The 54,839-nt window shown below is 63.0% G+C and carries 61 protein-coding genes, 1 tRNA gene and 1 pseudogene (2 of these 63 only partly in view); 50 read left to right on the plus strand and 13 right to left on the minus strand.

Annotation, left to right across the window (positions count from 1 at the left end):
• The 22 genes from WJU18_RS08575 to WJU18_RS08680 all read left to right on the plus strand — a co-directional run.
• On the plus strand, positions 1 to 312 hold the 3' portion of the coding sequence (locus WJU18_RS08575) for an FAD-dependent oxidoreductase (protein WP_423459671.1). It extends 1,311 nt beyond the left edge of the window; the window shows 312 of its 1,623 coding nt (coding positions 1,312-1,623); the start codon falls outside the window, past its left edge; its stop codon occupies positions 310 to 312.
• A 180-nt stretch (positions 313 to 492) separates the two neighbouring features.
• Positions 493 to 861, plus strand: coding sequence for a 50S ribosomal protein L14 (gene rplN, locus WJU18_RS08580; RefSeq protein WP_423459672.1), 369 nt, complete (start codon positions 493 to 495; stop codon positions 859 to 861).
• Positions 862 to 874: 13 nt separating this feature from the next.
• Positions 875 to 1,195 carry a 50S ribosomal protein L24 gene (gene rplX, locus WJU18_RS08585; protein WP_423459673.1) on the plus strand — a complete coding sequence of 107 codons (321 nt, stop codon included), beginning with the start codon at positions 875 to 877 and terminating at the stop codon, positions 1,193 to 1,195.
• Positions 1,196 to 1,207: 12 nt separating this feature from the next.
• Positions 1,208 to 1,747 carry a 50S ribosomal protein L5 gene (gene rplE / locus WJU18_RS08590; protein WP_423459674.1) on the plus strand — a complete coding sequence of 180 codons (540 nt, stop codon included), beginning with the start codon at positions 1,208 to 1,210 and terminating at the stop codon, positions 1,745 to 1,747.
• Between the two features lie 11 nt (positions 1,748 to 1,758).
• Positions 1,759 to 2,064 carry a 30S ribosomal protein S14 gene (gene rpsN, locus WJU18_RS08595; RefSeq protein WP_423459675.1) on the plus strand — a complete coding sequence of 102 codons (306 nt, stop codon included), beginning with the start codon at positions 1,759 to 1,761 and terminating at the stop codon, positions 2,062 to 2,064.
• A gap of 18 nt (positions 2,065 to 2,082) precedes the next feature.
• Positions 2,083 to 2,478 carry a 30S ribosomal protein S8 gene (gene rpsH, locus WJU18_RS08600; RefSeq protein WP_423459676.1) on the plus strand — a complete coding sequence of 132 codons (396 nt, stop codon included), beginning with the start codon at positions 2,083 to 2,085 and terminating at the stop codon, positions 2,476 to 2,478.
• A gap of 12 nt (positions 2,479 to 2,490) precedes the next feature.
• Positions 2,491 to 3,024: a 50S ribosomal protein L6 gene (gene rplF / locus WJU18_RS08605; RefSeq protein WP_423459677.1), complete on the plus strand. Its 534-nt coding sequence runs from the start codon at positions 2,491 to 2,493 to the stop codon at positions 3,022 to 3,024.
• Between the two features lie 4 nt (positions 3,025 to 3,028).
• On the plus strand, positions 3,029 to 3,400 hold the full coding sequence (gene rplR, locus WJU18_RS08610; protein ID WP_423460964.1) for a 50S ribosomal protein L18: 372 nt from the start codon (positions 3,029 to 3,031) through the stop codon (positions 3,398 to 3,400).
• Between the two features lie 17 nt (positions 3,401 to 3,417).
• The gene (gene rpsE, locus WJU18_RS08615; protein ID WP_423459678.1) at positions 3,418 to 3,939 is read left to right on the plus strand and encodes a 30S ribosomal protein S5; all 522 of its coding nucleotides are present in this window, start codon (positions 3,418 to 3,420) and stop codon (positions 3,937 to 3,939) included.
• 14 nt (positions 3,940 to 3,953) lie between these two features.
• Positions 3,954 to 4,139, plus strand: coding sequence for a 50S ribosomal protein L30 (gene rpmD, locus WJU18_RS08620; RefSeq protein ID WP_423459679.1), 186 nt, complete (start codon positions 3,954 to 3,956; stop codon positions 4,137 to 4,139).
• A gap of 13 nt (positions 4,140 to 4,152) precedes the next feature.
• Positions 4,153 to 4,596 (plus strand): 50S ribosomal protein L15, encoded by a 444-nt coding sequence (gene rplO, locus WJU18_RS08625; RefSeq protein ID WP_423459680.1) that lies wholly within the window; start codon positions 4,153 to 4,155, stop codon positions 4,594 to 4,596.
• Positions 4,597 to 4,621: 25 nt separating this feature from the next.
• Entirely contained in the window at positions 4,622 to 5,935 is a 1,314-nt protein-coding gene (gene secY, locus WJU18_RS08630) for a preprotein translocase subunit SecY (RefSeq protein WP_423459681.1), read from the plus strand.
• Positions 5,936 to 5,944: 9 nt separating this feature from the next.
• A complete protein-coding gene (gene infA / locus WJU18_RS08635; protein ID WP_423459682.1) occupies positions 5,945 to 6,163 on the plus strand; it encodes a translation initiation factor IF-1 in 219 nt (72 codons plus the stop codon).
• Positions 6,164 to 6,197: 34 nt separating this feature from the next.
• Positions 6,198 to 6,311: a 50S ribosomal protein L36 gene (gene rpmJ, locus WJU18_RS08640; RefSeq protein WP_423459683.1), complete on the plus strand. Its 114-nt coding sequence runs from the start codon at positions 6,198 to 6,200 to the stop codon at positions 6,309 to 6,311.
• Between the two features lie 32 nt (positions 6,312 to 6,343).
• On the plus strand, positions 6,344 to 6,709 hold the full coding sequence (gene rpsM / locus WJU18_RS08645) for a 30S ribosomal protein S13 (protein WP_423459684.1): 366 nt from the start codon (positions 6,344 to 6,346) through the stop codon (positions 6,707 to 6,709).
• Positions 6,710 to 6,734: 25 nt separating this feature from the next.
• A complete protein-coding gene (gene rpsK, locus WJU18_RS08650; RefSeq protein WP_416926167.1) occupies positions 6,735 to 7,139 on the plus strand; it encodes a 30S ribosomal protein S11 in 405 nt (134 codons plus the stop codon).
• 166 nt (positions 7,140 to 7,305) lie between these two features.
• Positions 7,306 to 7,929: a 30S ribosomal protein S4 gene (gene rpsD, locus WJU18_RS08655; RefSeq protein ID WP_423459685.1), complete on the plus strand. Its 624-nt coding sequence runs from the start codon at positions 7,306 to 7,308 to the stop codon at positions 7,927 to 7,929.
• A 110-nt stretch (positions 7,930 to 8,039) separates the two neighbouring features.
• Positions 8,040 to 9,032, plus strand: coding sequence for a DNA-directed RNA polymerase subunit alpha (locus WJU18_RS08660; RefSeq protein WP_423459686.1), 993 nt, complete (start codon positions 8,040 to 8,042; stop codon positions 9,030 to 9,032).
• Between the two features lie 209 nt (positions 9,033 to 9,241).
• The gene (gene rplQ / locus WJU18_RS08665; protein WP_423459687.1) at positions 9,242 to 9,631 is read left to right on the plus strand and encodes a 50S ribosomal protein L17; all 390 of its coding nucleotides are present in this window, start codon (positions 9,242 to 9,244) and stop codon (positions 9,629 to 9,631) included.
• 25 nt (positions 9,632 to 9,656) lie between these two features.
• Positions 9,657 to 9,733: transfer RNA gene (locus WJU18_RS08670), tRNA-Met, on the plus strand.
• A 199-nt stretch (positions 9,734 to 9,932) separates the two neighbouring features.
• Positions 9,933 to 10,955, plus strand: a complete 1,023-nt coding sequence (locus tag WJU18_RS08675; protein ID WP_423459688.1) for a carbon-nitrogen hydrolase family protein — start codon at positions 9,933 to 9,935, stop codon at positions 10,953 to 10,955.
• Positions 10,956 to 11,092: 137 nt separating this feature from the next.
• Entirely contained in the window at positions 11,093 to 12,136 is a 1,044-nt protein-coding gene (locus WJU18_RS08680; protein ID WP_423459689.1) for a helix-turn-helix domain-containing protein, read from the plus strand.
• Here the strand turns inward: WJU18_RS08680 and WJU18_RS08685 are convergent.
• Together WJU18_RS08685 and WJU18_RS08690 are read right to left on the minus strand one after the other, a co-directional pair.
• Complete coding sequence (locus tag WJU18_RS08685) at positions 12,096 to 12,560, minus strand: hypothetical protein (protein WP_423459690.1); 465 nt, start codon at positions 12,558 to 12,560, stop codon at positions 12,096 to 12,098. The genes WJU18_RS08680 and WJU18_RS08685 overlap by 41 nt on opposite strands.
• Positions 12,557 to 14,614 carry an ATP-dependent helicase gene (locus WJU18_RS08690; protein WP_423459691.1) on the minus strand — a complete coding sequence of 686 codons (2,058 nt, stop codon included), beginning with the start codon at positions 14,612 to 14,614 and terminating at the stop codon, positions 12,557 to 12,559. Before WJU18_RS08690 ends, WJU18_RS08685 begins: the two co-directional genes overlap by 4 nt.
• Before the next feature lie 340 nt (positions 14,615 to 14,954).
• Here WJU18_RS08690 and WJU18_RS08695 point away from each other — a divergent pair, with 340 nt between their 5' ends.
• Complete coding sequence (locus WJU18_RS08695) at positions 14,955 to 15,923, plus strand: AEC family transporter (protein WP_423460965.1); 969 nt, start codon at positions 14,955 to 14,957, stop codon at positions 15,921 to 15,923.
• A 14-nt stretch (positions 15,924 to 15,937) separates the two neighbouring features.
• Here WJU18_RS08695 and WJU18_RS08700 read toward each other — a convergent pair whose 3' ends face one another.
• The 4 genes from WJU18_RS08700 to hemE all read right to left on the minus strand — a co-directional run bounded on the left by WJU18_RS08700 (position 15,938) and on the right by hemE (position 20,066).
• Positions 15,938 to 16,351: a hypothetical protein gene (locus WJU18_RS08700; protein WP_423459692.1), complete on the minus strand. Its 414-nt coding sequence runs from the start codon at positions 16,349 to 16,351 to the stop codon at positions 15,938 to 15,940.
• A 100-nt stretch (positions 16,352 to 16,451) separates the two neighbouring features.
• Positions 16,452 to 18,584, minus strand: a complete 2,133-nt coding sequence (gene priA, locus WJU18_RS08705) for a replication restart helicase PriA (RefSeq protein ID WP_423459693.1) — start codon at positions 18,582 to 18,584, stop codon at positions 16,452 to 16,454.
• A complete protein-coding gene (locus tag WJU18_RS08710) occupies positions 18,581 to 18,760 on the minus strand; it encodes a hypothetical protein (RefSeq protein ID WP_423459694.1) in 180 nt (59 codons plus the stop codon). The genes priA and WJU18_RS08710 overlap by 4 nt, the downstream gene beginning before the upstream one ends.
• 196 nt (positions 18,761 to 18,956) lie before the next feature.
• The gene (hemE, locus tag WJU18_RS08715; RefSeq protein ID WP_423459695.1) at positions 18,957 to 20,066 is read right to left on the minus strand and encodes a uroporphyrinogen decarboxylase; all 1,110 of its coding nucleotides are present in this window, start codon (positions 20,064 to 20,066) and stop codon (positions 18,957 to 18,959) included.
• Positions 20,067 to 20,145: 79 nt separating this feature from the next.
• Between hemE and WJU18_RS08720 the strand changes: the two genes are divergently transcribed.
• Positions 20,146 to 22,836: a GNAT family N-acetyltransferase gene (locus WJU18_RS08720; RefSeq protein ID WP_423459696.1), complete on the plus strand. Its 2,691-nt coding sequence runs from the start codon at positions 20,146 to 20,148 to the stop codon at positions 22,834 to 22,836.
• A 16-nt stretch (positions 22,837 to 22,852) separates the two neighbouring features.
• Here the strand turns inward: WJU18_RS08720 and WJU18_RS08725 are convergent, their stop codons facing one another.
• From WJU18_RS08725 to WJU18_RS08740, 4 genes are all read right to left on the minus strand, one after another.
• Positions 22,853 to 24,190, minus strand: coding sequence for a UDP-glucose dehydrogenase family protein (locus WJU18_RS08725; protein WP_423459697.1), 1,338 nt, complete (start codon positions 24,188 to 24,190; stop codon positions 22,853 to 22,855).
• Positions 24,187 to 25,197: an NAD-dependent epimerase gene (locus WJU18_RS08730; protein WP_423459698.1), complete on the minus strand. Its 1,011-nt coding sequence runs from the start codon at positions 25,195 to 25,197 to the stop codon at positions 24,187 to 24,189. The genes WJU18_RS08725 and WJU18_RS08730 overlap by 4 nt, the downstream gene beginning before the upstream one ends.
• Before the next feature lie 120 nt (positions 25,198 to 25,317).
• A complete protein-coding gene (locus tag WJU18_RS08735) occupies positions 25,318 to 26,439 on the minus strand; it encodes a glycosyltransferase family 39 protein (RefSeq protein WP_423459699.1) in 1,122 nt (373 codons plus the stop codon).
• The gene (locus WJU18_RS08740) at positions 26,400 to 26,825 is read right to left on the minus strand and encodes an ArnT family glycosyltransferase (RefSeq protein WP_423459700.1); all 426 of its coding nucleotides are present in this window, start codon (positions 26,823 to 26,825) and stop codon (positions 26,400 to 26,402) included. The genes WJU18_RS08735 and WJU18_RS08740 overlap by 40 nt, the downstream gene beginning before the upstream one ends.
• Before the next feature lie 73 nt (positions 26,826 to 26,898).
• Between WJU18_RS08740 and WJU18_RS08745 the strand changes: the two genes are divergently transcribed.
• The 3 genes from WJU18_RS08745 to WJU18_RS08755 are packed head-to-tail and all read left to right on the plus strand — an operon-like array spanning position 26,899 to position 28,843.
• Positions 26,899 to 27,921, plus strand: coding sequence for a glycosyltransferase family 2 protein (locus WJU18_RS08745; RefSeq protein WP_423459701.1), 1,023 nt, complete (start codon positions 26,899 to 26,901; stop codon positions 27,919 to 27,921).
• Positions 27,918 to 28,226, plus strand: a complete 309-nt coding sequence (locus WJU18_RS08750) for a lysylphosphatidylglycerol synthase domain-containing protein (RefSeq protein ID WP_423459702.1) — start codon at positions 27,918 to 27,920, stop codon at positions 28,224 to 28,226. Before WJU18_RS08745 ends, WJU18_RS08750 begins: the two co-directional genes overlap by 4 nt.
• Positions 28,226 to 28,843 (plus strand): lysylphosphatidylglycerol synthase domain-containing protein, encoded by a 618-nt coding sequence (locus WJU18_RS08755; RefSeq protein ID WP_423459703.1) that lies wholly within the window; start codon positions 28,226 to 28,228, stop codon positions 28,841 to 28,843. The genes WJU18_RS08750 and WJU18_RS08755 overlap by 1 nt, the downstream gene beginning before the upstream one ends.
• Before the next feature lie 45 nt (positions 28,844 to 28,888).
• On the opposite strand, the gene hppD is transcribed toward WJU18_RS08755, so the two are convergent.
• Positions 28,889 to 30,013, minus strand: a complete 1,125-nt coding sequence (gene hppD / locus WJU18_RS08760; protein WP_423459704.1) for a 4-hydroxyphenylpyruvate dioxygenase — start codon at positions 30,011 to 30,013, stop codon at positions 28,889 to 28,891.
• A gap of 217 nt (positions 30,014 to 30,230) precedes the next feature.
• Here hppD and WJU18_RS08765 point away from each other — a divergent pair, with 217 nt between their 5' ends.
• From WJU18_RS08765 to WJU18_RS08810, 10 genes are all read left to right on the plus strand, one after another.
• A complete protein-coding gene (locus WJU18_RS08765; RefSeq protein ID WP_423459705.1) occupies positions 30,231 to 30,710 on the plus strand; it encodes an Lrp/AsnC family transcriptional regulator in 480 nt (159 codons plus the stop codon).
• 106 nt (positions 30,711 to 30,816) lie between these two features.
• On the plus strand, positions 30,817 to 31,479 hold the full coding sequence (locus WJU18_RS08770; RefSeq protein WP_423459706.1) for a GNAT family N-acetyltransferase: 663 nt from the start codon (positions 30,817 to 30,819) through the stop codon (positions 31,477 to 31,479).
• A 122-nt stretch (positions 31,480 to 31,601) separates the two neighbouring features.
• On the plus strand, positions 31,602 to 32,486 hold the full coding sequence (locus WJU18_RS08775) for an HlyC/CorC family transporter (protein ID WP_423459707.1): 885 nt from the start codon (positions 31,602 to 31,604) through the stop codon (positions 32,484 to 32,486).
• Between the two features lie 29 nt (positions 32,487 to 32,515).
• The gene (gene lnt / locus WJU18_RS08780) at positions 32,516 to 34,180 is read left to right on the plus strand and encodes an apolipoprotein N-acyltransferase (protein ID WP_423459708.1); all 1,665 of its coding nucleotides are present in this window, start codon (positions 32,516 to 32,518) and stop codon (positions 34,178 to 34,180) included.
• A gap of 66 nt (positions 34,181 to 34,246) precedes the next feature.
• Complete coding sequence (glyQ, locus tag WJU18_RS08785; protein WP_423459709.1) at positions 34,247 to 35,155, plus strand: glycine--tRNA ligase subunit alpha; 909 nt, start codon at positions 34,247 to 34,249, stop codon at positions 35,153 to 35,155.
• A gap of 168 nt (positions 35,156 to 35,323) precedes the next feature.
• On the plus strand, positions 35,324 to 37,459 hold the full coding sequence (gene glyS, locus WJU18_RS08790; RefSeq protein ID WP_423459710.1) for a glycine--tRNA ligase subunit beta: 2,136 nt from the start codon (positions 35,324 to 35,326) through the stop codon (positions 37,457 to 37,459).
• Positions 37,459 to 38,070, plus strand: coding sequence for a hypothetical protein (locus WJU18_RS08795; protein WP_423459711.1), 612 nt, complete (start codon positions 37,459 to 37,461; stop codon positions 38,068 to 38,070). Before glyS ends, WJU18_RS08795 begins: the two co-directional genes overlap by 1 nt.
• Before the next feature lie 64 nt (positions 38,071 to 38,134).
• Complete coding sequence (gmhB, locus tag WJU18_RS08800) at positions 38,135 to 38,713, plus strand: D-glycero-beta-D-manno-heptose 1,7-bisphosphate 7-phosphatase (RefSeq protein WP_423459712.1); 579 nt, start codon at positions 38,135 to 38,137, stop codon at positions 38,711 to 38,713.
• A gap of 9 nt (positions 38,714 to 38,722) precedes the next feature.
• Positions 38,723 to 39,547, plus strand: coding sequence for a lysophospholipid acyltransferase family protein (locus WJU18_RS08805; protein ID WP_423459713.1), 825 nt, complete (start codon positions 38,723 to 38,725; stop codon positions 39,545 to 39,547).
• Between the two features lie 65 nt (positions 39,548 to 39,612).
• Entirely contained in the window at positions 39,613 to 40,530 is a 918-nt protein-coding gene (locus WJU18_RS08810; RefSeq protein ID WP_423459714.1) for a M48 family metallopeptidase, read from the plus strand.
• Here WJU18_RS08810 and WJU18_RS08815 read toward each other — a convergent pair whose 3' ends face one another.
• Entirely contained in the window at positions 40,531 to 41,595 is a 1,065-nt protein-coding gene (locus WJU18_RS08815) for an MBL fold metallo-hydrolase (protein ID WP_423459715.1), read from the minus strand.
• A 124-nt stretch (positions 41,596 to 41,719) separates the two neighbouring features.
• Here WJU18_RS08815 and WJU18_RS08820 point away from each other — a divergent pair, with 124 nt between their 5' ends.
• From WJU18_RS08820 to WJU18_RS08850, 7 genes and pseudogenes are all read left to right on the plus strand, one after another.
• A complete protein-coding gene (locus WJU18_RS08820; RefSeq protein WP_423459716.1) occupies positions 41,720 to 42,145 on the plus strand; it encodes a MerR family transcriptional regulator in 426 nt (141 codons plus the stop codon).
• Positions 42,142 to 42,576 carry a PaaI family thioesterase gene (locus tag WJU18_RS08825; protein WP_423459717.1) on the plus strand — a complete coding sequence of 145 codons (435 nt, stop codon included), beginning with the start codon at positions 42,142 to 42,144 and terminating at the stop codon, positions 42,574 to 42,576. Before WJU18_RS08820 ends, WJU18_RS08825 begins: the two co-directional genes overlap by 4 nt.
• Positions 42,577 to 42,741: 165 nt before the next feature.
• Complete coding sequence (locus WJU18_RS08830) at positions 42,742 to 43,923, plus strand: isovaleryl-CoA dehydrogenase (RefSeq protein ID WP_423459718.1); 1,182 nt, start codon at positions 42,742 to 42,744, stop codon at positions 43,921 to 43,923.
• A 25-nt stretch (positions 43,924 to 43,948) separates the two neighbouring features.
• Complete coding sequence (can, locus tag WJU18_RS08835; protein WP_423459719.1) at positions 43,949 to 44,635, plus strand: carbonate dehydratase; 687 nt, start codon at positions 43,949 to 43,951, stop codon at positions 44,633 to 44,635.
• Between the two features lie 2 nt (positions 44,636 to 44,637).
• Entirely contained in the window at positions 44,638 to 46,521 is a 1,884-nt protein-coding gene (gene aceK, locus WJU18_RS08840) for a bifunctional isocitrate dehydrogenase kinase/phosphatase (protein WP_423459720.1), read from the plus strand.
• A gap of 636 nt (positions 46,522 to 47,157) precedes the next feature.
• A complete protein-coding gene (locus tag WJU18_RS08845) occupies positions 47,158 to 48,339 on the plus strand; it encodes an acetyl-CoA C-acyltransferase (protein WP_423459721.1) in 1,182 nt (393 codons plus the stop codon).
• Between the two features lie 29 nt (positions 48,340 to 48,368).
• Positions 48,369 to 49,051, plus strand: a pseudogene (locus WJU18_RS08850) (SDR family oxidoreductase).
• A 7-nt stretch (positions 49,052 to 49,058) separates the two neighbouring features.
• Here WJU18_RS08850 and WJU18_RS08855 read toward each other — a convergent pair.
• The gene (locus tag WJU18_RS08855; RefSeq protein ID WP_423459722.1) at positions 49,059 to 49,400 is read right to left on the minus strand and encodes a hypothetical protein; all 342 of its coding nucleotides are present in this window, start codon (positions 49,398 to 49,400) and stop codon (positions 49,059 to 49,061) included.
• 506 nt (positions 49,401 to 49,906) lie between these two features.
• On the opposite strand from WJU18_RS08855, the gene WJU18_RS08860 reads away from it, so the two are divergent.
• The 6 genes from WJU18_RS08860 to trkA all read left to right on the plus strand — a co-directional run.
• On the plus strand, positions 49,907 to 50,110 hold the full coding sequence (locus WJU18_RS08860; RefSeq protein WP_423459723.1) for a hypothetical protein: 204 nt from the start codon (positions 49,907 to 49,909) through the stop codon (positions 50,108 to 50,110).
• Complete coding sequence (locus WJU18_RS08865) at positions 50,107 to 51,186, plus strand: sensor histidine kinase (RefSeq protein WP_423459724.1); 1,080 nt, start codon at positions 50,107 to 50,109, stop codon at positions 51,184 to 51,186. Before WJU18_RS08860 ends, WJU18_RS08865 begins: the two co-directional genes overlap by 4 nt.
• Positions 51,183 to 51,968, plus strand: a complete 786-nt coding sequence (locus tag WJU18_RS08870; protein ID WP_423459725.1) for a LytR/AlgR family response regulator transcription factor — start codon at positions 51,183 to 51,185, stop codon at positions 51,966 to 51,968. Before WJU18_RS08865 ends, WJU18_RS08870 begins: the two co-directional genes overlap by 4 nt.
• A 73-nt stretch (positions 51,969 to 52,041) precedes the next feature.
• On the plus strand, positions 52,042 to 53,178 hold the full coding sequence (locus WJU18_RS08875; protein WP_423459726.1) for an acyl-CoA dehydrogenase family protein: 1,137 nt from the start codon (positions 52,042 to 52,044) through the stop codon (positions 53,176 to 53,178).
• Positions 53,175 to 53,612: a YchJ family protein gene (locus WJU18_RS08880; RefSeq protein WP_423459727.1), complete on the plus strand. Its 438-nt coding sequence runs from the start codon at positions 53,175 to 53,177 to the stop codon at positions 53,610 to 53,612. The genes WJU18_RS08875 and WJU18_RS08880 overlap by 4 nt, the downstream gene beginning before the upstream one ends.
• A 45-nt stretch (positions 53,613 to 53,657) precedes the next feature.
• On the plus strand, positions 53,658 to 54,839 hold the 5' portion of the coding sequence (gene trkA / locus WJU18_RS08885; RefSeq protein ID WP_423459728.1) for a Trk system potassium transporter TrkA. Its footprint extends 207 nt past the window's final position; 1,182 of the gene's 1,389 nt are visible here — the first part of the coding sequence; its start codon is at positions 53,658 to 53,660; the stop codon falls past the right edge of the window.

The following is a 54,839-nucleotide window of genomic DNA, read 5'->3' on the forward strand; positions in this document are numbered from 1 at the left end:
GGCAGTGAGGCAGGGGATGTATCGATGTTGCCTGGGAGCAACACTGTACTGGCCCCTGGACTCAGCGAGGCCATGGTACGCTTCGCCGCCCGCTACGAATATGCGCGCTCGGTGGAGGATGTGTTGGCAAGGCGGTCGCGCCAGCTCTTTCTCAATGCCACCGAAGCCGCGAGCGCCGCGCCTGCGGTGGCGCAGATCCTGTCCGAGGAACTCGGCCCCAAGGCCGGCACCACCTCGGCGCAACCGTCTTATTCCCCTGGGCTGGCTGAATTTCAAGCCTTGGCCGCGCAATACGGCGCGAGACAGAATTGAATAGCAAAAGAGGTGTTGACAAGTTAGCTACTTGCCGACACAATAGAGAGCTTCGCCCAAATTGGGCTTAGAGAATCTGCCCCAAAGCGCAGCATCTGGAAGTGGTTTTTTCAGGCGCGGCGACGGGCCCAAGACTGATCCGGCAGCTCCCTGCGCTGGGTACAAGTTGGGAAATTTGAAATGATCCAGACTGAATCTCGACTAGAGGTTGCCGATAACACCGGCGCCAAGTCCGTCCTTTGCATCAAGGTGCTGGGCGGTTCCAAGCGTCGCTACGCAAGCGTCGGCGACATCATCAAAGTAAGCATCAAGGAAGCTGCTCCGCGCGGCCGCGTCAAAAAAGGCGAGGTATACAGCGCTGTGGTGGTTCGTACTGCCAAGGGCATTCGCCGTGGCGACGGCTCCCTGATCAAGTTCGACGGCAATGCCGCCGTGCTGCTCAATGCCAAGCTGGAGCCTATCGGCACCCGCATCTTCGGCCCGGTGACGCGTGAACTGCGTAGCGAGCGTTTCATGAAGATCGTGTCCCTGGCTCCTGAAGTCCTGTAAGGAAAGACGCATCATGAACAAGATTCGCAAGGGCGACGAAGTGATCGTGCTGGCTGGGCGCGACAAAGGCAAGCGCGGCACCGTGACGCTGCGCGCCGATGAAGATCACCTGGTTGTCGAAGGCGTCAACCTCGTCAAGAAGCACGCCAAGCCGAACCCCATGAAGGGTGTGACTGGTGGCATCGTCGAGAAGGCCATGCCGATCCATCAATCCAATGTGGCGATCTTCAACAAGACCACTGGCAAAGCTGACCGCGTGGGCATCAAGCTGCAGGCTGACGGCAAGCGCGTGCGCGTGTTCAAGTCCAGCGGCGACGAAATCAAGGTGGCCTGAGGGTAGAAAATCATGGCACGACTGCAACAACATTATCGTGAAAACGTGGCGCCCGAACTGATGAAGAAGTTCGGCTACAAGTCGCCAATGGAGGTGCCGCGCATCACCAAGATCACACTCAACATGGGTGTGAGCGAGGCAGTGGCGGACAAGAAGGTCATGGACAACGCCGTGGCCGATCTCACCAAGATCGCCGGCCAGAAGCCGGTGGTGACCAAGGCCAAGAAAGCTATCGCCGGTTTCAAGATCCGCGAAGGCCAGGCTATCGGCACCATGGTGACGCTGCGCGGCGTGCGCATGTACGAATTCCTGGACCGCTTCGTGACCGTGGCTTTGCCGCGTGTGCGTGACTTCCGCGGTATTTCCGGGCGCTCGTTCGATGGCCGCGGCAACTACAACGTTGGCGTCAAAGAGCAGATCATTTTCCCTGAGATCGAATATGACAAGGTCGATGCCTTGCGCGGTCTCAACATCAGCATCACGACAACGGCCAAGAACGACGAAGAGTGCAAGGCGCTGCTCTCGGCTTTCCGTTTCCCGTTCAAGAACTGAAGGTAACGCAAGTGGCTAAAGTAGCTTTGATCGAACGCGAACTCAAGCGTGAAAAACTGGTGGCCAAGTACGCCAAGAAGCACGCCGAGTTGAAGGCCATTGCAGGCGATGCCAAGCGCAGCGACGATGAGCGCGCGCAGGCCCGCCTCGCGCTGCAGAAATTGCCGCGTAATGCCAACCCCACGCGCCAGCGCAACCGTTGCGAAATCACCGGTCGTCCGCGCGGTACTTTCCGTCAGTTCGGCCTTGGCCGCGCGAAGATTCGCGAAATGGCGTTCGCCGGTGACATTCCCGGCGTCATCAAGGCCAGCTGGTAAGTCGGCAGGAGAAACAAGATGAGCATGAGTGATCCCATTGCCGATCTGCTGACCCGCATCCGCAACGCGCAGATGGTGGCCAAGCAGACCGTGTCCGTGCCTTCTTCCAAGGTGAAGGTGGCTATTGCCCAAGTGCTGAAGGACGAAGGTTATATCGATGGTTTCGAGGTCAAGAGCGAAGGCGGCAAGTCCGAGCTCGAAATTGCCCTCAAGTACTACGCCGGCCGTCCGGTGATCGAGCGCATCGAGCGCGTCAGCCGCCCTGGCCTGCGTGTTTACAAAGGCCGCGGCAACCTGCCCCAGGTGATGAACGGCCTGGGCGTGGCGATCGTGACCACGCCCAAGGGTGTGATGACCGATCGCAAGGCGCGCGCTACCGGTGTCGGCGGCGAAGTGCTGTGCTACGTGGCATAAGGAGAATCTGAGATGTCACGTATCGCCAAAATGACCGTCGCCGTCCCCGCGGGCGTGGATGTGTCCATCAAGGAAGAACTGATCACCGTCAAGGGTGGCGGCGCTGAGCTCAAGCTGGTGCCGAATGCCCTGGTGAAAGTGTCCTCCCAGGATGGCAAGCTGTCCTTCGCTCCGGTGAACGAATCCCGCGAAGCCAACGCCATGAGCGGCACCATGCGCCAGCTCGTCAACAACATGGTGGTTGGTGTGAGCAAAGGCTTCGAGAAGAAGCTGACTCTGGTCGGCGTGGGTTTCCGCGCTCAGGCCAGCGGCAGCAAGCTGAACCTGTCGATTGGTTTCTCGCACCCCGTGAACTTCGATATGCCTGCTGGCATCACGGTGGCTACCCCGGCTCCGACCGAGATCATCGTCAAGGGCGCTGACCGTCAGCGCGTTGGCCAGATCGCGGCTGAGATCCGTGCGGCACGTCCTCCTGAGCCCTACAAGGGCAAAGGCATCCGTTATGCGGATGAGAAGGTCGTGATCAAGGAAACCAAGAAGAAATAAGGACCTGCATCATGTTGAGCAAAAAGAGCAGCGTCTTCGTCGTGCACGTCAGACGCGTATCCGCATCGCCAATCAAGGCGTGGCTCGCCTGACGGTGAACCGCACCAATCTGCACATCTACGCCACCGTCATCTCCGACGACGGCACCAAGGTGCTGGCTACTGCCTCCACCGCCGAAGGCGAAATGCGCAAGGCCCTGGGTGGCTCAGGCAAGGGTGGCAATGCCGCTGCTGCCGAACAAGTCGGCAAGCGTATTGCCGAACGCGCCAAGGCCGCCGGTGTAGAGAAGGTGGCATTCGATCGTGCGGGCTTCGCCTATCACGGCCGCGTCAAGGCTTTGGCCGAAGCCGCGCGTGAAGCAGGTCTGCAGTTCTAATCGGGCAGGGCAAAGAAATGGCTACTAAGTTTCAGGCAAGAGCGCAAGGTGACGGTCCGGAGGACGGCCTGCGCGAGAAGATGATCGCGGTGAACCGCGTGACCAAGGTCGTCAAGGGCGGCCGTATTCTGGGCTTCGCCGCGCTGACCGTGGTGGGCGATGGCGACGGCCGTGTGGGCATGGGCAAGGGCAAATCCAAGGAAGTGCCCGTCGCCGTGCAAAAGGCGATGGAAGAAGCTCGCCGCAACCTGGCCAAGGTGTCCCTCAAGGACGGCACCATCCATCACAAAGTCACGGGTCATCATGGCGCCGCTGTCGTGATGATGGCTCCCGCTCCTCGCGGTACCGGCATCATTGCCGGCGGCCCGATGCGCGCGGTGTTCGAAGTGGTCGGTATCACTGACATCGTGGCCAAGAGCCATGGCACCTCGAATCCCTACAACATGGTGCGTGCCACCCTGGACGCGCTGAAGAACTGCACCACCCCGGCTGAAATCGCGGCCAAGCGTGGCAAGTCGGTCGAAGAAATCTTCGCCTGATCTGGAGCACAAACATGGCAACGCCACAGAAAACCGTTAAGGTCCAATTGGTTCGCAGCCCCATCGGTTGCAAGGAATCGCACCGCGCCACCGTGCGTGGCCTGGGCCTGCGCAAGCTCAACAGCGTGCGCGAACTCGAAGACACGCCCGCTGTGCGCGGGATGATCAACAAGATCGACTACCTGGTCAAAATCGTTTGAAGAGGATCCGGTGATGGAACTCAATAGCATCAAGCCCGCAGACGGCTCCAAGCGCCCTCGCCGGCGCGTGGGTCGCGGCATCGGCTCCGGCCTGGGCAAGACCGCAGGCCGTGGTCACAAAGGTCAAAAATCGCGTTCGGGCGGCTACCACAAGGTCGGCTTCGAAGGCGGTCAAATGCCTTTGCAGCGCCGTCTGCCCAAGCGTGGTTTCAAATCCCGCACACTGAAATACAACGCGGAAGTGACGCTGTCTGATCTGGAGCGTTTGGTGGCGCAATCTGGCGCTGCTGATCTGGACATGCTCGCGCTCAAGCAAGCAGGTCTGGTCGACGAACTGACCAAGGTCGTCAAAGTGATCAAATCGGGCGAATTGACCAAAGCGGTCAAGCTGACCGGTATTGGCGCGACGGCTGGTGCCAAGGCGGCCATCGAGTCCGCCGGCGGCTCGCTGGCTTGATCCCTTTCTTGAAAGTATTCAAGTAGTGGCCTCCAGCGCACCGCAAATAGCAAAAACCGGCAAGTACGGCGACTTGCGTCGCCGGCTGGTGTTTTTGCTACTCGCGTTGGTCGTTTACCGGCTTGGCGCGCACATTCCTGTGCCCGGCATCAACCCTGATCAGCTGCGTCAGCTGTTCGAGGGCCAGCAGGGCGGAATCCTGAACCTGTTCAACATGTTCTCGGGCGGCGCGCTCTCGCGCTTCACCGTGTTTGCCCTTGGCATCATGCCTTACATCTCGGCTTCGATCGTGATGCAGCTGATGACCTACGTGATGCCTGCTTTTGAGCAGCTCAAGAAGGAAGGGCAATCCGGCCAGCGCAAGATCACGCAGTACACGCGTTACGGCACGCTGGGCTTGGCGATTTTCCAATCGCTGGGTATCGCGGTGGCGCTGGAAGCATCCCAAGGCCTGGTTATCAACCCCGGGTTTGGTTTCCGCATGACGGCTGTGGTCAGCCTGACGGCTGGCACCATGTTCCTGATGTGGTTGGGCGAGCAGATTACCGAGCGCGGACTTGGCAACGGCATCTCGATCCTCATCTTCGCCGGTATCGCCGCTGGCCTGCCGAACGCCATTGGCGGTCTGTTGGAGCTGGTGCGTACAGGTGCAATGAGCATCATCGTAGCCCTGTTCATCGTGATTCTGGTGGCGCTGGTAACCTACTTCGTGGTGTTTGTCGAGCGCGGTCAGCGCAAGATCCTGGTCAACTATGCGCGGCGGCAGGTGGGGAACAAGGTGTACGGTGGTCAATCGTCGCATCTTCCGCTCAAGCTGAACATGGCTGGCGTGATCCCTCCGATCTTCGCTTCGTCGATCATCTTGCTGCCGGCCACCGTGGTGGGTTGGTTCAGCGCTGGTGACTCGATGCGTTGGTTGAAGGATATCGCCGCAACGTTGACACCCGGTCAACCGATCTACGTGATGCTGTACGCATCCGCGATCATCTTCTTCTGCTTTTTCTATACTGCGTTGGTTTTCAACAGCAGGGAAACGGCGGACAACCTGAAGAAGAGCGGGGCGTTCATTCCGGGTATCCGCCCGGGTGACCAGACAGCCAGGTACATCGACAAGATCCTGGTCCGGCTGACGCTGGCAGGTGCGATCTACATCACGTTGGTCTGCTTGCTGCCCGAGTTCCTGATCTTGCGCTACAACGTGCCGTTCTATTTTGGCGGTACCTCGTTGCTGATCATCGTGGTGGTCACCATGGACTTCATGGCCCAGGTGCAGAACTACATGATGTCGCAGCAGTATGAATCGTTATTGAAGAAAGCCAATTTCAAGACAACGCTGTAAAAACGTGTCATGGCCAAGGATGACGTGATTCAGATGCAGGGTGAGGTTCTGGAGAACCTTCCCAATGCCACATTCCGGGTCAAGCTGGAAAATGGGCATGTTGTACTGGGTTACATATCCGGAAAGATGCGGATGCACTACATCCGGATCCTCCCTGGCGACAAGGTCACTGTCGAAATGACGCCATATGACCTGACCCGTGCACGCATTGTGTTCCGCGCCAAGTAGGCACGAATGGATTGAAGAGTTTTAGGAGAATGAAATGAGAGTTTCAGCTTCGGTCAAGAAAATTTGCCGTAACTGCAAAATCATCCGCCGCAACGGCGTGGTTCGCGTGATCTGTTCTGATCCGCGCCACAAGCAGCGTCAAGGTTGATGCTGCCCAACAGAATCGTCAGAGGATAGAACATGGCACGTATTGCTGGTATCAACATTCCGCCGCACAAGCATACCGAAATCGGCTTGACGGCAATCTATGGCATCGGCCGCCAACGCGCACGCGATATTTGCGAAGCCTGCGGCATTCCTTTCTCCAAGAAGGTCAAAGATCTGACCGACGGGGATCAGGAAAAAATTCGCGACCAGATTGCCAAGTTCATCATCGAGGGCGATCTCCGCCGTGAAACCACGATGAACATCAAGCGTTTGATGGACATCGGCTGCTATCGCGGCTTCCGTCATCGCCGCGGTCTGCCTATGCGCGGCCAGCGTACGCGTACCAACGCCCGCACCCGCAAGGGTCCGCGCAAGGCAGCGCAGTCGCTGAAGAAATAAGCTCAAGGATTGAAGAAGGTTCCACATGGCCAAATCACCCGCCAGTAACGCCGCTCAGCGTGTACGCAAGAAAGTCCGTAAGAACATTTCGGACGGCATTGCACACGTGCACGCATCGTTCAACAACACCATCATCACGATCACCGACCGTCAAGGCAACGCGCTGTCCTGGGCGTCGTCGGGTGGCCAGGGCTTCAAAGGCTCTCGCAAATCCACGCCTTTCGCTGCGCAGGTGGCGTCCGAGGTGGCGGGTCGCGCTGCTATCGAGCAGGGCATCAAGAACCTGGACGTCGAGATCAAAGGCCCGGGTCCAGGCCGTGAATCGTCGGTGCGCGCTCTGGCTGCGCTCGGCATTCGCATCACCTCGATCTCCGACGTGACTCCGGTGCCGCACAACGGCTGCCGTCCGCAGAAGCGCCGCCGTATCTGACTCCGCAGCTCCTGCGGATATCGACCCATCGGCTTCTGTAGCTGCTCTTGCAGCGGTAGCAGCCGATCTTTAAACCAAGCCCACCGCCGCGCCTCGATCGAGTCGCGGCTCCCACGGATCAACGATGTCCCGTTGACTGTGGCAGATGAAGCAAAAGGAAGTTCAAGTGGCACGTTATCTCGGCCCCAAGGCCAAACTTTCCCGCCGTGAAGGCACCGACCTGTTCCTGAAGAGCGCACGCCGTTCCATCAGCGACAAGGCCAAGTTCGACTCCAAGCCTGGCCAACACGGCCGCACCTCCGGCCAGCGTACGTCGGACTACGGCCTGCAACTGCGTGAAAAGCAGAAGGTCAAGCGCATGTACGGCGTGCTCGAAAAGCAATTCCGCCGCTACTTCGAAGAAGCCGATCGCCGCCGCGGCAACACCGGTGCCAACCTGCTGTTCCTGCTGGAGTCGCGTCTGGACAACGTCGTCTACCGCATGGGCTTCGGTTCGACCCGTGCTGAAGCGCGCCAACTGGTCTCCCACAAGGCTGTGACCGTGAACGGCAAGCCGGTCAACATTCCTTCATACATGGTCAAGACTGGCGACGTCGTGGCTGTGCGCGAGAAATCGAAGAAGCAGACCCGTGTGCAGGAAGCTCTGCAACTGGCAGGCCAGGTGGGCATGCCGGGCTGGGTCGAGGTCAATGTTGACAAAGTTGAAGGCACCTTCAAGAAAGTGCCTGATCGCGACGAGTTTGGCGCAGACATCAATGAATCACTGATCGTCGAACTTTATTCGCGCTGATTCTTGCGGTTTTAGTCCACCCTTGTTCCAACCCGCCGTCCTGGCGGGTTTGGTGCTTCACCAGCCTTACCGGTGTAACGAGCCGGGGGTATTGAGAGGAAGTCTAGAGAATGCAAACCCAACTGCTGAAACCCAAAGCCATCAACGTCGAGCCCTTGGGCGCCAACAAAGCCAAGGTCACGCTCGAGCCCTTCGAGCGCGGCTACGGCCATACGCTGGGCAACGCGCTGCGGCGTGTGCTGCTGTCGTCGATGGTCGGCTATTCGCCCACCGAAGTGACGATCGCCGGCGTGCTGCACGAGTACTCCACCATCGACGGCGTCCAGGAAGACGTGGTCAACATCCTGCTCAACCTGAAGGGCGTGGTGTTCAAGCTGCACAACCGCGATGAAGTCACGCTGAGCCTGCGCAAGGAAGGCGAGGGCGTAGTCACCGCCGCCGACATCCAGACTCCGCATGATGTCGAGATCGTCAACCCCGAGCACGTCATTGCCACCCTGTCACAAGGCGGCAAGCTGGATATGCAGATCAAGGTCGAGAAGGGCCGCGGTTATGTGCCCGGCACCATGCGCCGCTATGCCGACGAGACGACCAAGTCGATCGGCCGCATTGTGCTCGACGCTTCGTTCTCGCCCGTCAAGCGCGTGAGCTACACCGTCGACAGCGCTCGTGTGGAGCAGCGTACCGACTTGGACAAGCTGGTGGTCGAGATCGAGACCAACGGTGCGATCACCGCTGAAGACGCCGTGCGCGCCTCGGCCAAGATCCTGGTGGAACAGCTTGCTGTGTTCGCGCAGCTGGAAGGCAGCGAACTGGCCGCCTTCGACCAGCCTGCCCAACGTGGCGGCAGCGAGCGCTTCGACCCGATCCTGCTGCGCCCTGTGGACGAGCTGGAACTGACGGTGCGTTCGGCCAACTGCCTGAAGGCCGAGAACATCTACTACATCGGCGATCTGATCCAGCGTACCGAGAACGAGCTGCTGAAGACCCCCAACCTGGGCCGCAAGTCGCTCAACGAGATCAAGGAAGTGCTCGCTTCGCGCGGTCTGACGCTCGGCATGAAGCTCGAAAACTGGCCACCCTCCGGCTTGGACAAGCGCTGATGCATCCGGAGGGCTCTGCAGACCTGATGCAGGCCCTCCATTTTCCTTGAACGTGCTTGATTGAGCGTTTTCGAGGTAGAATCTCAGGTTCTTCGGAAAGTGATGCCCGGGCTTTAATGGCTATGTTTAGCGGGCACACATACATAGTGCAGGGGCCGTACCTGATCCGGCGGCTCTTAAATAAGGTAATTTAGAAAAGGAAAAGCACCATGCGTCACGGCAACGGCCTTCGCAAACTCAACCGTACCAGCGCCCATCGCCAAGCGATGCTGCGCAACATGATGAACTCGCTCATCGAGCACGAGGCCATCAAGACCACGCTGCCCAAGGCCAAGGAACTGCGCCGCGTGATCGAACCCATGATCACCCTGGCCAAGGAAGCCACGGTGGCCAACAAGCGCCTGGCTTTTGCTCGTCTGCGTGACGACGCCAGCGTGGCCAAGCTGTTCTCCGATCTGGGCCCGCGCTTCAAGGCACGTCCGGGCGGCTACACGCGCATCCTGAAGATGGGCTTCCGCGTGGGCGACAACGCGCCTATGGCTTTCGTCGAATTGGTCGATCGCCCAGAAATTTCTTCGGAAGAAGAGCAAAAAGCCTGAAAATAGGTTATACTTCTTAGCTTACCGCGCGATGGAGCAGTCTGGTAGCTCGTTGGGCTCATAACCCAAAGGTCGGAGGTTCAAATCCTTCTCGCGCAACCAAATTAAAAACCCCGCTGATGAAAGTCAGCGGGGTTTTTTGTTGGGGCGCTTACAAAGGGAATAAAGGTTTTTTTGCTCCTCTGGCTTATGCGAGGAATAGTCAATTCCCGCGTGAGTCCTGGACAAGACGGGGGCTGTGGGGTGTCGCAACATCGGGACATAAAAGACAGAGTTCCTACAGCCCATCCAGGAGATCCTCATGCCCGCTCTTCAGCACCCCAAGATCCGTGTAGCCGCCGTGCAGGCAGCGCCGGCGTTTCTCGATCTTGATGCCAGCATCGACAAGACGATTTCGATCATGGAGGATGCCGCCAAGAAGGGTGTCCAATTCGTCGCTTTCCCTGAAACCTGGATACCGGGATACCCCTGGTGGATCTGGGTGTCCGCCCCAGCATTGGGCATGCAGTTCGTGCAGCGTTATTTCGACAATTCCCTGTCGCTGGATTCCGCAGAATTCCTGAAGCTGCGCGATGCTGCCAAGAGGCTGGGGATCTGGCTGGCGCTCGGCTACAGCGAGCGATCTGGCGGAAGCCTCTACATGGGGCAGGCGCTCATCGACGATCATGGCGAGGTTCAACTGACCCGCAGGAAACTGCGCCCCACGCATGTGGAGCGCTCTGTCTTTGGCGATGGCGACGGTAGCGATCTGACGGTGGTGCCGACGGCGGTAGGCCGTGTCGGCATGCTCAACTGCTGGGAGCATCTGCAGCCCTTGAGCAAATACGCGATGTACGCTCAGAACGAGCAGATTCACGTGGCGGCCTGGCCCAGCTTCTCGGTCTACCGTGGCGGCGCGCACGCGCTCGGCGCTGAAGTCAACAACGCCGCCAGCCGGATCTACGCGGTCGAAGGCGGCACCTTCGTGATTGCGCCTTGCGCCACGGTGTCTGCCGAGATGCAGAAGACGCTGTGCACCGACGACCAGCAGCGCCAGTTTCTTCTGCAAGGTGGCGGCTTTGCGCGTATCTACGCGCCCGACGGATCGGAGATGGGGGAGTGCCTCGAAGAGACGGAAGAGGGCCTGGTGGTCGCGGATATCGATCTTGCGGCCATTCCTCTGGCCAAGGCGGCGGCGGACCCCGCAGGCCACTATGCCCGGCCCGACGTGACCCGGCTCCTGCTGAACAAGGCACCCGGCGATCGCGTGGTGTCCAGAATGCCTGAGGAGTTCGGCTATCGCGAGGTCAAGGTGGAGCAGCCTGCCGAACAGGCGCCTGAATAACACGGTATTGCAGGCGCATGCTGTAGCCAGGACAGTGCGGCCCCAGCTCTTGACGGCAGCTCACTCGGCTCATTTAATGCGCTTTGCATGACCGGTTGTGCGCGTGTCTGCGTACTGGGAGTGCGAGGAGAGCCGCCGTGAAACAGCTCCTGTCAACTGCCCTGGTGAATTCGCGTGAGCGGGTCGCTTTCTGGGTGGACATGATCTGCTCGACGTATGTGCATCTGGATTGCGATCCGAAGCGGGCGGGGCCCCGTGGATTCGAGGGTTCCATAGAGCGCCATCCCCTGGATAGCCTGGAAATGTCGGTCATCCGTTCGCAACCGCAGACGGTGGTCCGCACGCCCGCGGCCATTGCGCGCGATACCGAGGATTGCTTCCTGGTGGCCACGCAGAGCATCGGGCACGGCTACGTCGAGCAGGATGGCCGCGAGACGCTGATGGAGCCGGGGGATTTTTCCATCTATCACAGCGCGCGTCCCTACACGCTCCGGTTCGGCGGAGCTTTCGAGGAAATCATTCTCAAGGTCCCCGGCGATGCGCTCCGGAGGGTCATGCCGGAGGTGGAGTCTTTCACGGCCGTGAAGGTGTCTGGTGACAGCGGCCCCGGCCGCCTCCTCGCAGGGATGCTGCATGCGCTGAGGCGCGACACCGATTGTCTTCCCGCGCCGGCCGCACGGAGCGTGAGCGAGACGCTGGTCAGCCTGGTCGCTGCCGGCTTGCAGGGAGGCGCCGAGGGGCCGCGCGTGGAGCAGACGGCGCTGCAGTCCTACCATCTGGAGCGGATTCGCCGATGCATCGAGGACAATCTGCATGATCCCGATCTGACCATGGAAATGGTGGCCCGCCGGTTGAGCATGTCCATTGGGCATCTGCACCGTCTCTTTGCCGCCGAACCCATGACACCAGCCCAGTTCCTGCTGGGCCGCCGCTTGGCGCATTGCAGCCGCGATCTGCTCGATCCCCGCTGGGTGATGCGGCCTGTGTCGGAAATCGGCTTCCGATGGGGGTTCAACGATGCCGCTCATTTCAGCCGTGCCTTTCGGCAGCATTTTGGGCTTCCCCGCGCGAATGGCGAATGCGCGCGCTCAGGCGGCGCGATTTGCAAAGTTAATCAGGTTGCAGGACACACCTGCAGAGCTACCAGCCCGCTTCACGCCGCAGCACGAACGGGCTGCTGATGTTCTTGGCCAGGTCATGCCATTCGCCGCGGATTTCCTTGCCGCAGGAGCTTTCGACAAGCTTGCCTGTCCAGGTGGCGGTGAGACTGACTTTGTCGCTGGATTCGTCGAGGTTCAGTTCGCCTTCCTCCAGGTCGCCCGATGCAATGGATTTTGTAGCGCCATAGCTGAGTTCGCCGCGCAGGCTCTCGGTGAACTCGGGATGTTGGCGGAGCATCAAGCGGCCGGTTTGGCCGGTGGCGCCGAGTTCAATCTTCCAGGCGCCATAGAGCTGTGGCGCCTGGAATGACTTCGTCGGCGGGCATGTCGGCGCGGCGCTGGGCTTGGATGCATCCTGCGCAAGGGCAGGGAAGGTCAGGACCACCGCGGCCAACGCCATGACGATGATGCTGAAAGCAGATCGGTACGGGAGAGCGTGTTTCATGTCTTGGTGGACGCCTGTGCAGCTTGGTCGGCGGCTTTGCGGGCAAACTCGGCGCGCAGGGCCTTGAGTTTTTCACGCGGGTCTTCGCGTGCGGTGGATTGATCAAGCGCCATCTCGGCGATGAAGCGGCTGGGTTGCGCGGCCACGATCTCCCGGCCCTTCTTGCGCCGGCGTGTCCAACTGACCGCCAGGGTTTGCCGGGCGCGGGTGATTCCCACGTACATCAGGCGTCGTTCTTCCTCGATGCGGGCGGCGACGGCGTCGGCCGGGGTGTCGTCGGTACGGAAAGGAAGCAAGCCTTCGTTCACGCCCGCCAGCACCACGTGCGGCCACTCCAGGCCCTTCGAGGCGTGTAGGGTGGAAAGGGTGACCATGTTCGGATCCTGCTCGCGCTCGCTCAAGGTGGAGATCAGCGAGATGGTTTGCGCTACCTCCAGCAGGCTCTTGCGCTCGGTGTTCGATGTGGCGCCCGTGGCGTCTTCGATCTGGCCGCCGCAGCGGCCGGCCATCCAGTCGCAGAATTCCAGCACGTTGCCCCAGCGTGAGGCGGCGAGCTTTTCGCTTTCCTCCGAGGCCAGCAGGTGTTTTTCGTAGTCGATCTCTTTCAGCCAGTCCATCAGGAAGGCCTTGGCGGCCTCTTCCCCCGTGGTATGGCGGGCGCGGTGCTGAAGATCGTTCACGAAACGCCCGAACTCGTGCAGGCTGCCGACGGCACGCGTAGAGAGCACACCTTCGAGCGAGTTCGAGAATAGGGCACCAAACAGGCTCAATCGGTATTTACTCGCGAGCTCGCCCAGTTGCGCCAGCGTCTGGTGGCCGATGCCGCGTTTGGGGGTGGTGATCGCGCGCAGGAACGCGGGGTCGTCGTCCTCGTTGATCCACAGGCGAAACCACGCGCAGAGATCCTTGATCTCGGCACGATCGAAAAAGCTTTGACCGCCTGAGACCTTGTAGGGAATCTGCGCTCGCCGGAGCGCTTGCTCGAATACCCTGGCCTGGTGGTTGGCGCGGTACAGAATGGCGAAGTCACGCCATTCCTTCTGCGCGGAGGTGGCGTGCAGCGTCAGGATGCGCGCCGCTGCGCGGTCGGCCTCGTGGACTTCGTGGTCGCAATCGATCACGCGCACCGGCTCGCCTTCGCCCAACTCGGAAAAAAGCCGCTTGGGGAACAGCTTGGGGTTGGGGCCGATGACGTTGTTGGCGGCCCGGAGGATGGCGCTGGTGGAGCGGTAGTTCTGCTCCAGCTTGATGACCTTCAGGCTCGGAAAATCGACCGGCAGCCGCTTGAGGTTGTCCAGGGTGGCGCCGCGCCAGCCATAGATGCTCTGGTCGTCGTCGCCCACGGCGGTGAAGTTGCCAGCGCTTCCCACCAGGAGCTTCATCAGCTCGTACTGCGTGGCGTTCGTGTCCTGGTACTCGTCCACCAGAACGTGGCCCAGGCGTGTTTGCCACTTTTCGGCGACTTCGGGGTGCTCCCGGAGCATGCGCAGGGGCAATCCGATCAAGTCGTCGAAATCAACGCCCTGGTACGCGGAGAGACGCTCGTGATAGTGCACCATCAGCCGCGCCGTTTCGCGGTCGCCTTCGTGGGTGGCCTGTGCCAGCGCCTGCTCCGGCGAGAGCCCTTCGTTTTTCCAGTGGCTGATGGTCCATTGCCACTGGCGGGCAGTGGCGGCATCGGTGGTGGTGCCGCAGTCTTTCAGAAGGCTCAGGCATTCGTCGCTGTCGAGAATGCTGAATTGCGGCTTCAAGCCCATGACCGCGCCGTCTTCACGCAAAAGCCGCACCCCCAGGGCGTGGAAGGTGCAGATCAGCACCTCGCCAGCAGCCTTGCCGATGAGCCCGCGCGCGCGCTCGCGCATTTCGGTGGCAGCCTTGTTGGTGAAGGTGATGGCCGCCACGCGGCGGGGTTCCAGGCCGGTCTGGATCAGCCTGGCGATTTTCTGCGTGATGACACGGGTTTTGCCCGAACCGGCGCCGGCCAGCACCAGGCAGGGTCCGCGCAGGTGGTTCACGGCGTCTAGCTGGGCGAGATTGAGGCGATCGGAGGACATGCGAGGAAAACAGGGCCCGTACCGGGCCTTAGAACACGCTCTTGGAGGGGCCTGTGCCATCTGTGGGCACGGCGAAAGCGAAAATGGATCCAGCGCCGATCATAACGAGTGCGATTTACGCTAGGGATGCTCTGCACAAATCGAACGGTAAGCGGGCGCTGCGGATCGGGATGGGCTGCAAGGCGCAAACCGCAGTGATACCGGGCGGTATCGCGAGGATTTGCGCGGCCGGCCTAGGCAACGCGGCAGAGCGCCCGAGTCCGCAGATGCACGCGGCGATTTATTTGTGCAGAGCATCCCTAGGGCTGGAGGCCTTATTGCCGACGACATCATGAGTACCTTGGTTCATATTTTCACTGTCACGCTTCCGTTTTTCGCCTTGGTGCTCTGCGGTTATGTCGCGGCGCGTTCACGCTTGCTGCCGCTCGACGCCGTACCGGGGTTGAACATGTTCGTGCTGTACTTCGCGCTGCCCTGCATGCTCTACCGCATCGGCAGTGCCACGCCGCTGGAGCAGATGTTTGATCCGGTGGTGGGCTTGCTCTGGTTCGTGGCGGCGCTTCTGATCGTGGCGCTGACGGCCTGGTTGGCGCGACGGCGCGGCGCCGGATGGCCAGATGCCGCCATGGGGGCTCTGGTCGCAGCGTTTCCGAACTCCGGTTTCATGGGAGTGCCGCTGATCCTGGCTTTGCTGGGGGAGCGCAGCGTGGGTTTCGTGATGTCCACCATGCTGATCGACATGGCGGTGACCACATCGCTTTGCATCGGCCTGTCTCAATGGGGGGCGGCGGGCGAGCATGGCGCATCACGCGCCATGGGAAATGCGCTCAAAGGTGTTCTGCGCAACCCCATGCCCTGGGCCATCCTGTTGGGCGCACTGGCCAGCGCCACCAGCTTCGCGCTCTGGAGCCCGGTGCTGCAGACGGTGACATTGCTGGGCAACTCAGCCTCTCCCGTGGCTTTGTTTGCCATTGGTGCGGTGTTGGCGCGCTCACAGATGCTGGACAAGCTGGGGCAAAGCCACGCCAAAGCGCCGAGCGGGGACATCGGTTGGGTGGCGGGATGCAAGCTGGTGCTGCACCCCTTACTCATATGGGGGTTCGGCAGCCTGGCGCTGAAGGCCGGAGTGCTCAGTCACGCGGCCTTGGTGCCGCTGATATTGACGGCTGCGCTGCCCAGCGCCAGCAATGTATCTTTGCTGGCTGAGCGTTTCGGGGCTGACAACGGGCGCATTGCCCGCATCATCCTATGGTCGACTTGCGCCGCATTCATTTCGTTTTCAGCCGTCGCGGGGCTGTATGCGAAATAAATGCGGTAAGGATGTCAGTGCTTGCGCTGCGGGTTCTTCACGGGTGTGGCTGGGGCCGGATCCTGAGGCTTCAGCTCCACGCGAGGCGCATTGGCCAGCTCCTCTGGCGTGACCTGAGTGGTCGTTTCCTTGATCAACCCGCCGCCGATCACGCTGCCAGACACTTCACCCTTGCCATTCACACGTGCTTCGCAGTCCACCTTGTAAAAAGCGGGCAGGTTGGCGCAGCGCATCAATTCATTGGAGCGGGCCTGCTCGGCGGTGACCGGGGCCAGTTGGCTGCGAACGGAAGCCGCCCGGCGCTCCTTGGCTGCGGCGGCTTGATCGAGGTTGGTCTGGCTGGTGGTGGCGCCTTGCGATTGCGCGAAGGCGGGCATGGCCATCGCGCCAGCCAGGGCGAGCAGAGCAAAGAGTCTTTTGTGGGGCATGGTGATTTCCTTTCCATATCCGGCAAACCGGAAAATCCCACTTTAGGCCGTCCGCCATTTGGTCTTTGTCAGACAAAGGCGCACGGTGATGTCAAGAAGACTAGACGGCGAGCGGATCCACGTCCACGGCCCAGCGGACGATGCCCCGATGCTCCGGATCTGCGCGTAACTTGTGCAACAAGGGCTGGCAAGCGGTCAGCACACGTTGGAGGGCAGGGCGCGACAGGCTTTCGATCATCATCTGCGCGCGCTCGACGTTGGCCACCCGCTGCACCGCCATGGGGACAGGCGGGTACCAGGTGGTGTGTTCAAGGGCCGCCTGCACATCACCCCCGTCGGTGAGCGCCGTTCGGGCGGCTTCCGCGGCGGCCTTCAGGAAGGCTTGCGCGGCATCCTGGGTTCTGGCATCCGCGCGCAGCAGCGCCAGGTGCGTGAAGGGCGGCAGGCCGGCCTGGGCGCGCTCGGTCAGTTGGCTCTCGGCAAAGCTGGAGTAATCATGCGCTTTCAGCGCCTCATACAGCGGATGCTGCGGGTGCTGGGTTTGCACCCACATTTCGCTGGCCGCGGCGACGGCGGCATCCCGCCCCGCTCTTCCCGCCGCCTGCAGCAGGAGCGAGAACAGGCGTTCCGGCGCCCGGAAATCGCTGGAAAACAGCGCTGAATCCGGGTTGATGGCAGCCACCAGCGTGACGCGCCGAAAATCATGCCCTTTCGCGATCATCTGCGTGCCGACCAGCACATCCACCTCGCCGGCATGCACTTGGGCCAGTTGGGTTTCCAGGGAGCCCTTGCCTCGTGTGGAATCGGCATCGATGCGGGCAACGCGGATGGGGGTGCCGTCGGGGCGCATGACAGGCGCGAGCAATTGGCCGATGTGCTCCTCCAACTGTTCGGTGCCGCGCCCGATGGTGCCGATATCCAGATTGCCGCACGAGGGGCACGCGCGGGGCACACGCTCGGTGAAGCCGCAGTGGTGGCAGCGCAGGGTGCGGTCGATCTTGTGGAACACGCGGTAGGCACTGCAGTAGGGGCATTCGCTCTTCCAGCCGCAATCGGCGCAGTGCAGCACGGGCGCATAGCCGCGGCGGTTGAGCAGCAGCAGCGCCTGCTCGCCGCGCGCCGCGCGCTCGCCGATGGCGGCCAGCAGGGGCGGCGAGATCAAGGTGCCGCGCGGCTGGCGGCTCATGTCCACGCGGCGCACGCGGGGCAGGCCGGCGCCGCCGTCTTCCGCGCCGATTCGGCGGGGCATGGCCAGCCGCACGTAGCGGCCGCTGCCTCCATCGGAGACCGGGCGGCTTTGTTGCCAGCTTTCAAGTGAAGGGGTGGCCGAGCCCAGAATGACCTTGGCACCAACCAATCGACCTCTGTAGACGGCCAGATCGCGTGCCGAATACCGGGCGCCTTCCTGCTGCTTGTAGCTTGGGTCGTGCTCTTCATCCACCACGATCAGCGCTAGGTGGGGCATGGAAGCCAGTACCGCCATGCGCGTGCCGAGGACGATGCGGGCTTGGCCGGCATGTGCCGCCAGCCAGCCTGCCAGGCGCTGCGGGGGCGTCAGGCCGCTGTGCATCGACACCACGGATGCTTCGCCAAATCGCGTGACAAAGCGCGCTTCCAGCTGCGGGGTCAGGTTGATCTCGGGTACCAGCACCATGACCTGCGCCTCGGGGTCACGGGCCAATACGCGTTCCGCCGCACGCATGTAGACCTCTGTCTTGCCGCTGCCCGTGGTGCCAAAGAGCAGGAACGGGCCGCTTTCCTGCTCGATCCGGCCCAGGGCGCTCTCTTGATCGGTGGAAAGCGCTTGCAAGGATTCGCGCGCTTCGATTTTTTGCCCAGGCTCCGCGGCGTGCAGGCGTTTCAGCCGGCGGGCCATTTGTGTGGCGCTCAGGGTACGCAGTTGTGGCGGCAGGGCCGCCAGGGCCACTTCGCCCAGGGCTCGCTGGTAGTAGCGGGCGGCAAAGCCGATCAAGGCACGCCAGTGTTCGTCCAGCGGAGGCAGCTCGCCCAGGGTGCCTGCAATATCGCGCGCCGAATCGGCCAGTTCAGGCTCAGGTTCCTCCACCAGGGCCCAGACCACCCCCAGCACTTCCCGTTTGCCGAGCGGCACGCGCACCAGGGTGCCGGGAGGCAAGGGTTCGGTACTGCGATAGGTCAGCGGCGTGCCAATACCGCTGTGGGCAGGTGTGGCGACGGCGACGGCAATCCAGTGAACTGGGGCGGGGTTTGTCATCCCTTAAAAAACTCCCATACCCCAATTGGCCCCGGCAAGGTATCCAATCCACATGCAGTTTTTACCTTAAGTGCTTGTTTTGAATGCGTTTTGAGAGTCATTCCCAATTTCTGTGGATAACTTTGTTGAAAACTACTCTCTATTCGCCGCAAGCCCTTGCCAATCAAGGCTTCCATTACCTTGCCTATCAAAAAAGCAATGTTTGATTCTTATATAAATCAATAACTTACGATTCCTCTGCGATTCACGCCTTTGGCCTTTTTCAAAAGGCGCACTAGCAGAAGTTTTGTGCATAAGTAAAGTCGCATACCTCACTTTTTTTGTTTCAAGCGGGCGAAAAACACTTGACTTGGCGCGCGTTCCTTCGTCTCTTCAGCTGCCTGCGCGCATTCGCCTGGAATGGATGTGCACTTCGTCCACCAGATGAGCCACGTGTTCCGGGGGCGTGAACTGGCTGATGCCATGGCCGAGGTTGAAGATATGGGTGGTGCCGCGCGTGGCGGGGTCGGCATGCGGGGCGCCGAAGCTGTCCAGCACCGCACGCGCTTGTGCGCGGATGGCCTCGGGCGGCGCGAACAGCACGTTGGGGTCGATGTTGCCCTGGAGCGCCTTGCCGGCATTGCCTTCGGAAACGATGGCCCGTGCCGCGCCCAGGTTCATCGTCCAATCCAGTCCCAGCACATCGCAATCGAGTTCGCGCATCTCACGCAGCCACAGGCCGCCGCCCTTGGTGAAGACGATGCGAGGAACCACGTTGCCATCCGTGCCGGTGCGCTTGAGCTGGGACAGCACGCGTGCGGTATAGGCCAGACTGAAGGCCTGGAAAGCGCCGTCGGCCAACACGCCTCCCCAACTGTCGAAAATCATCACGGCTTGGGCACCGGCATCGATCTGGGCGTTCAGGTAAAGCGCCACGGCATCGGCGTTGATGGCCAGGATCCGGTGCATCAGATCGGGCCGGGCATACATCAGCGTCTTGACGGCACGGTAGTCCTGGGAGCTGCCGCCCTCGACCATGTAGCAGGCCAGCGTCCAGGGGCTGCCCGAGAAGCCGATCAGCGGCACGCGGCCGTTCAGTGCCTTGCGGATGGATGTCACGGCATCGAACACGTACCGGAGTTTGTTCATGTCGGGTACGGCCAGTTCGGCCACGGCGGCTTCATCCCGCACCGTGCGCTCGAATTTCGGGCCTTCCCCTTGTGCGAACGAAAGGCCCAGGCCCATCGCGTCGGGCACCGTGAGGATGTCGGAAAACAGAATGGAGGCATCGAGCGGATAGCGCTCCAGCGGCTGCAGGGTGACCTCGGTGGCGTAGTCAACATTGGTGGCCAGGCCCATGAAGCTGCCGGCCTTGGCGCGCGTGGCGCAATATTCGGGCAGATAGCGCCCGGCTTGCCGCATCAGCCAGACGGGGGTGTGGGGAGTGGCCTGACCGAGGCAGGCGCGCAGGAAGGTGTTGTTTTGCAAGGGAACGGAGCTCATGGGTACATTGTCTCAGAGCGTGTTCACACCCTTCGCGCGCAAAATAAAGGTTTTCCCCTTGGGTCTTTCAAAAACGGCCATGGACAAGCATTACCTCAGCCCGCTTTTCGATCCTGAATCAATCATTCTTTTCACCGGTAACGAGAATGATCCGGCTGGGCAGACGCCGCACGCGCAGGCGTTGCTCGCAGGGTTCCGGGCGCAAACCTACAGGGGCCGGGTGACCGAGCTCAGCACGCAGACCACCGGGACGCTGGGCGATCTGGCGCAAACGCGGGCCGATTTGGCCATCATTGCCCTGCCGCCCGATGAAATCGTGGCTGCACTGGAACTGGCGGGGCGCATCAAATGCAAGGCAGCGATGGTGCTCTCGGCCGGCATCGGCGCGCCGCTGGCGGCTGAGATGGCTCGCACGGCCCAGCGGCACGGAGTGATGCTGTTGGGGCCCAACAGCCAGGGTTTTCAGCGGCCGGCGTGGCTTTTGAACGCCAGCACGCTCGGGCCGCTGGCCACCTCCGGACAGCAAGCCCTGGTGTCACAGTCGGGGGCGCTCACGGCTGCGATCCTGGATTGGGCACGCCAGAACCGCGTAGGGTTTTCCACTGTGGTTTCGGTGGGGCCACACAGCGCGCTGCGCATCGCTGATATGCTGGATTTCCTGGCAAGCGACCGGCATACCCAGGCCATCGTGGTCTATATGGAGGGGATTTCGAATGCGCGCCGCTTCATGAGCGCCTTGCGCGCAGCCGCCAGCAGCAAACCGGTGGTGGTGCTCAAGGCGGGGCGCAAGCTGGCGGGCAATGCGGCTGCGCAGACGCACTCGGGCTCCATCGTCGGCAGCGACGCGGTGTTCGATGCCGCTTTGCGCCGGGCTGGCGCCGTGCGGGTGCGCTCGTTCGTCGAGCTTTTTTCCGCGGCCAAGTGCCTGGCTTCGCGCTACAGGCCCGTGGGCAAGCGGCTGGCCATCATTACCAATGGTGGCGGCCCGGGGGTGCTGGCAGCCGACTGGGTGAGCGAGATCGGCTTGCAGTTGGGTGTGCTGTCGGAGGCGGCAGCGCGTGTGCTGTTGCCTCAGCTGCCACCGATTGCGTCGCTGGCCGACCTGATCGACCTCTCGGAAGATGCGCAGCCCGAGCACTATCGCCTGGCGCTGGAGGCGGCGGCGCGTGACAGGGCGGTGGACGGCGTGCTGGTGATCTACTCGCCGAAGGTCGGCGGCGACGCCGAGGCCATTGCGCGCGTGCTCGCGGATGCGCGTCCCCAGCTGTCAAAGCCCTTGCTCAGTTGCTGGATGGGAGACGCTTCGGTGGGCGCGGCGCGCACGCTGATGGCGGATGCGCAGATTCCCACCTTCCGTACGCCGGAGGCCGCGGTCGGGGCTTTCCGCAACATTTCCAGCTTCTATCAGAACCAGCAGTTGCTGCAGCAAACGCCGCCGCCTCTTTCTCAGTTGGCGGCACCGGATGTGGAGGGCGCGCGGCTTTTGATCGAGAGCGTGCTGGCCGAGCGGAGGCAGGCATTGACCGAGATGGAGTCGAAGGCGCTGCTGGCGGCTTTCCATATTCCGGTGACTTCCACGATTCTGGCCCGCAACCCGAGCGAGGCCATGATGATTGCCGCGCAGCAGGGCTTTCCCGTTGCGCTGAAGGTCGATTCTCCAGACATCAGCCACAAGAGCGATGTGGGCGGGGTGGCGCTGAATGTGATGAACGCGACGCAGGTGCGCGATGTCTACCACGACATGATGGCCAATGTGGCCCGCGCCCGGCCCGATGCACGGATCAATGGCATCACGGTACAGGCCATGGCCAGGATGCGGCGTGGGCGGGAGCTGTATATCGGCGTGGTGACCGACGATCCGTTTGGCCCCGTGATTGCCTTCGGTGCGGGCGGCACGATGATCGAGTTGATGGGGGGTAACGCCATGGAGCTGCCGCCGCTCAACCAGTTCCTCGCGCATCGGCTGATCGAGCGCGCGCGCGTGGCCGAAACACTGGGGGAATGGCGCGGCGCGCCGGCCGTGAACATGCAGGCGCTGGAGCGGGTGCTGCTGCGCGTGTCCGAGATGGTGTGCGAGTTGCCGCAACTGCGTGAGATGGATATCAACCCCATCATCGTGGACGAGCATGGCGCCGTGGCGGTGGATGCGCGTATTGTCGTCGGGCATGCGCCTTCCACATCGGCGGGAGGCGGGCGCGGCTATGGCCATCTGGCGATCCTGCCGTATCCGGCGCGCTATGAGCAGATCTGGCCGCTGCGTGGTGGCGGCGAATACACGGTGCGGCCCATTCACCCTGGTGATGCGCAGATGCTGCAGGATCTGACCAAGCGCCTGTCACCCGAAAGCCGATATTTCCGCTTCGTTTCCAGCATGCCGGAATTGCCGCCGGGCATGCTCTCACGCTTCACGCTGATCGACTATGACCGCGAGATGGCGCTATGCGCCGTGATCAAGGAGGAGAAGCTGGGCGAAGACGGACAGCAGGAGGTGAGCGAGCGCTTCATTGCGGTTTCGCGCTACATCACCAACCCTGACCATACGAGTTGCGAGTTTTCCCTGGTGGTAGATGATGCCTTCGCCGGCCAGGGGCTGGGGACACGCATGATGCACAGCATCATGGACGTGGCGCGCGATAGAGGCCTGCAGGAGATCGTGGGCATGGTACTGACCAGCAACGGCGCCATGCTCAAGCTGATGCAAAGCCTGGGCTTTTCAGTCAAGGCCTATCCGGATGATCCGGATTTCAGGCTGGTGACGCACGTCCTGTAGCGCTGCCAAACCGGTTTTAAACTGGTTTCGTCGCGGCGCGGCCAATCGAGGAGTAACCCAGCCCATGGCGCGTGACCAGGGCAGGGTCATACAGGTTGCGGCCGTCGAACACCATGCGGTCTTTGAGCAACTGCGCCATCTGCTCGAAATCCGGTACGCGGAAAGTCTGCCATTCGGTCACGATGGCCAGGCAATCGGCGCCTTCGAGGGCGGCATTCGGTGTGGCGGCCAGCATGAAATCCGGCCGCTCGCCGTAGATGCGGCGTGCCTCGTCCATGGCCACGGGATCATGGGCCTGCACAAGCGCGCCGGCTTCCCACAGCGCTTCCATCAGTGTACGGCTGGGAGCCTCCCGCATATCGTCCGTATTGGGCTTGAAAGCCAAGCCCCACAGGGCGACGACTTTGCCTTTCAGGTTGCCGCCGTAGTAGGCGTTGATGCGTTCGAACAGCACGCGCCGCTGGGCCTCATTGCGCCTCTCCACCGCCAGCATGAGCTCGGGTGAGAAATCCGCGCTGCGAGCGGTGTGGATCAGGGCCTTCACATCTTTCGGGAAGCAACTACCCCCGTAACCCAGGCCCGGATAGATGAAGTGGTAGCCGATGCGCGGATCGCTGCCAATGCCGCGGCGCACGGCTTCCACATCGGCTCCCAGGCGCTCGGCCAGGTTGGCGATCTCGTTCATGAAGCTGATCTTGGTGGCCAGCATCGCATTGGCCGCGTATTTCGTCAGCTCGGCGCTGCGGATGTCCATGACCACGATCTTGTCGTGGTTGCGGTTGAACGGGGCATACAGCTCGCGCAACCGTGCTTCCGCGGCCGGGCTTTCCGTGCCGATGACGATGCGGTCGGGCCGCTTGCAATCGGCCACCGCGGCACCTTCCTTCAGGAATTCCGGGTTCGAGACGACGTCGAACGCGTGCTGCACACCGCGTGCCTGGAGCACTTCGCGGACGGCGGCAGCCACGCGGTCGGCGGTGCCCACCGGCACGGTGGATTTGTTGACCAGGGTGCGCGGGCCGTCCATGTGCTGGGCGATGGTGCGCGCCACGGCCAGCACGTGCTTCAGATCGGCGCTGCCGTCTTCATCGGGTGGTGTGCCCACCGCCAGGAAAATCACTTCCCCATGCGCCACGCCCGCCGCGGCATCGGTGCTAAAGCGCAGGCGGCCGGCGGCCTGGTTATCCTTGACCAGCGGCGCCAGGCCGGGCTCGTGAATGGGAATGTCGCCTGCCTGCAGCCTGGAGACCTTGGCGGCGTCGATGTCAATGCAGGTGACATCGTGACCCACATCCGCCAGCACGGTTCCTTGAACCAGGCCGACATAGCCAGTGCCGAAAACGGTTACTTTCATGATCGATAAAAATCCCGATACCAATTGATGAAATGCGCCACGCCCTCAGGCACAGGTGTGGAGGGCGTGAAGCCAACCCAGCCGGCGAGTGCCGTGGTGTCGGCCGACGTGGTGTGCATATCCCCCGGTTGCTGCGGCAGCATGCGCTGGATGGCTTTCATCCCGAGGGCGGATTCCAGGGCCGCAATGTAATCCGTGAGCAGCGTAGGCGCCTGGTTGCCGATATTGAATACCCGGTGAGGTGCGTTGCCGGTGGAAGGATTCGGCGCCAGCGGGTCGTAATCCGGATCGGGCGTGGCGGGCTTGTCGAGCACGCGCAGAACCCCCTCGACGATATCGTCGATGTAGGTGTAGTCGCGCAGCAATTGCCCGTGGCCGTAGACGTCGATCGGCTCACCGGCCAGGATGGCGCGCGTGAATTTGAACAGCGCCATGTCGGGGCGCCCCCAGGGGCCGTACACCGTGAAAAAGCGCAGGCCGGTGGCCGGCAGCTTGAACAGATGGCTGTAAGTATGCGCCATCAGTTCATTGGCGCGCTTGGTGGCGGCGTACAGGCTGATCGGGTGGTCTACCGCATCGCGTTCGGAGAAGGGCAGCTTCATGTTGCCCCCATAGACGCTGGAGCTGCTGGCATACACCAGATGCTGGACAGGATGCGCGCGGCAGCCTTCCAGCAGATTGACGAAGCCTGTCAGATTCGAATCCGCATAGGCGTGAGGTGCTTCGAGCGAATAACGGACGCCAGCCTGGGCTGCCAGATGCAGCACCCGGTCCGGGCGCGTGCGCTCGAACAAGGCCGCCATGGCGCCTCGGTCGGCGATATCGAGGCGTTCGAAGGAAAAGCCGGGGTGTGCCTTCAGGCGGGCCAGGCGGGCCTCTTTCAAGGCGACGTCGTAGTAGGTATTCAGGTTGTCGATACCTACCACGGTGTCGCCGCGCGCCAGCAGGCGTTCACAGGCATGCATGCCGATGAATCCTGCCGCGCCAGTCACTAGGATGGTGTTCATGTCTTTTTTTGTTGCCGGGCCGCCCCAAAACAAAAAGCACCCCCTCGGGGGGCAACGGACCACGCGGAGCGGGGAGTGTGGGGGTCATATTTTTTGGGGCCGCGCCCTGGCGCTGAACTGCTATTTTGCCGCCGGTTGCCAGGCGAACTGATAGTGTGCCGGGGGCAATTTGGTCAACTGGTGCAAGGGTAGCTCAATACCGAGTACGGCGATCGGCGGCAGTTGGCTTTGCGCGCGGCTCCACCAGTGGGGCTCCAGCCGGCTGTCGGTCGACACCAGGAGAAAGCCCTGGCCGGACTGGCGCGCGTGCTGGGCCGCCTGGGCGACGCAGGCCGGCACGTCATCGCCTTCTTCGGCGGAGCAGGCTTGGGTGGGGGCCGCGGGGAAACGTGTGCGTAGCGTGCCTGCGAGCATGTGATCGGCCGCGACGATCGGGCTCTTGCCGTCGTAACCGGCTTCCTGCAGCGCAGCCGCCAGCTCAATGACTGGCTGATTGAGCTCGTCGGCATTCCCGCGGACAATGCCGAACCACAGCCGCGCGCCAGCGGCTACCAGAAGGATCACGGCGATGGCCGCTACGGCGCCGGTGTAGCGGCGCGCCCGCGGGTGCTCCTGCAGCTCGGGTCGGGCCACGAACGCCATGAGCGGTGCTGCGCATAGCAGCGGCAACAGCCAGCGCCCCCTGAAGTTGGTCACGCCACCCACCAGCACCATGCCCAGCAAGGCCAGCAAGACCAGCGCGAAATAGCGTTTGAATACGCTCATGGCCCAGGGCGCGGCGGGCTTGACCGGCCGTTGCCACCAGGCTGAGCGGAACGCCCACAGGGCCACCAGCACCCACAGCAGGACCATGCCGGCCAGGCCGGCCGTCAGGTTGAGCAGGCCCTTGCTCCAGGCCATGCCCTGCTGGATCTGCATCTTGTGCAGGGTGCCGGACGTGGCCTCCTGCAGGTGCGTGAGCAGCCAGCTGGCATGGGGGGCTACTACCAGCAGGCCGACCACAGGCGCCCACCACCAGCCGGGCGAGAGCAGGGCGCGGCGCGCCTCGGGCACGGTCAGCGCGGCCAGCGCCATGGCGCCTATCACCAAGGCGAAGCTGTATTTCGAGAGCATGCCCAGCCCGCACACGAGGCCCAGGAAGGCGAAATCCAGAGGTCGGGGCCGCTTGACCAGGCGGATCAGCAGCCACCAGGCAGCGCAGGTCATGGCCGTGACCAGGATCGTATGGGTTTGGTCGCGCACGGAATCCCAGCCCAAGGGGGCAGCAGCAGCATGCTGGCGGAGGCCCACCAGGCGCCCCGGGGGCCCAGCAGCTCGCGCCCGGCCAGCCACATCAGTACATAGGTGAGTGCCAAAGCGGCATGCTTGAGCACCGACAGCGCCAGCACATTGGGGCCCAGCACGGCATTCACCGCCCACTGCATCCAAGTGTAGAGCGGCGGTTGCGCGCCGTAGCCCAGCGCCAGTTGCTGCGACCACAGCATCTGTTCGGCCTCATCCCACTTCAGCGCCGGAGAAATCGCCACGCGAACGGCCACGTGGGTCACCGCCAGCAGCAGCAACCAGAAGAGCGGATGAGCCACCGGCGGACCGGGAGGCTGCGCTTGCTGCACCTGGGAAAAATTCATGTTCAGAGGATGAGGGTAACGGGTAATTGTGCCTTGCTCGCGTTTCTCGATGCCTACAAGGCACAATTCGCGGATGAATCATGACCGTCAACCGGCGCCCGATGTCTCCATCGTGGTGCCGATCTACAACGAAGTCGACAACCTGCGGGATCTGGTGGAGCGTATCGCCCAGGCGATGGCCGGCCAGCCTCTTTCATTCGAGCTGCTGGCGGTGGACGACGGCTCGGCCGATGGTAGCGCAGCATTGTTGCGCGAGCTGGCGGCCGAGCGGCCGTGGCTGCGTGCCGTCTGCCTGGTGCGAAATTACGGCCAGTCGAGCGCCCTCCAGGCTGGGTTTGACCGCGTGCGCGGCCGTTACGTGGTCACGCTGGATGCCGACTTGCAGAACGAGCCTGGCGACATTCCGCTGCTGCTGGAGCGGCTGGAGAACGATCCCGATGTCGACATGGTCAGCGGCTGGCGCAAGGACCGGCAGGATGCCGAGCTGTCGCGCAAGCTGCCTTCCCGTATCGCGAACCGGTTGATTTCGCGGGCCACCGGCGTGCACCTGCACGACTACGGGTGCGCGCTGAAGGCTTACCGGCGGCCGATCATCGACCGCATCCGCTTGTATGGCGAACTGCACCGCTTCATCCCGTCGCTGGCGAAAGAGGCCGGCGCCCGCATCACGGAAGTGCCGGTGCGCCACCACGCGCGCACGCGTGGAGTGTCCAAGTACGGCATTGACCGCACCTTCCGTGTGATCCTCGATCTGATCCTGATCGTGTTTTTCATGCGCTACCGCCAACGCCCGCTGCACGCCTTTGGTGGCCTGGGGCTGTGGCTGGCCGCGCCGGGCATGCTGATTTTGCTGTGGCTGCTGGCCGTCAAGCTGGCGGGTGAAGATATTGGCGGCAGGCCCTTGTTGCTGCTGGGCGTGATGCTGGTGCTCATGGGCATGCAGTTCATCGCCGCCGGCTTGATGGGCGAATTGCTCATGCGCATCTATCACGAGGCGGGAGGCGCGCCTCAGTATCACGCCGACGAATACGTGGTGAGAGAGGAGGTTGGCATGGTTGACGAGCCATCATCGGCTGCCTCCGCGCGCGTGGTGTGAAGCGGCCATACAAAGCGCTGCTGCGCGGCCTGCTCGGGCTGGCCTTGCTGGCTGTGGTGCTGGCCCTGGCCGAGCCTGGGCGCGTTGTGACCGCCTTGCGGGAAGCCAAGCCCGGATGGCTGCTGGCGGGGCTGGCGGCGGCTGTGGCTTCGAATGTGGCTTCGGCGCTGCGCTGGCGGGCATTGGCACGTTGGCTCGGCAGCGACCTGGGCGTGCGCGACGCGCAGCGGTGGTATTTCCAGGCCATGGGCCTGAATGCGCTGCTGCCGGGCGCCGTGGTGGGGGGGATGTCTACCGGGCCGTGATGCTCAAACGGGCAGGGCAGGACACGCTGGCCTCCACGTGGTCGGTGATTCTCGATCGCGTGAGCGGTTTGTGGATGCTGTGCCTCATCGGCAGCCTGGGAGCCGCGTTATCGGCAGAGACGCTGGGTAAGGCTTTCTCCATCAGACCCTCGGTGCTGGCTGCCTTGGCGCTGGCCGTGGCGGCTCTCTGGCTGGCATTGCCCTGGCTACTGCCGCCAGTGCTGCGGCGCTGGACAGGCCTGGGCAAGCGCTGGGTCGGCCCGCTACGCGCGGCGGCGGAGCGTCCTGATTTTTCCGCGCAGGTCGGGGCGCAGGCCCTGGCATCGGCGGCGGTGCAAATCCTGTCCGCGGCCGCGCTGGCGGCGGGCGCCCTGGCGCTGGGTGTTCATCTGTCGCCAGCGGCCTGGGCGTTCGCCATGGCGCCGATCTTTCTGATGGCCGCATTGCCTGTGAGCGTGGGCGGCTGGGGCACGCGTGAGGCAGCGGCGGCCGCCACTCTGGCACTGTTTGGGGTAGATCCTGCGGCGGCAGTGGGCGCGGCGATGGTGTACGGGATTTACGGCCTGCTGCAGGGAGCGTTGGGCGCTATGGCTTTCGGCATGCCATCGCCGAAGTGATTCGGCCTGGGGCCGTCGCGCTCTAGCTCGGCGGTCCCAGGGGCTTCAGGCTTCCGGCGCGGACACGACGCCCCGGCGGATCTGGTCCAGTTCCATGGTTTCGAACAGCGCCTTGAAGTTGCCTTCGCCGAAGCCTTCGTTGCCTTTGCGCTGAATGAATTCGAAGAAGATCGGGCCGAGCTGGTTCTCGCTGAAAATCTGTAGCAGCAGCTCGCCGGGCTGGCCGTCGACCAGGATGTTGCGCGACTGAAGCTCGCCGATTGGCTCTTGCAGGCCCGGAATGCGCTTGGGCAGCAGCTCGTAATATGTTTCGCTGGTGTCCAGCAGCTTGACGCCGGCCATCTGCAGTGCATCCACAGTGTCGTACAGGCTGCGGGTGGCCAGCGCGATGTGCTGCACGCCTTCGCCCTGGTAGCTGTCCAGGTACTCCTGGATCTGGCCCTTGTTGTCGTTGCCTTCTTCGTTGATCGGGATGCGGATCTTGCCGCAGGGGCTGGTCATGGCTTTGCTCTTGACGCCCGTGGCCTGTCCCTCGATGTCGAAGTAGCGGACTTCGCGGAAGTTGAACAGGCGCTCATAGAAGCCCGACCATTCGGCCATGCGGCCCTTGTGCACGTTGTGCGTCAGGTGATCGATCACGGTCATGCCGTAGCCTTCGGGGCTGATGGCCGCCGAACCGCTCACGCCAGGCAGCGGCTCGAAATCGACGTCGTAGAAGCCGATGTTGCCGATATCGCCTTCTTTCGCGCCGTTCTTGCCGCGCCAACGATCGATCAGGTAGATGATCGAATCGCCGATGCCCTTGATGGCGGGAATGTTCAGCTCGCCCGGGCCGGCTTGGCCGGCATAGCCCCAGGCACCCAGGCTCAGGGCGCGCTCATAGGCCTTCTTGGCATCCTGGACGCGGAAGGCGATGGCGCAGATGCTGGGTCCGTGCATGCGGGCGAAGCGCTGGGCAAAGCTGTCGGGCTCGGCATTGATGATGAAGTTGATTTCACCCTGGCGGTACAGCGTGACGTCCTTGTGGCGGTGCTTGGCCACGGCGGCAAAGCCCATGCGCTCGAACAAGGCGCCCATGGCTTGAGGATCAGGTGCCGCGTACTCGATGAACTCGAAGCCATCGGTGCCCATGGGGTTGTCCCATGTGGTGGCGGTTGACGGGGTATTCATGGTGGAGTCTCCTGCTTGATCGGCGTCAAAACTCAGTACTGTAGTGTGCAACCTCGTCAGCTTTCATGCATTTGCATCGTGTCTCAGGCTGATTTGCGCTGATAATCAGCTTTTAATGCCTCATGAATGCATGTTTTTTGTGTGCATGCTGAGATTGGCGCAGAATTTATTTGGGCGCCGGTGGCCAAGGCCTACGGATCCTGGAATCCAGACCATCATGCCTCTTTCTACCCTGGACAAACTGGACCGCGCCATTCTTGCCAGCCTGCAGGCCAACGGCCGCGACACCTGCGAGGCCATTGGCGAGCGGATTGGCCTGTCGGCCTCGGCGGTGCTTCGGCGCATCAAGAGGCTGGAAGACACTGGGGTGATTGATCGCTATGTAGCCTTGCTCAGGCCGGAGGCGCTGGGCCTGGGCCTGGTGGCCTATGTGAATGTCCGGCTCGAAAAACATGCCGAAGGCGCCAAGCGCAACCCGATGGACGTGTTCCGTGCCAGCGTTCAGGGCTGGCCAGAGGTCATCGAGTGTGTGGCGCTGACCGGTGAGATGGATTTTCTGTTGCGCCTGGTCATCGCCGACATGAACGCCTATTCGCGTTTCATGATGGATACGCTGCTGCGCCACCCCTCGGTGCAAGACTGCAAAACCAGCTTCGTCCTGGACCGCGTCAAGGCTACAACCGCTTATCCGGTATAACCAAATTACTTATTGGGCGTAACTATTTTGCATTTTTTTGCTGCAACGCAGCAAAAATGAGTTCTTTGGAGTTTTGACTCTAGAGATGGATCCTAATATGGGGTACATGGATACCCAGAACCGCTCCTCGGCGGGCCAAGTCCCTGCCATTGTGCCGATCCGCGAGATCGGCCCTCGCTACCGCGACCAGGTAGAACGCCACCTGCTGGCGCTGGACGAGCATGACCGCTATCTTCGATTCGGCTATGTGGCGAGCGATGAGCAGATTCGGCGGTACGTGAAGGGCATCGACTTCGCGGGCGACCGGGTCTTTGGCATTTTCAACCGCAACCTTGAGTTGATCGCGGTGGCCCATCTGGCCCGCCCCAGCGAATTTCGGCGTCACGGTTTCAGCGAATTCGGCGTTTCCGTGGCCAAGCATGCCCGGGGACGCGGCTTTGGCTCGCGCCTGTTCGAAAGAGCGTCGATCTACGCCGTGAACGAAGGCGTGAAGACGCTTTACATCCACGCCCTGTCTGAAAACGCCGCCATGATCCGGATTGCCCGCAAGGCGGGGGCGACCGTGGCGCGTGCTGGCAGTGAAAGCGAGTGCCATCTGGATTTGCCGGAGGCTACGCTGGAGACGCGCGTGAGCGGGCTGATCTCTGAACGGCTCGGCCGGATCGATTACTGGCTCAAGTCCGAGATGTCGCAGATGCGCGATCTGCTGGGCCTGGTGCAGCAGGTGCGCACAGGCGTGCGCGAAGCACGCCACAAGGCCGGCAGCTGAGCGGTTCACGGCACCGGGCGCAGGGCGCTCGGCGGGCGGCTCGGAACTGCATAACGGAACCGTCATTCAATTTCCGCTATCCTAGTACGCTTCACAACTACCGCATGTCCTGCACATAGACAGTGGCTGACCCCCACCCCGCGCACTCGGCACCTTCCTCCGAACGTGAAGACAAACGCAGCTTGTTCCAGAAGCTGGTCGAATTCATCAATCCCGGCCCTGACTCGACAGACGAGTTGATCGAAACCCTCGCCGAGGCAGAAGACAACGAGGTGATCGACGCCGAAAGCCGGATCATGCTCGAAGGCGTGCTTCGCATGGCGGACATGACGGCTGGCGATGCCATGGTGGCCGCGCCGCGCATGGATCTGCTGAACATCGACGCGCCCTACGAAGAACTGCTGCACGAGGTGATCACCACCGCTCACTCGCGTTTTCCGGTCTACCAGGACGAGCGCGAGAACATCATCGGTACGCTGATGGCCAAGGACCTGCTTAAACTGCAGCGTTCGCCTGACCTGAATATTCGCACCCTGTTGCGCCCGGCGGTTTTCGTCCCCGAGTCCAAGGGCTTGAACGACCTGCTCAGGGCCTTCCGCGTCAATCGCAACCACCTGGCCATCGTGGTCGACGAGTTTGGCCGCACGGCCGGTTTGATCACCATCGAGGATGTGCTCGAAGAGATCGTCGGTGAAATCGAGGACGAATTCGATATCGACGCCGATTCAGGCGATATTTTCGCGCTGGCTGACAACACCTGGCGAGTGGCGGGCGATACCCCGCTCGAACACGTCAATGAGTCCTTCGGGGTGCAGTTGGGCACCCGCTCCGACAGCGATCTGGAGGTTGAATTCGACACCATCGGTGGCCTGATCGCCCACGAGATGGGCCATGTGCCCAAGCGCGGCGAGCGCTTTCAGCTGGGCGGCCTCGATTTCGCGGTGCTGCACACCAAGGGCGGGGCCGTGCGTTGGTTCAAGGTGACGCCTGCCGGCGCGCCTGATTGAACTCCTATTCTTCTGAAACGCGATCTTTCATGAGACTTGTCCACCGGCTGGCCTCTTCACCGATGGCCCTGGTGGCTGGTTTCGCGCAAGCCCTTTCGGTTGCGGATCCCTGGGGCGGCCAGCCGCGCTGGTGGCTGCAATGGCTCAGCCTGGCCTTCCTGGCGTGGCAACTAGTGCATCAGGCCGGACGGCAGGTCTCCTGGAGTTCCAGTACTTGGGGCATGCCCGACCCAGGGCCCAATTGGCGCCGCGGCCTGCGGCTGGGGTGGCTGTTCGCCCTGGGCTGGCTCGCCGGCGTGTTCTGGTGGCTGTTCATCTCCATGCACACCTATGGCGGGCTGAACGCCGCCTTGGCCGTGGCGGCGGTGTTGGCGCTGGCGGGCTTTCTGGCTTTGTATTACGGCATCGCCTGCGCCGCTTTTCTCGCGTTGATGCCTGCGCGCAGGCTGTCGGGCTGTCCTTTCTTGCCCACGCTGCTGTTCGCCGCGCTCTGGACACTGGCCGAGCTGGCGCGCGGCAGCTGGTTTACCGGTTTTCCCTGGGGCGCGGGCGGATATGCCCATGTCGATGGGCCATTGGCATTCCTGGCCCGGTATGTGGGTGTCTACGGGATCGGTTTCGTGGCGGCCGCGTTGGCCATGGGGCTGGTACTGGCTCCCCGTGTCCGTTGGGGGCGCTGGCCTGTCTATGCGGCCCTTGTGGCCGCTCTGGCACTGGGCGGCGCGGGATGGGTGGCCCGCGACTGCGCGCTGAACGGGGCTGGCACATGGTGTGGCGCGCCACAGGCACAAGCCCAGCTGCCTGCCATGAGCGTGGCCCTGCTGCAGGGCAATATCCCGCAAGACGAGAAATTCGTGCCTGGCACCGGCGTGGTCGATTCGCTCAGTTGGTATGGCGAACAGTTGCGCGATGCCCAGGCCACGCTGGTGGTGGCTCCAGAAACCGCGCTCCCCTTGCTGCCGCGCCAATTGCCGACGGGCTATTGGGATGCGCTGGTGGCGCGCTACGGCAGCCAAAATCCGGGCAAGCCTCAGGCGGCACTGCTCGGGGTGCCGCTGGGCGACATGCAGGCGGGCTACACCAATTCGGTGGTGGGCTTCAAGCCCGGCCAAGATACCCCTTTCCGTTACGACAAGCACCACCTCGTGCCCTTCGGCGAGTTCATTCCGCCGTTTTTCAAGTGGTTCACGCAGATGATGAACATCCCGCTCGGCGATTTCGAGCGTGGCGCGGTCGGCCAGCCTTCCTTTGAATGGCAAGGCCAGCGGTTGGCGCCCAATATCTGCTATGAGGATTTGTTCGGCGAGGAGCTCGCGGCCCGCTTCGCGACCCTGGCCTCGGCGCCCACGGCCCTGGTCAATGTCAGCAATATCGGCTGGTTTGGCGACAGCGTGGCGATCGATCAGCATCTGGTCATCAGCCGCATGCGCGCGCTGGAATTCGAGCGCCCCATGCTGCGGGCCACCAATACCGGCGCCACGGCCATCATCGACCACCGCGGGCAGGTGACCTACGAGCTGCCTCGCCTCACCCGCGGTGTGCTGTTGGGGCAGTTCGAAGGCCGCACGAACCTGACGCCATTCGCCTGGTGGGCATCCCAATTCTGGCTCTGGCCGCTCTGGGGACTGTGCCTGGCGCTGGTGTTCTGGGGCATTGCAGCGCGGGGCCGGGGCATGCCTCGGCCCCTCTCTTAGAATTGCGTATTGACGCGGCCGGTTCGATGCCGCGATTTTTTCGTTTCTTGCACGGGCCCGCGCCGCATGCTCACCTTCCAGCAGATCATCCTCAAGCTCCAGCAATATTGGGCCGCCCAAGGCTGTGCACTCCTGCAGCCCTATGACATGGAGGTCGGGGCGGGCACTTCCCATACGGCTACTTTCCTGAGAGCCATCGGTCCCGAGCCCTGGAAAGCCGCCTATGTGCAGCCCAGCCGCCGCCCCAAGGACGGCCGCTACGGCGAAAACCCCAACCGCCTGCAGCACTACTATCAATACCAGGTGGTGCTCAAGCCGGCGCCGGCCAATATCCTGGAGCTGTATCTGGGTTCCCTTGAAGCCCTGGGCTTCGATCTGAAGAAGAACGACATCCGCTTCGTTGAGGACGATTGGGAAAACCCCACGCTTGGCGCCTGGGGGCTGGGCTGGGAAGTGTGGCTGAACGGCATGGAGGTCACTCAGTTCACCTATTTCCAGCAGGTGGGCGGCATCGATTGCAAGCCGGCCACGGGCGAGATCACCTACGGCCTGGAGCGTTTGGCCATGTACCTGCAGGGCGTCGACAACGTCTACAACCTGACCTGGACCGAAGGCCTCACCTATGGCGACGTGTACCTGCAGAACGAGCAGGAGCAGTCAACCTACAACTTCGAGCATTCGGACGCGGAGTTCCTGTTCACCGCTTTCAACGCGCACGAGAAACAGGCCAAGCACCTCATGGAGCAGCACCTGGCCCTGCCGGCCTACGAGCAGGTGCTCAAGGCCGCGCACACCTTCAACCTGCTGGATGCACGCGGCGCCATCTCCGTGACCGAGCGCGCGGCCTACATCGGCCGTATCCGCAACCTGTCGCGCACCGTGGCGCAGAGCTACTACGAATCCCGTGAGCGCCTGGGCTTCCCATTGGCCCCTCGTGAATGGGTGGCGCAGATGGCCCCTCGCAAAGCGGCATGAACTTCCCCCTGAGTCGCTTTCGCGCCTTCCCCCTCAGGGGGGACGCCATCAGCGGCCGGGCCAAGCCCGCTCCGCGGTGGCCCTGGGATGGCTTGCTCCGCAGCCTTTAGAACCTTTGGGTTTCGTGGCCTGCTGCAGCGCTTTGGACAACTGATGTGAATGTCTTTCATGACCGTGCAAAATCTCCTGATCGAACTCTTCGTTGAAGAGCTGCCCCCCAAGGCCTTGAAAAAACTGGGCGAAGCCTTCGCTTCCGTTCTTCACGAGCAACTGAAGGCGCAAGGCCTGGCATCCGAGGGTTCGGTGGCCACGGCATACGCCAGTCCGCGCCGTTTGGCCGCGCATGTGACGCAGGTGGTAGGCAAGGCGGCCGACAAGGCCGTGCAGCAAAAGCTGATGCCTGTCAGCGTCGGCCTTGATGCCAGCGGCAACGCCACGCCGGCCCTGCTGAAGCGGCTGCAGGCGGCGGGGGCCGATGCCAGCGCAGTGCCTCTTCTGCGGCGCGCCATGGACGGCAAGGCCGAGGCCCTGTTCTATGACAGCGTGGCGCCTGGCACCACCCTCGAAGCCGGCTTGCAGAAAGCGCTGGGCGAGGCGATCGCCAAGCTGCCGATCCCGAAGGTGATGACCTATCAACTCGAATCGGGCTGCGAGCTGCCGGGCTGGAGCAGCGTGCAGTTCGTGCGGCCGGCGCATGGCCTGGTGGCGCTGCATGGCGACGCCGTGGTGCCGGTGACGGCGCTGGGTCTCACGGCAGGCCGGGCCACGCACGGCCATCGTTTCGAGGCCGCGCGCGATCCGATAGAAATCGGCACCGCTGACGGCTATGCCGCCACGCTGCGCGAGCAGGGCGCCGTGATCGCCAGTTTCGAAGAGCGCCGCGCGGCGATCGAAGCGCAGCTCCAGGCGGCTGCCGCCCGTGCCGGCGAGGGGTTGTCGCCGATCGAGGACGAGGCGCTGCTGGACGAAGTGACGGCGCTGGTCGAGCGGCCCAATGTGCTGACCTGCGCGTTCGAGACCGAGTTTCTCGAGGTGCCGCAAGAGTGCCTGATTCTCACCATGAAGGCCAACCAGAAGTATTTCCCGCTACTGGATGCGCAGGCCCGGCTGACGAACAAGTTCCTGGTGGTGAGCAATATCTCGCCCGCCGATCCGAGCGCCGTGATCGAAGGCAACGAGCGTGTGGTGCGCCCGCGCCTGGCCGATGCCAAGTTCTTCTTCGACCAGGACCGCAAGAAATCCCTGGCCGAGCGCGTGCCGGCGCTGGCCAAGGTTGTTTACCACAACAAGCTCGGCACGCAGGGCGAGCGCACCGAGCGCGTGCGCGCCATTGCCAGCGCGGTGGGCCAGCAATTGGGTGGTGAGGTGCTGGCCAAGGCGGCCGATCAGGCAGCCATGCTGGCCAAGGCCGATCTGCTCACCGACATGGTGGGCGAGTTCCCTGAGCTGCAAGGCATCATGGGCGGTTACTACGCCCGCCACGATGGGCTTTCCGAAGACATCGCCTTCGCCATCGAGGACCACTACAAACCCCGTTTCGCGGGCGACGAATTACCGCGCGGCCAAGCCGGCACCGCCGTGGCCCTGGCCGACAAGCTCGAGACGCTGGTTGGCATGTTCGGTATCGGGAACCTGCCCACGGGTGACAAGGATCCCTTCGCGCTGCGCCGGCATGCCCTGGGCATTGTGCGCATGCTGGTTGAGAAGAAACTGCCGCTCGACATGCCTGCCGTGATCGCGCGGGCGGCCTCCGCTTTCGGCAGCCTGCTGCCAGACGCGGAGAAAAGCAACGCGCAACTGCTGAATTTCTTCTATGAGCGTGTGGCTGGTTACCTGCGCGAGCTGGGCTACAGCGTGCAGGAGGCCGATGCCGTCATCGCGGTGCGGCCGCTGTGGGGTGAGATGCCCGAGCGCCTGGATGCCGTGCGCGCGTTTGCCAAGCTGCCCGAAGCGCCTGCGCTGGCTGCCGCCAACAAGCGTATCGGCAACATCCTGAAGAAGGCAGGCGAGACCGATCAGGTCAACGCCGCCGTGAACGAGCAACTGCTGCAGGAGCCCGCTGAAAAGGCACTTCACGCCGCCATGCAGGCCGTCGTGCCGCGTGCCGATGCGCAGTTCGAGGCGGGTGACTACACCGGCTCCCTGCAAACGCTGGCCGCGCTGCGCGAGCCGGTGGATGCCTTCTTCGACGGCGTGATGGTCAACGCCGAGCAGGCCGATTTGCGCTTGAACCGACAAGGGCTTCTGAAGACACTGCACCAGGCCATGAACCGCGTGGCAGATCTGTCCCGGCTGGCAGCTTGATGGCCCAAGGTGGCGGGGCATCCGCGGCGAGCGATCGCCGCACGCTGCGCACCACCTGGCTGCTGTTCGCGCCGCCCTTTGCCGTGGCCGCCTTGCATTGGTGGCTGACCACGCTGAGCGAAAAAGACCCGGCACCGCTTCAGGTTTTGAGCGCGGCGGCTGCGCCTGTGGGAGGGCCCGGCAGTTTGCTTTGGCAGGCAAGCCTGCCTTTCATCCAGGCGGTGGTGGCCCTGGCGCTGCTGGTGCTGGCCGCCCGGTGGTCATGGCGCCGCTTCGGCCGGGCTCGGATGATTTCCGTGGCGGCCGGGCTATGGCTTGCGCTCTGGGCGTGCGCGGCAGGCGCCGTGAGCTACCGGTATCTTGATCGCACCGGTCGCCAGGCGCTGCCTGGGCGCGGGGCCACGGTGCTGCAGGCCAGCGAACAGCCTGCCTCGGCGCGAAGCGTGGGCGGGGCCAAGGTGCTGCTGCGCGTGCAGGGATTCGAGGTGCCGCAAAGCGTGCTGCTCGAAGGAGCGGAGGCCACCCGCTTGCCGGCGGGGACCCCGGTCGACCTCTCGCTGGCCCGTGGCCGTTTCGGTCAGGTGTACGTGACTGGTTGGAAAACCGGGTAGGGTGCGCACGTCGTGCACGCTCCGCAGAAAGCCAACCGCGCAAGTCCTGGATAATCCACGCATCATGAAATTCGTCATCGTCGATCGCGACGGCACCATCAACGTGGAGCGCGAGGGTTACATCCAGACGCCCGACGAGTGGGAGCCCCTGCCGGGTGCGCTGGATGCCATCGCGCGGCTGAACCATGCCGGCTTTCAGGTCGTCATCGCCGCCAACATGCCGGGCCTTGGCCGAGGCCTGTTTGACGTGGCGGCGCTCAATGCCATCCATGCGCGGATGAATAAGCAATTGGCTGCCGTGGGCGGCCGTGTGGAGGCCGTGTTTTTCTGCCCGCACGCGCCGGACGAAGGCTGCAGTTGCCGCAAGCCGCTACCGGGGCTGTTCCTGCAGATCGGCGAGCGCTACAAGGTCGATCTCAGCCAGGTGCATGCCGTGGGCGACAGTGTGCGTGACGTGCAGGCAGCCGTGGCCGCCGGCTGCGTTCCGCACCTGGTGATGACCGGCATGGGCGCACCGGCGTCCACGGACCCTCTGCCGCCGGAGTTTCCTCCCGGCACGCGTGTGCATACCGATCTGGCCGAATTCGCCACCACTTTCATCGCCGAGGCTGAAGCCATGCCGAAGGCGCCTCCTGCTCCCTGAACACCTGCCATGAATCTGATTCGTTCCGTGCTGCACCTGCTGTGGATGGTTGTCACGGTGATTCCCTGGGCGCTGGCGGTGTTGATCGCTTCGCCATTTCTCAACAGCACCCGCGTCTACTGGATGTGTGCCGGCTGGCTCAAGATCGCGGTGGGCGGCGGTAGGCTGATCCTGGGCATCAAGAACCGCGTCACGGGCATGGAAAACCTTCCCCGGGGCAGCAGCGACGGCGCCGTGCTGTTGGTCAAGCACCAGTCCACGTGGGAAACCTTCACCATGCCGGCGATCATGCCGCACCCGCTGGCCTATGTGTTCAAGAAAGAGTTGCTGCGGGTGCCCTTTTTCGGCTGGGCCATGTCGCGCCTGGACATGATCCATATTGACCGCAGCAGGCGTACCGAAGCCTTCAGCAAGATCGTGACACAGGGCCGCCGGCTGACAGGGGAGGGCGTGTGGGTCATCATGTTCCCTGAAGGCACCCGCATTCCGCGCGGCGAGAAAGGCCAGTACCGTACGGGCGGCACCCGCCTGGCCATCGAATGCGGCGCACCTGTCGTTCCCATAGCGGTCACTTCCGCCAAATGCTGGCCGCGCAAGGCTTTCATCAAGCGGCCCGGCATCGTGGACATTTCCATCGGCCCGCAGATTCCCAGCGTGGGCCGCCGGCCCGACGAGCTGATGCGCGAGGTAGAAGCCTGGATCGAAGCCGAGATGCTGCGCCTGGATCCTGAAGCCTACCCCACAGGAGAAGCCCGCCCGTCGAAACTCAAACCGGGGGGTAAGGCTTCACCTGGGACCGCCGAGCTCCAGTTCGGCATCGGCGTATCCGCGTGACGCTACTGCCAAGCTGGAACTCGGCGGTCCCAGAAGGGGCTACCATTTCGCCCATGCGGCTACGAATGACTGATATGCGACAGATGGTGTTCGACTGGTTCGGCGGTGCCGGGCCGGCGGCCGATACCGTATCGGAGAGCCCCAAGCCGCCCGAGCTCGCCAAGCCGGCCGGCGAGTACGTGCCTGCAGAGCCCATTGCCAGCCTGCTCAGCCGGGCACACTTCACGCATCCTCGTGCCAACCGCGAGATCGTTTTCGAAAAGGCCCGCGTCGCCTATGAATTCCGCCGTGGCAAGCGGCGCACCATCGGCCTGACCATCGGCACTGAGGGGCTGGTGGTCAGCGCTCCACGCTGGACCCCGCTGGCGGAAGTCGAGACCATGCTGCGCGAGAAGGAGCGCTGGATCATCGCCAAGCTGGGCGATGCGCGCGAACGCCACGACCGCATGGAATCCGCCCGTATCGAATGGCGGGACGGCGCCAGCATTCCGTTTCTCGGCGAGCAGGTCATCCTTGTGCTCGACCCTCGCCAGCGCCACGGCCGTGGCGGCGCGGTGCTTGAAACAGGGGCTGAATCACTGCCCGGCGTGCCGCGCCTGACCTTGCACGTAGGTTTGCCGAACAGCGCCACGCCCGAGCAGTTGCGCGATACCACGCAAGCTTGGCTCATGCGTCAGGCGCGGCGCATTTTCACAGCGAGGCTGGATCACTTCGCTCCGCAGCTGGGCGTGCAGTGGCAAAAGCTGAGCCTGTCTTCTGCCGGCACCCGCTGGGGGTCGGCCAGCGCCGACGGCTCGATCCGCCTGAATTGGCGGCTGGTGCATTTCAGCGAGTCGATCATCGACTACGTGGTGGTGCACGAACTGGCTCATCTGCGGGAGATGAACCATGGCCCGCGCTTCTGGGCTCACGTGGAAAGCGTGATGCCCGACTATGCAGAGCGGCGCGGTGAACTCAAGGACGAAGCCGTCCCGACCTGGTGATTACACCGGCAGCCCGAAACGCCAAATACCCTCGGCATCGCGCTCGCGCTTGAGCTTGCCCGCATACCAGAGCCGGTGCAGGTGCGCCACGGATTCTCCCAGTGCAAAAGTGGTCTGGTGCAGATCGAGCGGGCGCCGGAACAGCACGGGTAGCACGTCGTAGGCGGAAACCGGTCCGGCCTGGGCCGCTTCCATCACTTCCGCGAGACGATCGCGGTGGTGGTCGTGCAGTTGCTGGATGCGCGTGTGCAGCCCCTTGAAAGGCTTGCCGTGCGAGGGCAGCACCAGCGTGTCTTCCGGTAGCGGTTTGAAGCGGTCGATGGAGTCGAGGAACAGGGTCAGCGCGTCTGCTTCGGGTTCCATTTCATAGACGCTGACGTTGGTGGAAATGCGCGGCAGCATCATGTCTCCGCCGAGCAGCACGCCCTGCGCTTCGCAATAGAGGGACATATGCTCAGGGGCGTGGCCGTAGCCTGCGATGCAGCGCCAGGCGTTGCCGCCGATGGTCACCGTGCCGCCGTCCATCAGGCGCGCGTAGCTGGCGGGCACGGCAGGCACCAGGTTGCGGTAGTAGCTCTTGCGGTTGCGGATCTGCTCCAGATCCTCCGCCTTGGTCATGCCGTGGCTGAAAAAATACTGCGCCAGGCGCTCGCCGCCAAAGCTGTTGACGACCTCGCAAGCGTAGCGGGCTGTCTGGTAATCCGTGCCGCTGATCCACAGCGGCGCGTTCCAGCGCTCGCACAGCCAATGCGCCAGGCCGATGTGGTCAGGGTGCATGTGGGTGACGATCACGCGCAGCACCGGCAGGCCGTTCAACTGCGTGGCGAACACGGTTTCCCAGGCGGCCCGCGATTCGGGGCGGTCAATGCAGCAATCCACCACGGTCCAGCCTTCGCGGCCATCGATGCGGTCACGCAGCAGCCACAGATTGATGTGATTCAACACGAACGGCAGCGCAATGCGCAGCCATTTGATGCCTGGCGCGACTTCCAGCGTACCGCCGGAGGCGAGCAGATCGTCGCCGAAAGGGTAGTGCAGGGCACTTTCGAGTTCTGTGGCGTTCATGGAAATGTTCTTATCGTCGAATGTGAAGTACGATGGCGGGTGACGTTGACGTTTACGTCAACCGTAAAACCCATTTTAGTTAGAGTTGACATTCGCTGCAGAACGTGCGCGACAGCCGACAGCCATGACGACGACCACTTTCACCATCAGTGACCTGGCCCGCGAGTTCGATCTCACCCCTCGCGCCATGCGTTTTTATGAAGATATGGGCCTGTTGCAGCCCGGGCGATCCGGCTCCGGCGGCCGGACCCGTGTCTACACCGCGCGCGATCGAACGCGCCTGAAACTTACCCTGCGGGCCAAGCGCCTGGGCCTGTCCCTTACAGAGGCCAAGGAGCTGATCGACATGTACGACAGCCCCCGCGACACCGGCCCGCAACTGGAGAAATTCCTCGATGTGCTGGCGGGGCATCGGGCGCATCTGGAGGCGCAATTGGCCGAGTTGCAGGCCACGCTCTCCGAAGTCCGGGAGCACGAAAAGGAAGCCCGCGCCCTGCTGGCGCGTGCCCCGCAGCCCTCCAACCGATCACCAGCCAAAGCAAAAGCATGAGCACTTCCTCTTTTCACCACGATCGCGTGTCCGCCAGTTTCGCGCGCCAGGGCATGATGCGGCACCTAGGCGCGGAACTGCGGCGTGTGGAGCTTGGCCTGGTGGAGATCTGGCTACCTTATTCTGACAAGGTCACCCAGCAGCAGGAGGGCTTTCATGGCGGCGCCATGGGCGCGGTGGCGGATATCGCGGGCGGCTACGCGGGCCTGACCGTCGCGCCGGAAGGCATGGAGGTCGTCACTGTCGAGTACAAGATCAATTTTCTGGCCAGCTTCCAGGGCGGGGCGCTACGCGCCATCGGCAGGGTGGCCAAGCCCGGCAAACGGATCATCGTCACGACCGCTGAAGTGCTGCACGTGGCCGCGGACGGAAAAGAGTCGCCTTGCGCATTGATGCAGCAGACGCTGGTGCCCGTCACCCAGACTTATTGATATAGATATTGCCCCCACAACTGACTCGTCTACAGCCGTCATTCCCGCGCAGGCGGGAATCCAGTGCAGCCTTTGAGCGCCCCCTGGATTCCCGCCTACGCGGGAATGACGAGAGAAAAGAAGCGGGTCAAGAAACCTGACACTCGAATTTCAAGGAGAGCCCCCATGAGCAATTTACCCGGCCTTAATTTCCAGCTCGGAGAAGAAATCGACGCGTTGCGCGACGCTGTCCGTTCGTTCGCGGAATCCGAGATCGCGCCACGCGCGGCTGAGGTGGACCGCAACGACCAGTTCCCCATGGATCTGTGGCCCAAGATGGGCGAGCTCGGGGTGCTGGGCATCACTGTGCCCGAGGAATACGGTGGCGCCAACATGGGTTATCTGGCCCACATGATCGCCATGGAGGAGATCAGCCGTGCCAGCGCCTCGGTCGGCCTCAGCTACGGCGCGCACAGCAACCTGTGCGTGAATCAGATCAAGCGCAACGGCAGCGAAGAGCAGAAGAAAAAATACCTGCCCAAGCTGATCAGCGGCGAGCACGTGGGCGCGCTGGCCATGAGCGAGCCGGGTGCCGGCAGCGACGTCATCAGCATGAAGCTCAAGGCCGAGGACAAGGGCGGCTACTACCTGCTGAACGGCAGCAAGATGTGGATCACCAATGGCCCGGATGCCGACACCATGGTGGTTTACGCCAAGACCGAGCCCGAACTGGGCGCGCGCGGCGTGACCGCCTTCATCGTCGAAAAAGGCATGAAAGGCTTTTCCACCGCGCAGAAGCTCGACAAGCTCGGCATGCGCGGCAGCCATACCGGTGAAATGGTATTCGACAATGTCGAAGTGCCCGCCCACCATATCCTTGGCGGCCTGAACCAGGGTGCCAAGGTATTGATGAGCGGCCTCGACTATGAACGCGCGGTGCTGGCGGGCGGTCCCATCGGCATCATGCAGGCGGTCATGGACAACGTGGTGCCCTATATCCACGATCGCAAGCAGTTCGGCCAGAGCATCGGCGAATTCCAGCTGGTGCAGGGCAAGGTGGCCGATATGTACACCGTGCTGCAGGCGGGTCGCGCGTTCCTCTACACCATCGGCAAGAACCTGGATGCGCTGGGGGCCGAGCACGTGCGTCAGGTGCGCAAGGACTGTGCCTCGGTGATCCTCTGGACGGCCGAGCAGGCCACCCGCATGGCTGGCGACGGCATCCAGCTCTTCGGCGGCAACGGCTACATCAACGAATACCCCCTCGGCCGCCTGTGGCGGGATGCCAAGCTCTACGAGATCGGTGCCGGCACAAGCGAAATCCGCCGGATGCTGATCGGGCGCGAGCTGTTCGCCGAAACCATGTAATCAACCCAACCAAAGCAAAGTTTTTATGGCCTCACCACTTCAGCATCTGATAGACAAGAACCGCGCCTGGGCCGAACGGGTCGAGCGCGAAAACCCGGGGTTTTTCAAGACCCTGGCAGCCCAGCAATCGCCCAAGTACCTGTGGATCGGCTGCTCCGACAGCCGCGTGCCTGCCAACCAGGTCATCGGCCTGGCGCCCGGCGAGGTGTTCGTGCACCGCAACGTGGCCAACGTGGTGGTGCACTCCGATCTCAATGCGCTCTCAGTGATCCAGTTCGCCGTGGACGTGCTGAAGGTCGAGCACATCATGGTGGTCGGCCACTATGGTTGCGGCGGTGTGCTGGCGGTCCTGCGTGAGCAGCGCGTGGGGCTGGCCGATCACTGGCTGCGCCATGTGCACGACGTCAAGATGCGCCACCGCGGCCGCTTGATGCACTTGTGCAACCACGAGCAGGAAGACACTCTGTGCGAGATCAACGTCATCGAGCAGGTGGGCAACATCGCGCAATCCAATGTGCTGCAGGATGCCTGGGCGCGTGGCCAGGCAGTTTCTGTGCACGGCTGGTGCTATGGCCTCAAGGACGGCCATGTGAAGGACCTCGGCGTCACCATGTCCAACTCCGAAGAGGTGGTGGACGTGTTCCGCAACGGCATCAAGCGCTATCCACGCGCTTCCGGCGCCAACGACGTTCACAGCGATCTCGCCCTTTGATCATGCAGGTGCGCGATTCCCATCTGGCCCGCGACATTGCGCGCGCGATGGTCGATGGTTTCAATCGCCACTACCGCCTGTTCCGCACAGAATCGGCACGCGCACGGCACCGCTTCGAAACCTGCGACTGGCATGGCCAGCAGCGGGCCCAGCGTGAGCGCATCGAGTTCTACGACCTGCGCGTGCGTGAATGCCAGCGCCGGCTGGAGCGGGAGTTCAAGGCCGGCGAGCAGCCCATGGAGACATGGCAGGACATCAAGCTGCATTACATCGGCCTGCTGGTTTCGCACAAGCAGCCCGAGCTGGCAGAGACCTTCTTCAACTCGGTCACCACCAAGATCCTGCACCGCAGCTATTTCCACAACAACTTCATCTTCGTGCGCCCAGCCATCAGCACGGAGTACATGGAGACCGACGACCCCAAGGCCAAGACCACCTACCAGGCCTTCTACCCTTCGGCTCACCGGCTGGAGGAAACGGTCCGTGCGATGCTGGAGTCATTCACGCTGCGCTGCGCGTTCGAAGACATCGAGCGCGATGCCCGCTACGTGGCCAACGCCATGCGGCGCGAACTGGGCGACGAGAAGCTGCGGACCAACTTCCAGGTGCAGGTGCTCTCCAGCCTGTTTTACCGCAACAAGGGCGCGTATCTGGTGGGCAAGCTCATCAACGGGTTCCGCGAAGTGCCGTTTGCCTTGCCCATCCTGCACCGGCAGCCAGGCACTGTATTCGTGGATGCGGCCTTGTTCGGCGAGGAAGACCTGCTGATTTTGTTTTCCTTCTCGCGTGCGTACTTCATGGTCGACATGGAAATCCCATCGGCCTACGTGCAGTTTCTGCGCAGCCTCATGCCGCGCAAGCCCCGCGCCGAGATCTACAACGCCCTGGGGCTGGCCAAGCAAGGCAAGAACCTGTTCTACCGCGACCTGCTCTGGCACCTGCGCCACAGCACCGACAAGTTCCGCATCGCGCCCGGCATCAAGGGCATGGTGATGCTGGTGTTCGATCTGCCGAGCTTTCCTTACGTCTTCAAGATCATCAAGGATTTCTACCCCTCGCCCAAGGACACCACCCGTGAGCAGGTCCGGGGGAAGTATCAACTGGTCAAGCACCATGACCGGGTGGGCCGCATGGCCGACACCATGGAGTTTTCGTTGCTGGCTTTTCCGCGCGACCGTTTCGACGAGGCGCTGATCGCCGAAATCGAGAAGCACGCCCCCAGCCAACTCGACATCGGTGATCGCGATGGCGACGGCCAGGCGGAGGTCATCATCTCGCACGCCTATATCGAGCGGCGCATGATCCCACTCAACCTGTATCTGCAGGAGGCCATCTACGCCGGCGCCGATGCCCAGCTTGAGCATGCCGTCATCGAGTACGGCAATGCCATCAAGGAACTGGTGGCGGCCAATATCTTCCCGGGAGACATGCTGTGGAAGAATTTTGGTGTCACGCGCCACGGCAAGGTGGTGTTCTACGACTATGACGAAATCGAGTACCTCACGGACTGCAATTTCCGGCGTGTCCCGCCAGCCCGCAGCGAGGAAGAGGAGATGAGCGGCGAGATCTGGTACAGCGTGGCCAAGGGCGATGTATTTCCTGAAACCTTCGGCCCTTTTCTGCTTGGACATCCGCGTGTGCGGGATGCGTTCATGAGGCACCACGCCGATCTGCTAGAGGCCGATTTCTGGCAGCGGAACAAGGAGCGCATCCAGCGCGGCGAGGTGATTGATTTTTTCCCCTACGGTGTGCACCGGCGCTTCGATGTGAACGGCGGCGCCTGGGGCGCCTCCGAGCTGGCCGACCCCGTGGCCGCGAGTACCGAGACACCGGCCGACCGGCCGGATACGTTAGGGCCTATGACGGCCGGGGAGCCGTCTGAATGAGCCGCGATTCACGCAGCTGTCGTTCCCGTGCGGGCACAGGGTGTTTGGCTCCCTCCCCCTCTGGGAGAGGGTTGGGGTGGGGGCTTTCACTGTCGGTTGATCTGAACGGCCTTCTGCTTCCTAATGACCTTCCGCTGCTGATCAATGGTCGGAGGCCGGGACTGCCCCCGGCGGTGCAGTCACCTTCTTTTGCGTCGCCAAAAGAAGGTAACCCAAGAAAAGGCGACCCCACTTGCCGTGTCCCTTCGCTACGCTACGGGCAACCTGCGGTGCTCAATCGAGGGGTGGTGCTGCAGAACTCGCTATGTTCACTTCGTTCACGTCGCTCAAACAGCTGCAGCAAGCTAGAGCACGAAGCAAGGGCATCTTGCAGTGCCCTTGCCCACCCCTCGCTCTGCGCTCCTCGGCACGCCCAGAGGGGACCCGCGGTTCGGGCCATCGCTGCGCTCGGCTCCCGAATCAAATGGGCCTCGCTTCGCGTGGCCTGTCTTTTTGTCCCCCTGGGACCGCCAAGCTCCAGCTTGGCATTCAGGGCATCCGCACGCGCGGCCCTTGAATTGGCGCTTCGCGTTTCAAGAGGCACCTCGTATGCGCCAAGTCCAGTAAAAATTTTTCATCATCATTCAAGGAGATCACATGTCCGACCCCATCGTCATCGTTTCCGCCGCCCGCACCCCCATGGGCAGTTTCCAGGGTGATTTCGCCAACCTGGCCGCGCACGATCTGGGCGGCGTGGCCATCAAGGCTGCCATCGAACGCGCCGGCATCAAGCCCGAACTCGTCACCGAAGTGCTGTTCGGCAACTGTCTGCTGGCAGGGCAGGGCCAGGCCCCTGCGCGCCAGGCCGCGTTCAAGGGCGGCTTGCCCAAGAGCGCGGGCGCGGTCACGCTCAGCAAGATGTGCGGCTCGGGCATGCGCGCGGCCATGTTCGCGCACGACATGCTCGTGGCTGGCTCGCACGATGTGCTGGTGGCCGGTGGCATGGAGAGCATGACCGGCGCGCCCTATCTGCTGCAGAAGGGCCGCGGCGGCTACCGCATGGGCCATGACCGCATCTTCGACCACATGATGCTCGACGGCCTGGAAGACGCTTACGAGCCTGGCCGCAGCATGGGCACCTTCGGCGAGGACTGCGCCGCCAAGTACCAGTTCACCCGCGAGCAACAGGATGCGTTCGCCATTGCCAGCGTGCAGCGCGCGCAGGCAGCCATTCAGTCAGGAGCATTCAAGGAGGAGATCGCACCCGTGACTCTCAAGGACCGCAAGGGCGAGCGCGTGGTGGAGATCGACGAAGGTCCGGGCCGCATCAACGTCGAGAAGATCGGCGGCCTCAAGCCCGCTTTCAAGAAAGATGGCACCGTGACCGCCGCCAGCAGCTCCAGCATCAACGATGGCGCGGCCGCGATGGTGATGATGCGCGAGTCCACGGCCAAGGCGCTGGGCTGCCGGCCGCTGGCGCGCATCGTGAGCCACGCCACGCATGCCCAGGAGCCGGAATGGTTCTCCACTGCCCCCATCGGCGCCACCGAGAAGGCGCTGAAGAAGGCCGGCTGGCAGGTGGCCGATGTCGACCTGTGGGAGATCAACGAAGCCTTCGCCGTGGTGCCCATGGCGCTCATGCATGACCTGAAGGTGCCGCATGAGAAGGTCAACGTCAATGGCGGCGCCTGTGCACTGGGGCACCCCATCGGGGCGAGCGGTGCGCGCATCATGGTCACGCTGATGCATGCGCTGAAGGCGCGCGGCTTGAAGAAAGGCCTGGCCACGCTGTGCATCGGCGGCGGCGAGGCCACGGCCTTGGCGCTGGAGATGCTCTAATAGTCAAGCCAAGCCCAGGAGATATTCCCATGTCCACCATTTTGATCATCGGCGCCTCGCGCGGCATCGGCCATGAAATGGCGCGCCAGTATGCCGCCGAAGGCGCACGCGTCATCGCCACGGCGCGCGATGACGACAGCCTGGCCGGCCTGAAGGCGCTGGGTTGCGAACCGCTCAAGCTCGACGTGACCGATCCCGCCAGTGTCAGCGGACTGGCCTGGCGGCTGGATGGCGAGAAGATCGATACCGCCTGGTATGTCGCCGGCGTGATATGCAACCGCGCCAACGCGACCACACCCCCACCCAGCAGGAGTTCGACCGCGTCATGCATGCCAACGTGCTGGGCGCCATGCAGGTGATCCCGCAGGTGGCTCCGCTGGTCGTGGCCAGCAAGGCACCCGGGGGCGGGCGCTTTGGCTTCATCAGCAGCGAAATGGGGCATATCGGCAGCATCACTACCTCAGGTGCCTGGCTGTACCGCGTGAGCAAGGCCGCGCTCAACATGGCCGTGGCGTCCGCGCGGAACAGCTATCCGGAGGCGGCTTTCATCGCCTTCCATCCCGGCTGGGTGAAGACCTCGATGGGCGGGGAGGCTGCGCCCGTCACCGTGCCGGACAGCGCTGCGGGGCTGCGTGCGACGATGGCCGGCGCTACGCTCGCCGACAGCGGCTCGTTCATGCGCTATGACGGTACGCGTATCGAAGGTTGGTAGAGCAGCGCTACTTTGGCGTGTAGGTGATCTTCGTGGCAACGAACTGCACAATGCCCGCCTGCTGGCTGTCCTGCACGGCCAGCTTCAGTTCCTGGCCCCGATAAGGCCCTTCCGCCGCCACCCATTGCTCGCTGGTTTGGTCGATCGAGGCCCCGCCTGGGTAGACGACATGGCTGGTGCCGGCGAACTTGCACGCATTGATGATGCCCATGGGCGTGCTGAGCGCCTCGCGGCCTATGTAGGTGATGGTGGACGTCACCGTTTCCTCGTTGCGGATCTCATCGTTCGCACCCTGGATCGTTTCCACCACGGTGGTTGATTCGGTCTTCTCGCCTGGCTGCATATCCACGGGCCGTTCGATGGGGGGTGGTTGATCTTGCGGCCGTACATGGGGTCTGCGTTTTCATCGCCGTTGCGGGAGCCATAGCGGATCTCCTTCCCGTTCACGAGATCCACGTACTGTCTCTCGGAGCCCCCGGTGCCCGTGGCGTAGATATAGGTCTCGCGGACGAATCGGACAGGATTCGCGCCCGCAAATGATTCTCGCGGGCCCGTCGTTGTGGTCACGCGGGCCTTGAAAACTTCGCTATTGGGCGCCAAGGTGTCTTGCTCCACCTCGGATACCGTGCCCTCCCGAAAATCCGCCTCATTGAAGCAGGCGGAGGAACTCGTACCGGACCCGGGGTTGGGGCCGCCTGGATTGCCTCCAGTGTCACCATCGTCATCGCCGCCGCTGCCGCCGCACGCCACCAGGGACGAAATCGCCAGGGCCGTCAGGAAGAATTTCGCCGAGGCCGGTGCCAGCCTCTTGAATCGCCGGGGGAAACGGTGCGCTCGAGAAAGGGAAACTGCAGGATGCATGAGAAATCTCCAGAGAAAATGCCGGAAAAGCATAAAAAGCATTTCCGGGTGCGCGGCGCATCAAGATTCCAACGGCCGCCTCATGCCGATGAAGCGCAGGTGATTTCGACGAACGACCTGAAAATGCCGACGAGCGTCACGCGGCTTTTCTACCATTGGCGCCAGGCAGGGGCCGCGGCCCATGAAGGACACGCATGAACGAGAGCGAAGACAAGACCGGCAGCTTCGGCAAGCCACTACGGCGGGCCACGCTGCGCCTCGGCTTGCTTTACTGGGCCTGCATGTTTGTGGCAGACAGCATCCTGGGTTACTTCATCCAGATCGACCCGGTTGAGTCAGCGCCGCTCAAGTTCGTGCTGTTCGGCGCCAGCGCGCTGATGACCTATGCCATGTCTTTGCTGCTGTTTCGCTTGCGCGGCCTGTCGTTCACGAGAAAGGCCTTGCTCTGCTTCGGCATGACGGCGGTCGCTGCGCCTATCTTCGCGGGGATCGATTTCCTCAACTACATGATCTGCGAGTATCCCAAGCCGGTGGCGCTCGATCCGCTCTATACCGGTTACATGTTGATCGAGGGCGCCTCGATGCTGTTCGGCTGGAGTTGCCTGTTCATGGCGCTGCTCTACAACTTCGAGGTGCGCGACCACGAACGGCGCCTGGCCGCCGTGCGGGAGGAGGCGCTGACTGCGCAGATGCGGGCTCTGCGTTACCAGGTGAATCCGCATTTTCTTTTCAATACGCTGAACTCCATTGCCGGCTTGATCGAAGAAGGCGATGCCGTGCGAGCTGAGCGCATGGTGACCTCGCTGTCCACGTTTTTGCGCACGTCCCTGGCGTTGGATCCCCTGCACGATGTGGCCTTGGCTGAGGAGCTGCGCCTGCAACAGGACTATCTGGCCATCGAGCGGGAGCGCTTCTCCGACCGGATGGATTTCATCGTCGACGCACCCAGGGATTTGCAGAAGGCGCTGGTGCCGAGCTTGCTGCTGCAGCCGTTGATCGAGAACGCCATCAAGCATGGTGTCGGGCAGTCGCCAGGGCATACGCAGATCCGTATCTGGGCGCGCCGGCGCGACAGCCATCTGTGCCTGGCCGTTGAAAACAATCTCCATCTCGATGCCTTGCCCCCTGCTTCGATGGCGGGCTTGGGCATCGGCCTGCGCAATGTGGCGGAGCGCATCCGGCTGCGTTTTGGGGAATCCGGTGCCTTTCGTGTCGACGCGGATGGCGGCAGGCGCTTCCGGGTGGAAATCGAGCTGCCCTGGAGAACGGCATGACGCGACCCGGTGTGCTGGTGGTCGACGACGAGCCGCTGGCCCGGCGCCGCGTGGTCCGGTTGCTACGGCAGCTGCCGTGGGTCGGAGAGATCGCCGAAGCGGCCAATGTGCAGCACGCGCTGGACCAATTGACCCGATTCGAGGCGAGGATCCTGCTGCTCGACATCCAGATGCCCGGTGGCGGCGGGTTCGACCTGCTGGCCAGGATCTCCGGCAGATCCGAGATGCCCGCGGTGGTGTTCATCACGGCCTTCGATGACCAGGCATGCCGGGCATTTGATTCCAATGCGACCGACTACATCACCAAGCCGATCGAACCGGGGCGGTTCCAGCTGGCCATGGCGCGGGCCCGGCAAGCCGCGGAGCAACGCGGCAGCGCGGAGCGGATCGCGGAGCTGGAAGAGGTGATCGCCAACCTGCGGCGTACACCGCTGCAGCCGGCGCCTGTGCAGACAGAAATCTGGGTGAAGACAAAAGACCACTACGTCCGCATCGCCGCCGGCAGCATCACACGGATCCAGGCCGAGCGAGACTACGCTCGCATCCACGCCGACGGAAGGGAGTACCTGCACAATGTCAGCTTGTCCGAGTTGGAGCGCCAGTTGCCTGCCGAGAATTTCATCCGCGTCCATCGCAGCACGCTCGTGCGCCAGGATGCAGTGGTTCGCCTGGGAACGGGCTCATTCTCATCCATGACCGTGGTGCTCTCCGACGGTACGGTGGCCCGGGTTGGCCGCACCTATGCTGCGGACGTCAAAGCGCGTTTGCTGTCGAAGAAGTAGCTGCTGGTAAGCAGCCTCTGATGCCAATCAGGCTTGTCGGATAATTCCCGTTGATAAAGAACGAGAGACGACGATGCTGCTGACCGAAGACCAGGAAATGATCCGAGATGCCGTGCGCGCTTTCGCGCAGGAGCAGCTCTTGCCCCACGCTGCCCGTTGGGACAAGGAACACTACTTCCCCGCCGATGCCCACAAGGGATTGGCCGAGCTTGGCGCCTATGGCATCTGTGTGCCGGAGGAGTACGGAGGTGCGGGGCTGAACTATATTTCGCTCGCCCTGGTGCTGGAGGAAATCGCGGCCGGTGATGGCGGCACCAGCACGTCGATCAGCGTGACCAATTGCCCCTACAACGCCATCTTGATGCGGTACGGCACCGAGGCGCAGAAGCGTAAATGGCTGGCGCCGGCGGCGCGCGGCGAGATGCTGGGCGCTTTCGCGCTCACTGAGCCCCATGTGGGCAGCGATGCTTCCAGCCTGCGGACCACCGCGGTGAAGGAAGGCGGCGAATACGTCCTGAACGGAGCCAAGCAGTTCATCACCAGCGGCAAGAACGGCCATGCGGCCGTCGTGATCGCCGTGACGGACAAGGCCGCGGGCAAGCGTGGCATGAGCGCCTTTATCGTGCCCACCCACAACCTGGGCAATGCCGGTTGGGTGGTCGCGCGCCTGGAGGACAAGCTGGGCCAGCACTCCAGCGACACCGCGCAGATCAACCTGGAGAATTGCCGCGTGCCGGCCGAGAACCTCATTGGTGAGGAGGGCGAGGGCTACAAGATCGCCCTCAGCGCCCTGGAGGGCGGGCGCATCGGTATCGCGGCGCAAAGCGTGGGCATGGCGCGTGCCGCCCTGGAGGTGGCCATTCAATACGCCAAGGAGCGCGAGGCGTTCGGTACGGCCATTTTCAATCACCAGGCTGTGAGCTTCCGGCTCGCGGATTGCGCTACCCGGCTGGAAGCGGCCCGGCAGCTTATCTGGCACGCGGCGGCTTTGCGTGATGCCGGCAAGCCTTGCCTGAAGGAAGCCGCCATGGCCAAGCTGTTCGCCAGCGAGGTGGCCGAGCAGGTGTGCACAGCCGCGATCCAGACCTTGGGCGGCTATGGCTACGTGAGCGACTTCCCGGTGGAGCGAATCTACCGCGACGTGCGCGTGTGCCAGATCTACGAAGGCACCAGCGACGTGCAGAAGATCCTGATCTCGCGCGCCTTGTGACGTCGGCCGGAAATCCTCGCGCGGCCAAAGGGGGCGAGCCGTGTCCCTGCGGCGGCCGCCCTGCCGGCACAGGCTTTGGCGCATGCTGCGGACGCTGGATTGGGCATTTCGAGACCGCCGCCGCGCCGGATGCCGAAGCCCTCATGCGCTCACGCTACTCCGCCTTCGTGCGGGGCGATGAGCCTTATCTGCTGGCCACCTGGCACCCTTCGACCCGCCCCGGGGGGCTGGATCTGGAGGCCGGTGTCAAATGGCTGGGTCTCGAAGTGCGTTCGCACCGCACGACTGATGAAACGCATGCAGAGGTGGAGTTCGTGGCGCGCTCCCGCCTGCATGGCCGTGCCACCCGCCTGCACGAGCGCAGCCGTTTCGTGCGCGAGAATGACGGCCATGGCATGCTACGGTGGTTTTATGTGGATGGCTCGATTTCCTGAGGTTTTTCCCTCACCAGCGAACCCTCGGATGACGAGGCGGAGTTCATGAGAATCATCATTCTTGGCGCGGGCCGCGTGGGCGAAAGCGTGGCGGAAACCCTGGTGTCGGAGGCGAACGACATCACGGTGGTCGATATGGAGCCCGAGCGGCTGCGCGATCTGGAAGACCGGCTGGAGCTGCGCGGCGTCGCCGGTAATGGCATCCAGCCTTCGGTGCTGCGTGGCGCCGGAGCGGACGATTGCGATCTGTTCATCGCCTGTTCGGGGCGCGACGAGACCAATCTGGTGGCCTGCAAGATCGCGCACGATGTCTTCGGCATTCCCACCACCATCGCACGCCTGCGTTCACCCGAGTTCCCGCAGGGCGACAAGCTGCTCGACAAGAATGGTTTCTCGGTAGATAAGGTGATTTGCCCCGAAGCTTCGGTCACCAGGTACGTGCAATTGCTGATCGAGTACCCCGGAGCATTGCAGGTGGTGCAATTCTCGCAAGGGAAGGCCCATCTGGTGGTGGTGCGTGTGGCGCACGGCAGCCGGCTCGCCAATCACTCCATTGCCGAATTCCGCGCCGAGAACCCTGATGTCCCGCTGCGCATCGTCGCCATATACAGGCGCGATCAAGAGCTTCCCGTGGAGGGCGACACCCAGGTCCGGCCTGGCGACGAAATTTATGTGCTGGTGGCGCACGAGCAGGTCCGGCAGGCGCTGCACTCCATCGGCAATCCGGACCGCGTGGTGCGCCGCGTGATGATTGTCGGCGGAGGCAAGGTGGGCCTGCGGCTCGCGCGCAAGCTCATTGGCGTGTGCGAGGTGAAGATCATCGAGTCCAACCGCAAGCGGGCCGAATACCTGGCTGGCGAATTGCCGTCCGATATGCTGGTGCTGGAGGGCAATGGCGCTGACGAGGATCTGCTGGAGGACGAAGGCGTGGGCGAAATGGATCTCTTCATTTCGCTCACCAACGACGACGAAGACAACATCATGTCCGCCATGCTGGCCAAGCGCATGGGCGCCCGGCGTGTGATGGCGCTCATCAACCGCCGCGCCTACGCCGAGATGATGCAAGGCAGCGCGATCGACATCGCCATCTCACCCTCGCACGCCGTCATTGGCGAGTTGCTGATGCACGTGCGCCGCGGCGCGGTGGCGGCGGTGCACAGCCTGCGCAGCGGCACGGCCGAGGCGCTGGAGGGGATCGCGCACGGCGATGCGAAGACCTCCCGCCTG

The sequence above is a fragment of the Ottowia sp. VDI28 genome, from assembly GCF_049532675.1.
In the GTDB taxonomy this organism is placed as follows: Bacteria; Pseudomonadota; Gammaproteobacteria; order Burkholderiales; family Burkholderiaceae_C; genus Ottowia.

Coding starts and splice junctions, on each gene's coding strand:
- rplN (WP_423459672.1), top strand. CDS start 493: ATGATCCAGACTGAATCTCGACTAGAGGTTGCCGATAACACCGGCGCC.
- rplX (WP_423459673.1), top strand. CDS start 875: ATGAACAAGATTCGCAAGGGCGACGAAGTGATCGTGCTGGCTGGGCGC.
- rplE (WP_423459674.1), top strand. CDS start 1,208: ATGGCACGACTGCAACAACATTATCGTGAAAACGTGGCGCCCGAACTG.
- rpsH (WP_423459676.1), top strand. CDS start 2,083: ATGAGCATGAGTGATCCCATTGCCGATCTGCTGACCCGCATCCGCAAC.
- rplF (WP_423459677.1), top strand. CDS start 2,491: ATGTCACGTATCGCCAAAATGACCGTCGCCGTCCCCGCGGGCGTGGAT.
- rpsE (WP_423459678.1), top strand. CDS start 3,418: ATGGCTACTAAGTTTCAGGCAAGAGCGCAAGGTGACGGTCCGGAGGAC.
- rpmD (WP_423459679.1), top strand. CDS start 3,954: ATGGCAACGCCACAGAAAACCGTTAAGGTCCAATTGGTTCGCAGCCCC.
- rplO (WP_423459680.1), top strand. CDS start 4,153: ATGGAACTCAATAGCATCAAGCCCGCAGACGGCTCCAAGCGCCCTCGC.
- infA (WP_423459682.1), top strand. CDS start 5,945: ATGGCCAAGGATGACGTGATTCAGATGCAGGGTGAGGTTCTGGAGAAC.
- rpmJ (WP_423459683.1), top strand. CDS start 6,198: ATGAGAGTTTCAGCTTCGGTCAAGAAAATTTGCCGTAACTGCAAAATC.
- rpsM (WP_423459684.1), top strand. CDS start 6,344: ATGGCACGTATTGCTGGTATCAACATTCCGCCGCACAAGCATACCGAA.
- rpsK (WP_416926167.1), top strand. CDS start 6,735: ATGGCCAAATCACCCGCCAGTAACGCCGCTCAGCGTGTACGCAAGAAA.
- WJU18_RS08660 (WP_423459686.1), top strand. CDS start 8,040: ATGCAAACCCAACTGCTGAAACCCAAAGCCATCAACGTCGAGCCCTTG.
- rplQ (WP_423459687.1), top strand. CDS start 9,242: ATGCGTCACGGCAACGGCCTTCGCAAACTCAACCGTACCAGCGCCCAT.
- WJU18_RS08675 (WP_423459688.1), top strand. CDS start 9,933: ATGCCCGCTCTTCAGCACCCCAAGATCCGTGTAGCCGCCGTGCAGGCA.
- WJU18_RS08685 (WP_423459690.1), bottom strand. CDS start 12,560: ATGAAACACGCTCTCCCGTACCGATCTGCTTTCAGCATCATCGTCATG.
- WJU18_RS08690 (WP_423459691.1), bottom strand. CDS start 14,614: ATGTCCTCCGATCGCCTCAATCTCGCCCAGCTAGACGCCGTGAACCAC.
- WJU18_RS08700 (WP_423459692.1), bottom strand. CDS start 16,351: ATGCCCCACAAAAGACTCTTTGCTCTGCTCGCCCTGGCTGGCGCGATG.
- priA (WP_423459693.1), bottom strand. CDS start 18,584: ATGACAAACCCCGCCCCAGTTCACTGGATTGCCGTCGCCGTCGCCACA.
- WJU18_RS08710 (WP_423459694.1), bottom strand. CDS start 18,760: ATGGAAGCCTTGATTGGCAAGGGCTTGCGGCGAATAGAGAGTAGTTTT.
- hemE (WP_423459695.1), bottom strand. CDS start 20,066: ATGAGCTCCGTTCCCTTGCAAAACAACACCTTCCTGCGCGCCTGCCTC.
- WJU18_RS08720 (WP_423459696.1), top strand. CDS start 20,146: ATGGACAAGCATTACCTCAGCCCGCTTTTCGATCCTGAATCAATCATT.
- WJU18_RS08725 (WP_423459697.1), bottom strand. CDS start 24,190: ATGAAAGTAACCGTTTTCGGCACTGGCTATGTCGGCCTGGTTCAAGGA.
- WJU18_RS08730 (WP_423459698.1), bottom strand. CDS start 25,197: ATGAACACCATCCTAGTGACTGGCGCGGCAGGATTCATCGGCATGCAT.
- WJU18_RS08740 (WP_423459700.1), bottom strand. CDS start 26,825: ATGAATTTTTCCCAGGTGCAGCAAGCGCAGCCTCCCGGTCCGCCGGTG.
- WJU18_RS08745 (WP_423459701.1), top strand. CDS start 26,899: ATGAATCATGACCGTCAACCGGCGCCCGATGTCTCCATCGTGGTGCCG.
- WJU18_RS08755 (WP_423459703.1), top strand. CDS start 28,226: ATGCTCAAACGGGCAGGGCAGGACACGCTGGCCTCCACGTGGTCGGTG.
- hppD (WP_423459704.1), bottom strand. CDS start 30,013: ATGAATACCCCGTCAACCGCCACCACATGGGACAACCCCATGGGCACC.
- WJU18_RS08765 (WP_423459705.1), top strand. CDS start 30,231: ATGCCTCTTTCTACCCTGGACAAACTGGACCGCGCCATTCTTGCCAGC.
- WJU18_RS08770 (WP_423459706.1), top strand. CDS start 30,817: ATGGATACCCAGAACCGCTCCTCGGCGGGCCAAGTCCCTGCCATTGTG.
- lnt (WP_423459708.1), top strand. CDS start 32,516: ATGAGACTTGTCCACCGGCTGGCCTCTTCACCGATGGCCCTGGTGGCT.
- glyQ (WP_423459709.1), top strand. CDS start 34,247: ATGCTCACCTTCCAGCAGATCATCCTCAAGCTCCAGCAATATTGGGCC.
- glyS (WP_423459710.1), top strand. CDS start 35,324: ATGACCGTGCAAAATCTCCTGATCGAACTCTTCGTTGAAGAGCTGCCC.
- WJU18_RS08795 (WP_423459711.1), top strand. CDS start 37,459: ATGGCCCAAGGTGGCGGGGCATCCGCGGCGAGCGATCGCCGCACGCTG.
- gmhB (WP_423459712.1), top strand. CDS start 38,135: ATGAAATTCGTCATCGTCGATCGCGACGGCACCATCAACGTGGAGCGC.
- WJU18_RS08805 (WP_423459713.1), top strand. CDS start 38,723: ATGAATCTGATTCGTTCCGTGCTGCACCTGCTGTGGATGGTTGTCACG.
- WJU18_RS08810 (WP_423459714.1), top strand. CDS start 39,613: ATGACTGATATGCGACAGATGGTGTTCGACTGGTTCGGCGGTGCCGGG.
- WJU18_RS08815 (WP_423459715.1), bottom strand. CDS start 41,595: ATGAACGCCACAGAACTCGAAAGTGCCCTGCACTACCCTTTCGGCGAC.
- WJU18_RS08820 (WP_423459716.1), top strand. CDS start 41,720: ATGACGACGACCACTTTCACCATCAGTGACCTGGCCCGCGAGTTCGAT.
- WJU18_RS08825 (WP_423459717.1), top strand. CDS start 42,142: ATGAGCACTTCCTCTTTTCACCACGATCGCGTGTCCGCCAGTTTCGCG.
- WJU18_RS08830 (WP_423459718.1), top strand. CDS start 42,742: ATGAGCAATTTACCCGGCCTTAATTTCCAGCTCGGAGAAGAAATCGAC.
- can (WP_423459719.1), top strand. CDS start 43,949: ATGGCCTCACCACTTCAGCATCTGATAGACAAGAACCGCGCCTGGGCC.
- aceK (WP_423459720.1), top strand. CDS start 44,638: ATGCAGGTGCGCGATTCCCATCTGGCCCGCGACATTGCGCGCGCGATG.
- WJU18_RS08845 (WP_423459721.1), top strand. CDS start 47,158: ATGTCCGACCCCATCGTCATCGTTTCCGCCGCCCGCACCCCCATGGGC.
- WJU18_RS08860 (WP_423459723.1), top strand. CDS start 49,907: ATGCATGAGAAATCTCCAGAGAAAATGCCGGAAAAGCATAAAAAGCAT.
- WJU18_RS08865 (WP_423459724.1), top strand. CDS start 50,107: ATGAACGAGAGCGAAGACAAGACCGGCAGCTTCGGCAAGCCACTACGG.
- WJU18_RS08870 (WP_423459725.1), top strand. CDS start 51,183: ATGACGCGACCCGGTGTGCTGGTGGTCGACGACGAGCCGCTGGCCCGG.
- WJU18_RS08875 (WP_423459726.1), top strand. CDS start 52,042: ATGCTGCTGACCGAAGACCAGGAAATGATCCGAGATGCCGTGCGCGCT.